This is a genomic window from Glutamicibacter sp. BW78, from assembly GCF_002332245.1.
In the GTDB taxonomy this organism is placed as follows: domain Bacteria; phylum Actinomycetota; class Actinomycetes; order Actinomycetales; family Micrococcaceae; genus Arthrobacter_H; species Arthrobacter_H rhombi_A.
The window spans coordinates 433004-490112 of sequence record NZ_NRGU01000038.1 but is presented as its reverse complement, the minus strand read 5'-3'; the positions used below and the strand labels follow the sequence as shown (position 1 = coordinate 490112).

52 protein-coding genes and 1 riboswitch are annotated in these 57109 nt (G+C 65.4%); of the genes, 22 read left to right on the top strand and 30 right to left on the bottom strand.

The window, feature by feature from the left end:
* The first annotated feature begins 1 nt into the window (after position 1).
* On the top strand, positions 2-1501 hold the full coding sequence (locus CIK75_RS12570; protein ID WP_086999685.1) for a zinc-dependent metalloprotease: 1500 nt from the start codon (positions 2-4) through the stop codon (positions 1499-1501).
* Between the two features lie 98 nt (positions 1502-1599).
* Here the strand turns inward: CIK75_RS12570 and CIK75_RS12565 are convergent, their stop codons facing one another.
* Positions 1600-2208: a M48 family metallopeptidase gene (locus CIK75_RS12565; RefSeq protein ID WP_087000044.1), complete on the bottom strand. Its 609-nt coding sequence runs from the start codon at positions 2206-2208 to the stop codon at positions 1600-1602.
* A gap of 220 nt (positions 2209-2428) precedes the next feature.
* On the opposite strand from CIK75_RS12565, the gene CIK75_RS12560 reads away from it, so the two are divergent.
* Positions 2429-3364, top strand: coding sequence for a ThiF family adenylyltransferase (locus CIK75_RS12560; protein ID WP_206745479.1), 936 nt, complete (start codon positions 2429-2431; stop codon positions 3362-3364).
* 9 nt (positions 3365-3373) lie between these two features.
* Here CIK75_RS12560 and CIK75_RS12555 read toward each other — a convergent pair whose 3' ends face one another.
* Both CIK75_RS12555 and nudC read right to left on the bottom strand, forming a co-directional pair.
* Positions 3374-5494, bottom strand: a complete 2121-nt coding sequence (locus tag CIK75_RS12555) for an ATP-dependent DNA helicase UvrD2 (protein WP_086999681.1) — start codon at positions 5492-5494, stop codon at positions 3374-3376.
* A 4-nt stretch (positions 5495-5498) separates the two neighbouring features.
* A complete protein-coding gene (gene nudC / locus CIK75_RS12550; protein WP_096224393.1) occupies positions 5499-6449 on the bottom strand; it encodes an NAD(+) diphosphatase in 951 nt (316 codons plus the stop codon).
* Between the two features lie 209 nt (positions 6450-6658).
* On the opposite strand from nudC, the gene CIK75_RS16675 reads away from it, so the two are divergent.
* A complete protein-coding gene (locus CIK75_RS16675; RefSeq protein ID WP_096224442.1) occupies positions 6659-8146 on the top strand; it encodes a phosphotransferase in 1488 nt (495 codons plus the stop codon).
* A 3-nt stretch (positions 8147-8149) separates the two neighbouring features.
* On the opposite strand, the gene CIK75_RS12540 is transcribed toward CIK75_RS16675, so the two are convergent.
* From CIK75_RS12540 to CIK75_RS12530, 3 genes are read right to left on the bottom strand one after another with little or no spacing between them, the layout of a single operon-like run.
* Positions 8150-11581, bottom strand: a complete 3432-nt coding sequence (locus tag CIK75_RS12540) for an ATP-dependent DNA helicase (protein ID WP_096224392.1) — start codon at positions 11579-11581, stop codon at positions 8150-8152.
* The gene (locus tag CIK75_RS12535; protein ID WP_241895430.1) at positions 11578-14811 is read right to left on the bottom strand and encodes an ATP-dependent DNA helicase; all 3234 of its coding nucleotides are present in this window, start codon (positions 14809-14811) and stop codon (positions 11578-11580) included. Before CIK75_RS12535 ends, CIK75_RS12540 begins: the two co-directional genes overlap by 4 nt.
* Before the next feature lie 8 nt (positions 14812-14819).
* Positions 14820-15206: an MGMT family protein gene (locus CIK75_RS12530; protein ID WP_086999673.1), complete on the bottom strand. Its 387-nt coding sequence runs from the start codon at positions 15204-15206 to the stop codon at positions 14820-14822.
* Positions 15207-15264: 58 nt separating this feature from the next.
* Between CIK75_RS12530 and CIK75_RS12525 the strand changes: the two genes are divergently transcribed.
* From CIK75_RS12525 to CIK75_RS12510, 4 genes are all read left to right on the top strand, one after another.
* Entirely contained in the window at positions 15265-15945 is a 681-nt protein-coding gene (locus CIK75_RS12525; protein ID WP_086999671.1) for a 3'-5' exonuclease, read from the top strand.
* Between the two features lie 291 nt (positions 15946-16236).
* Positions 16237-17145: a MetQ/NlpA family ABC transporter substrate-binding protein gene (locus tag CIK75_RS12520; protein ID WP_086999669.1), complete on the top strand. Its 909-nt coding sequence runs from the start codon at positions 16237-16239 to the stop codon at positions 17143-17145.
* Between the two features lie 115 nt (positions 17146-17260).
* Complete coding sequence (locus CIK75_RS12515) at positions 17261-18355, top strand: methionine ABC transporter ATP-binding protein (RefSeq protein ID WP_096224390.1); 1095 nt, start codon at positions 17261-17263, stop codon at positions 18353-18355.
* Positions 18352-19011 (top strand): methionine ABC transporter permease, encoded by a 660-nt coding sequence (locus tag CIK75_RS12510; RefSeq protein ID WP_086999665.1) that lies wholly within the window; start codon positions 18352-18354, stop codon positions 19009-19011. Before CIK75_RS12515 ends, CIK75_RS12510 begins: the two co-directional genes overlap by 4 nt.
* Positions 19012-19129: 118 nt before the next feature.
* On the opposite strand, the gene hemL is transcribed toward CIK75_RS12510, so the two are convergent.
* The 8 genes from hemL to hemE form a co-directional block, all read right to left on the bottom strand.
* Entirely contained in the window at positions 19130-20443 is a 1314-nt protein-coding gene (gene hemL / locus CIK75_RS12505) for a glutamate-1-semialdehyde 2,1-aminomutase (protein WP_086999663.1), read from the bottom strand.
* A gap of 2 nt (positions 20444-20445) precedes the next feature.
* Positions 20446-21429 carry a porphobilinogen synthase gene (gene hemB / locus CIK75_RS12500; RefSeq protein ID WP_086999662.1) on the bottom strand — a complete coding sequence of 328 codons (984 nt, stop codon included), beginning with the start codon at positions 21427-21429 and terminating at the stop codon, positions 20446-20448.
* A 63-nt stretch (positions 21430-21492) separates the two neighbouring features.
* Positions 21493-22434 (bottom strand): uroporphyrinogen-III synthase, encoded by a 942-nt coding sequence (locus CIK75_RS12495; protein WP_086999660.1) that lies wholly within the window; start codon positions 22432-22434, stop codon positions 21493-21495.
* Positions 22435-23439: a hydroxymethylbilane synthase gene (gene hemC, locus CIK75_RS12490; protein ID WP_241895429.1), complete on the bottom strand. Its 1005-nt coding sequence runs from the start codon at positions 23437-23439 to the stop codon at positions 22435-22437.
* Complete coding sequence (locus CIK75_RS12485; protein WP_086999656.1) at positions 23436-24650, bottom strand: ferrochelatase; 1215 nt, start codon at positions 24648-24650, stop codon at positions 23436-23438. Before CIK75_RS12485 ends, hemC begins: the two co-directional genes overlap by 4 nt.
* The gene (hemQ, locus tag CIK75_RS12480; protein ID WP_086999653.1) at positions 24647-25351 is read right to left on the bottom strand and encodes a hydrogen peroxide-dependent heme synthase; all 705 of its coding nucleotides are present in this window, start codon (positions 25349-25351) and stop codon (positions 24647-24649) included. The genes CIK75_RS12485 and hemQ overlap by 4 nt, the downstream gene beginning before the upstream one ends.
* 64 nt (positions 25352-25415) lie before the next feature.
* The gene (gene hemG / locus CIK75_RS12475) at positions 25416-26894 is read right to left on the bottom strand and encodes a protoporphyrinogen oxidase (protein WP_086999651.1); all 1479 of its coding nucleotides are present in this window, start codon (positions 26892-26894) and stop codon (positions 25416-25418) included.
* Positions 26895-26979: 85 nt separating this feature from the next.
* Positions 26980-28050: a uroporphyrinogen decarboxylase gene (gene hemE / locus CIK75_RS12470; RefSeq protein ID WP_086999649.1), complete on the bottom strand. Its 1071-nt coding sequence runs from the start codon at positions 28048-28050 to the stop codon at positions 26980-26982.
* Between the two features lie 191 nt (positions 28051-28241).
* Here hemE and CIK75_RS12465 point away from each other — a divergent pair, with 191 nt between their 5' ends.
* Positions 28242-29618: a glutamyl-tRNA reductase gene (locus CIK75_RS12465; RefSeq protein WP_087000041.1), complete on the top strand. Its 1377-nt coding sequence runs from the start codon at positions 28242-28244 to the stop codon at positions 29616-29618.
* 37 nt (positions 29619-29655) lie between these two features.
* On the opposite strand, the gene moeB is transcribed toward CIK75_RS12465, so the two are convergent.
* The gene (moeB, locus tag CIK75_RS12460; protein WP_086999647.1) at positions 29656-30840 is read right to left on the bottom strand and encodes a molybdopterin-synthase adenylyltransferase MoeB; all 1185 of its coding nucleotides are present in this window, start codon (positions 30838-30840) and stop codon (positions 29656-29658) included.
* Positions 30841-30967: 127 nt separating this feature from the next.
* Here moeB and CIK75_RS12455 point away from each other — a divergent pair, with 127 nt between their 5' ends.
* Both CIK75_RS12455 and CIK75_RS12450 read left to right on the top strand, forming a co-directional pair.
* Complete coding sequence (locus tag CIK75_RS12455; protein WP_086999645.1) at positions 30968-31549, top strand: TetR/AcrR family transcriptional regulator; 582 nt, start codon at positions 30968-30970, stop codon at positions 31547-31549.
* 67 nt (positions 31550-31616) lie between these two features.
* Complete coding sequence (locus tag CIK75_RS12450) at positions 31617-31844, top strand: DUF3107 domain-containing protein (RefSeq protein WP_086999643.1); 228 nt, start codon at positions 31617-31619, stop codon at positions 31842-31844.
* Between the two features lie 69 nt (positions 31845-31913).
* Here the strand turns inward: CIK75_RS12450 and CIK75_RS12445 are convergent, their stop codons facing one another.
* Positions 31914-32594 carry a 4a-hydroxytetrahydrobiopterin dehydratase gene (locus CIK75_RS12445; RefSeq protein ID WP_086999641.1) on the bottom strand — a complete coding sequence of 227 codons (681 nt, stop codon included), beginning with the start codon at positions 32592-32594 and terminating at the stop codon, positions 31914-31916.
* Positions 32595-32637: 43 nt separating this feature from the next.
* Positions 32638-33309: a ferritin-like fold-containing protein gene (locus CIK75_RS12440; protein ID WP_086999640.1), complete on the bottom strand. Its 672-nt coding sequence runs from the start codon at positions 33307-33309 to the stop codon at positions 32638-32640.
* A gap of 80 nt (positions 33310-33389) precedes the next feature.
* Here CIK75_RS12440 and CIK75_RS12435 point away from each other — a divergent pair, with 80 nt between their 5' ends.
* A complete protein-coding gene (locus CIK75_RS12435) occupies positions 33390-34853 on the top strand; it encodes an RNB domain-containing ribonuclease (protein ID WP_241895428.1) in 1464 nt (487 codons plus the stop codon).
* 29 nt (positions 34854-34882) lie between these two features.
* Here CIK75_RS12435 and CIK75_RS12430 read toward each other — a convergent pair whose 3' ends face one another.
* The 3 genes from CIK75_RS12430 to thiO form a co-directional block, all read right to left on the bottom strand.
* Positions 34883-35680 carry a thiazole synthase gene (locus tag CIK75_RS12430; RefSeq protein WP_096224389.1) on the bottom strand — a complete coding sequence of 266 codons (798 nt, stop codon included), beginning with the start codon at positions 35678-35680 and terminating at the stop codon, positions 34883-34885.
* A complete protein-coding gene (gene thiS / locus CIK75_RS12425) occupies positions 35673-35921 on the bottom strand; it encodes a sulfur carrier protein ThiS (RefSeq protein WP_096224388.1) in 249 nt (82 codons plus the stop codon). The genes CIK75_RS12430 and thiS overlap by 8 nt, the downstream gene beginning before the upstream one ends.
* On the bottom strand, positions 35918-37105 hold the full coding sequence (thiO, locus tag CIK75_RS12420) for a glycine oxidase ThiO (RefSeq protein ID WP_096224387.1): 1188 nt from the start codon (positions 37103-37105) through the stop codon (positions 35918-35920). The genes thiS and thiO overlap by 4 nt, the downstream gene beginning before the upstream one ends.
* Positions 37100-37223, bottom strand: a riboswitch (TPP riboswitch). (Overlaps the previous gene by 6 nt.)
* Positions 37224-37495: 272 nt before the next feature.
* On the opposite strand from thiO, the gene CIK75_RS12415 reads away from it, so the two are divergent.
* Positions 37496-39154 (top strand): DEAD/DEAH box helicase, encoded by a 1659-nt coding sequence (locus CIK75_RS12415; RefSeq protein WP_241895427.1) that lies wholly within the window; start codon positions 37496-37498, stop codon positions 39152-39154.
* A 17-nt stretch (positions 39155-39171) separates the two neighbouring features.
* Complete coding sequence (locus CIK75_RS12410) at positions 39172-40089, top strand: site-specific DNA-methyltransferase (RefSeq protein WP_096224386.1); 918 nt, start codon at positions 39172-39174, stop codon at positions 40087-40089.
* 173 nt (positions 40090-40262) lie between these two features.
* On the opposite strand, the gene CIK75_RS16560 is transcribed toward CIK75_RS12410, so the two are convergent.
* The 3 genes from CIK75_RS16560 to CIK75_RS12400 form a co-directional block, all read right to left on the bottom strand.
* Positions 40263-40385, bottom strand: coding sequence for a putative transporter small subunit (locus CIK75_RS16560; RefSeq protein WP_241895426.1), 123 nt, complete (start codon positions 40383-40385; stop codon positions 40263-40265).
* Between the two features lie 28 nt (positions 40386-40413).
* The gene (locus CIK75_RS12405; RefSeq protein WP_096224385.1) at positions 40414-42102 is read right to left on the bottom strand and encodes a sodium:solute symporter family protein; all 1689 of its coding nucleotides are present in this window, start codon (positions 42100-42102) and stop codon (positions 40414-40416) included.
* A gap of 375 nt (positions 42103-42477) precedes the next feature.
* Entirely contained in the window at positions 42478-43335 is an 858-nt protein-coding gene (locus CIK75_RS12400) for a PHP domain-containing protein (RefSeq protein WP_096224384.1), read from the bottom strand.
* Between the two features lie 58 nt (positions 43336-43393).
* On the opposite strand from CIK75_RS12400, the gene CIK75_RS12395 reads away from it, so the two are divergent.
* Complete coding sequence (locus CIK75_RS12395) at positions 43394-44956, top strand: aminopeptidase P family protein (protein ID WP_086999624.1); 1563 nt, start codon at positions 43394-43396, stop codon at positions 44954-44956.
* A 121-nt stretch (positions 44957-45077) separates the two neighbouring features.
* Here the strand turns inward: CIK75_RS12395 and CIK75_RS12390 are convergent, their stop codons facing one another.
* Positions 45078-45944: a general stress protein gene (locus tag CIK75_RS12390; protein ID WP_086999622.1), complete on the bottom strand. Its 867-nt coding sequence runs from the start codon at positions 45942-45944 to the stop codon at positions 45078-45080.
* 117 nt (positions 45945-46061) lie between these two features.
* Between CIK75_RS12390 and CIK75_RS12385 the strand changes: the two genes are divergently transcribed.
* The 3 genes from CIK75_RS12385 to CIK75_RS12375 are packed head-to-tail and all read left to right on the top strand — an operon-like array spanning position 46062 to position 49129.
* Positions 46062-47354: a CBS domain-containing protein gene (locus CIK75_RS12385; protein WP_086999620.1), complete on the top strand. Its 1293-nt coding sequence runs from the start codon at positions 46062-46064 to the stop codon at positions 47352-47354.
* Entirely contained in the window at positions 47347-47991 is a 645-nt protein-coding gene (locus CIK75_RS12380) for a DUF1003 domain-containing protein (RefSeq protein ID WP_086999618.1), read from the top strand. Before CIK75_RS12385 ends, CIK75_RS12380 begins: the two co-directional genes overlap by 8 nt.
* A gap of 1 nt (position 47992) precedes the next feature.
* Complete coding sequence (locus tag CIK75_RS12375) at positions 47993-49129, top strand: Mrp/NBP35 family ATP-binding protein (RefSeq protein WP_241895425.1); 1137 nt, start codon at positions 47993-47995, stop codon at positions 49127-49129.
* Positions 49130-49192: 63 nt separating this feature from the next.
* Here CIK75_RS12375 and CIK75_RS12370 read toward each other — a convergent pair whose 3' ends face one another.
* The 3 genes from CIK75_RS12370 to sigE all read right to left on the bottom strand — a co-directional run bounded on the left by CIK75_RS12370 (position 49193) and on the right by sigE (position 51232).
* A complete protein-coding gene (locus CIK75_RS12370) occupies positions 49193-49588 on the bottom strand; it encodes a sec-independent translocase (protein WP_086999617.1) in 396 nt (131 codons plus the stop codon).
* A gap of 91 nt (positions 49589-49679) precedes the next feature.
* Positions 49680-50627 (bottom strand): anti-sigma factor, encoded by a 948-nt coding sequence (locus CIK75_RS12365; RefSeq protein WP_086999615.1) that lies wholly within the window; start codon positions 50625-50627, stop codon positions 49680-49682.
* A 2-nt stretch (positions 50628-50629) separates the two neighbouring features.
* A complete protein-coding gene (sigE, locus tag CIK75_RS12360) occupies positions 50630-51232 on the bottom strand; it encodes an RNA polymerase sigma factor SigE (RefSeq protein WP_241895444.1) in 603 nt (200 codons plus the stop codon).
* Positions 51233-51398: 166 nt separating this feature from the next.
* On the opposite strand from sigE, the gene CIK75_RS12355 reads away from it, so the two are divergent.
* A complete protein-coding gene (locus CIK75_RS12355; RefSeq protein WP_086999613.1) occupies positions 51399-52034 on the top strand; it encodes an O-methyltransferase in 636 nt (211 codons plus the stop codon).
* Positions 52035-52152: 118 nt separating this feature from the next.
* Here CIK75_RS12355 and CIK75_RS12350 read toward each other — a convergent pair whose 3' ends face one another.
* From CIK75_RS12350 to CIK75_RS12340, 3 genes are all read right to left on the bottom strand, one after another.
* On the bottom strand, positions 52153-52320 hold the full coding sequence (locus CIK75_RS12350) for a DUF3117 domain-containing protein (protein ID WP_086999611.1): 168 nt from the start codon (positions 52318-52320) through the stop codon (positions 52153-52155).
* Positions 52321-52425: 105 nt separating this feature from the next.
* Complete coding sequence (locus CIK75_RS12345; RefSeq protein ID WP_086999609.1) at positions 52426-52770, bottom strand: hypothetical protein; 345 nt, start codon at positions 52768-52770, stop codon at positions 52426-52428.
* Between the two features lie 2 nt (positions 52771-52772).
* Positions 52773-53558, bottom strand: coding sequence for a TIGR00730 family Rossman fold protein (locus tag CIK75_RS12340; RefSeq protein WP_086999607.1), 786 nt, complete (start codon positions 53556-53558; stop codon positions 52773-52775).
* Between the two features lie 122 nt (positions 53559-53680).
* On the opposite strand from CIK75_RS12340, the gene CIK75_RS12335 reads away from it, so the two are divergent.
* The 4 genes from CIK75_RS12335 to CIK75_RS12320 all read left to right on the top strand — a co-directional run bounded on the left by CIK75_RS12335 (position 53681) and on the right by CIK75_RS12320 (position 57067).
* On the top strand, positions 53681-54460 hold the full coding sequence (locus tag CIK75_RS12335; protein ID WP_086999605.1) for an amino acid ABC transporter ATP-binding protein: 780 nt from the start codon (positions 53681-53683) through the stop codon (positions 54458-54460).
* Between the two features lie 72 nt (positions 54461-54532).
* The gene (locus CIK75_RS12330) at positions 54533-55360 is read left to right on the top strand and encodes a glutamate ABC transporter substrate-binding protein (protein ID WP_086999603.1); all 828 of its coding nucleotides are present in this window, start codon (positions 54533-54535) and stop codon (positions 55358-55360) included.
* A gap of 127 nt (positions 55361-55487) precedes the next feature.
* A complete protein-coding gene (locus CIK75_RS12325; RefSeq protein ID WP_086999601.1) occupies positions 55488-56165 on the top strand; it encodes an ABC transporter permease subunit in 678 nt (225 codons plus the stop codon).
* Positions 56162-57067, top strand: coding sequence for an amino acid ABC transporter permease (locus CIK75_RS12320; RefSeq protein ID WP_086999600.1), 906 nt, complete (start codon positions 56162-56164; stop codon positions 57065-57067). The genes CIK75_RS12325 and CIK75_RS12320 overlap by 4 nt, the downstream gene beginning before the upstream one ends.
* Positions 57068-57109: the final 42 nt, after the last annotated feature.

The window sequence follows — 57109 nt, the reverse complement described above, 5'->3', positions numbered from 1 at the left end:
CATGGCTGAGAACCCCCCGAACAACCGCCCCGACGGCTCCGACGACCCGGACGATTCCGGAAGCAACGACCCATTCTCGGAGATGCTCTCCAACCTTTTCGGTGGTCAACTCCCCCCAGGTATGGACCCCGCAGACCTGCAAAAGCAGTTCGGCGCCATGGGCATGCCCTCGGATCCGGCCGCCATGCAGGCCATGATGGCCCAGATGCAGGCCATGATGGGCGCCATGTCTTCCGGGGATGGAAGCCCCGTGAACTGGAAATTAGCTCAAGACACCGCCCGCCAGGCGGCCTCCGGGGACGACCCCAGCGTGACCACTGCACGCGCCGCGGCCATCACCGAGGCAGGGCGGCTCGCCGACTTATGGCTTGACCAGGCCACCACCTTCGAGTCCTCCGCCTCGGGCTTCTCCTCCTACTCACGGGCCCAATGGGTCGAGAAGACGCTGCCGCGGTGGAAGAAGCTCACCGAGCCGGTAGCGATCAGCGTTTCGCAGGCCATCAGCACCGCCATGCGCGACCAGGTACCTGAAGAAATGAAATCCATGCTCGGCTCCGCCCAAGGCATGTTCCAGAATCTCGGCGGCGCCATGTTCGGCATGCAGCTCGGGACCGCCGTCGGCGGTCTCGCCAAGGACGTGCTCGGATCCACCGATATCGGCATTCCGCTGACCACGGATGCACCAGCTCTGGTCCCCGCCAACGTTGCGGCCTTCGGCGAGGGGCTAGACATCCCCGAACAAGAGGTCATGCTCTTTGCCGCGCTCCGCGAATCCGCCCATGCCCGCCTCTTCCAGCGGGTCCCGTGGTTGCAGGCCCATGTACTGGGCGCCATCGAAGATTATGCCCGCGGCATCCATATCGATATGTCCCGGATCGAGGAAGCCCTCCGCGACATCGACCCCTCAAATCCCGAATCCATCCAAGGTGCCGTCACCGAGGGGCTCTTCATGCCCCAACGCACCGGTGCCCAGGAAACGGCGCTGGCCAAGCTCGAAACGGCGCTGGCACTGATCGAGGGCTGGGTCGATGAGGTCGTGGCCGAAGCGGCCGCCAACCTTCCTTCGGCAGCCGCATTACGTGAAACGGTGAGGCGCCGCCGGGCGACTGGTGGACCAGCCGAGCAGGCTTTTGCCTCCCTGGTTGGTCTCGAGTTGCGCCCCCGCCGGCTCCGCGATGCCGCCAAGCTGTGGTCGATCCTCAAGGAGGAACGCGGTCTGGAAGGCCGGGACGCCGTTTGGCAACATCCGGATCTGATGCCGGCCGCCGAGGACCTCGATGACCCCGAGGGCTTCTCTTCACGTCGAGCCCTCGCCGAGGCCTCCGAAGGTGAAATGGACGAGGCGCTGAACCGTCTGCTCGATGGCGGATATGACGAACCAGACGAGGACGTCACGTCCACCGATGAGAATGCCCCCGCCGATGGAGAGTCCGACGACGGAAAGCAAGATCCCTCCGATGACGGCGCTGATCCCGACGAGGGCCCCGACGCGCCTCGCTGAGTTTCCTCCCTTCCTCCACTACCACTCCCCCGGGCTCGCGGTCCGCGGCAGAGGCAGACTTAAACGGCCGGTGACACCTGCGGGTGCCACCGGCCGTTTTAGTCGGTCCAGCCATCGGCCGGGTCCTCGTCCCACCACCCGGTATCTTCCGACCCCTGCCCCATGCCGAAACTGACGCCCGAAAGGTAGGCCTTGGCCTCGGCCTTGCGCTCAAATCGGTCTTCAAGGGCCTTGAACTGAGGGCCATGGCCGTCCTCGGCGATCAGATGGGCCAGTTCGTGGACAAGAATGTAGTCCTGAACCCAGGAGGGCATCTGCTGCAACCGATGATTCAGCCGAATCGCCCCTGACCCGGTCGAGGTGGATCCCCATCTGGTCCTCTGGTTTCTCACCCATTTCACCGACAACGGTTCCGCCCGTGAATCGAAGTACTTCCGATTCAGCCGGAGGGCTCGTTGCATCAGTTCCGAGTCAGCGTTTTCGCCATACCGTCCCAGAGCCTTGGCCCGACGAGCCAAGATATCGGGGACCATCCGGTCGACCCATTCGTTTTCCTGACGCAGGCTCATGGTCGCCGGTACGGAAATCACCGCGGCCCCGTCCTTCCAGACGCCAGAGACCGTCCGGCGTCGTCGCACCGAGCGCAGCACACGCACATTCACCCCATCGTCGGTGACGAGTTCGCGTTCGGAAGGTCGCTGGACCATGGTGGTTCCTCTTTCCTCGTCGTCGTACATCACGAAGGGCACTCGCCCACCGGAAGCTGTGGAAACCCGGATTCCAGCTCATCGGACCTGTCAGGATATCCCCACCGGAACCCTTCCGGAGGAATCGCTGGAGGCAAAGATGCACATCATTCCCGGACTTCAGATCGTCAGCTTAACCGAGACATCGCTACGCATTGGACCCCCCGGCAGCGGCCTGTGGATGGACGGGTTGACCGCTGCCGACCAGAAGTACATCCAGTGGCTCGCCACCGAAGAAGGGACCACCCTCGCGGCCCCACCGCCAGATTCAGCCAGCGCCGATCCTGGTCCGCGTCGACGCCGAGAACTCTTCGGGTTGCTGGCACCGGTTTTGGAGGACTCCTCTCGGCTGCCCGGCGCCCTGGGGGCGAGCCTGGTCCCCGACGTCAACGCCTATTCGGTGGCCTACACCTCATCTGCCGGCCCGCTGATCCGCAACCGCTCCCGTTCTTCCGTGAGAATCCATGGGCTAGGGCGTTGCGGTCAGATGATCGCCTCCCTGCTCGCAGCCAGCGGAATCGGCGCCCTGTACCTGAACGATCAGCATCCGGTCCATGCCGGAGATGTCGGTACCGGCCCGCTACGGATGGCTGATCTGGGCAAATCCCGGACGGTGGCCCTGGCCCACCGGCTGGGTCAGCAATGGCCGCGTACGCGCCTCTCCGGGTGGACGCCCGGCCCCGACGCCTCCGGGGTCGGAGCCCAACTGACCGTCGTCACCGCTTGCGATGCCCTGTCCGAAGCGTGGGCCGCCCGCCTGGCGGGAAGCCGCATGCCTCACCTACCGGTGGTGTTCGGGCCTGCCTGGGCGCGCGTCGGCCCGCTGGTCCTCCCGGGCCTGACGACCTGCCTGGATTGTGCTCAACCGCCTCCAGGTGCCCCGAGAGAAGGCCCCCGCGCCGTGGGCACACCCCGGCCGGACAGCTCGACCGCCGAGCTGGCTCTCTCCTGTGCAGCTGCCGGGCTGGCCACCCTACAAATCTTGATGCTGCTCGACGGTATCAACGTGCCCTCCACCGCCGATGCCGTGCTGATGATCGACTTGGCGACCGGTGGTGTGCGGCGGGTCCCGGTCCAGCCGCGATCGGACTGCACGTGCATGGTTCCCGCCGCCTGACGGGTTCGCTCAGGCCGGGGCCGTGCCGGCGCCCAGGATGTCCAGGACGTCCTGCCCGTAGCGTTCCAGCTTGGCCGAACCGACGCCGGAGACTTTCGACAAGGCCGAAGGGTCTCCCGGCATGGCTTCGGCAATGGCCATCAGTGTTGCGTCGGTAAAGACAACGAACGCCGGCACTTCTGCCTCCTTGGAGGTTTTCAGCCTCCATTCACGCAAAGCCTCATAGACGGCTTCGTCATAGCTTGAGGGGCAGTCGAGGCAACGACCGAGTTTACGTTCGGCGGGACTGCCCAGCAGGGTTCCACACACCCGGCAGGTTGGCGGGGTGGCGGCCTTGCGCCGTTTGGAACTGCCGCCCGCGGGCCGGGCCGTGGTCCGCGAGGACGAGGCCGGACGCAATCCGTCCAGGAAGCGTGAGGGCCGCCGGCTGGCGCGGCCACCCGGCGTCCGCGCCGTGGACCAGGTCAGCGACAAATGCTTTCGGGCCCGGGTGATCCCCACATAGAGCAACCGGCGTTCCTCGTCGTAGTCTCCCTGGTCCTCGGCGAAGGAGATGGGCATCAGACCTTCACTGAGCCCGACCAGGAACACTGCGTCCCATTCCAGCCCCTTAGCCGAGTGCAAAGAAGCCAGGGTGACGCCTTGGACCGTCGGTGCATGTTGGGTGGACGCCCGCTCGTCGAGTTCGGCCACGAATTCCAGCAACGTGAACGGTGTTTCCCGGTCGGCCCGTGCTGCGGAGAGTTCGTCGGCGAGCGCCACGAGGGCCGAGAGGGATTCCCAACGTTCACGCACCGCCCCTCCACTGGTGGGGGCTTGCGCAGAGTAGCCCAAGGAGGCGAGGACATCGCGGCACAGCTGCGGGACGGCGTCGTCCGCCGGCTGACGGGAGGCAGCCCGCAGGGCCAGGACTGCGTCACGGACTTCGCGGCGTTGGAAGAAGCGTTCCCCACCGCGCAACTGGTAGCCGATTCCCGCGCCCGAGAGGGCCTGCTCGAAGGCCTCGGATTGTCCATTCGTCCGGAAGAGCACAGCGATCTGTGCCGGTTCCACCCCCTCCTGGATCAGTGTGCCGATGCTTCGGGCCACATGGGCGGCCTCCGCCTCGTCATCGCTGCATTCGGTGAAGTCGGGTTCCGGCCCCGGATCACGCTGGGCGAGCAGCTCGAGGGGTGCAGCCCACTGCACGTCGCGACCGGCGACACCCTGTTCGAGGCGGCGCGAAGCGAGGAGGTTGTTGGCCAGGCTCACGACCTGGGGGGTGGAGCGGTAATCGCGGATCAGGCGGACCACGGGGGCTTGCGGATATTCGAGGGTGAAGTCGAGCAGATGGGCCGGGGTGGCGCCGGTGAATGAGTAGATGGTCTGGCTGGCGTCTCCGACCACACAGAGTTCGTCACGTCCGCCGAGCCAGAGTTTGAGCAGCCGCTGTTGCAGCGGGGAGACGTCCTGGTACTCATCGACGACGAAATGCCGGTATTGCTCGCGTACCGATGCAGCCACCCGAGGGTCCTCGTCCAGGATGCCCACGGTCAACAGCAGCACGTCCTCGAAGTCGATCACGTGGCGATCGGATTTCACGTCCTCATAGGACTGGAAGAGCCGGGCCACGGTCCGGGGGTCCAGCCCGGCCGCTTCGGCTCGGCCCGAGGCCGCCGCAACATACCCCTCAGGGGTGTGCATCGAGACTTTGGCCCATTCGATTTCGGCTGCCATATCCCGGATGGAGGCCCGGTCGGTGGAGATCCGCAGTCGGCGGGCTGCCTCGGCGACGAGTTGGGCTTTGTGCCCCACAATCGAGGGCAGCTGTCCGCCGATGGCCTGCGGCCAAAAGTACTGTAGTTGGCGCAAGGCCGCCGCGTGGAACGTGCGTGCCTGGACGCCACCGGCCTCCAGATCACGCAGCCGGGTGCGCATTTCACTGGCAGCCCGGGACGTGAAGGTCACGGCCAGAACCTGGTTGGGTTTATACACGGAGGTGTGCACACCGTAGGCGATGCGGTGGGTGATGGCGCGGGTCTTGCCCGTTCCGGCACCGGCCAGGACACAGAGAGGCCCGTTGAGCGTGGTGGCCACGGTCCGCTGCTCCTCGTCGAGGCCAGCGAGGATCCGCTCTTCCAAGGTGGGCATGCGTTTAGTTCTCCATCCGGCGCGGTTCGGGCAACGGCCCACCGTACCAATGTTCGATGAGGGCGCTGGAGATCGAAACTCCCGAGGGGACGCCGATCGTGCCGTCGGTGACTTCTCGGGCCAATTCCTCCCGGGTGAACCAGCGCAGATCAATGATCTCTTCGCCGTCGGGGGCTACCTGGGGGGTTTCCGCTTTCGCCGTAAAGCCGAGCATGAGCGAACACGGGAACGGCCAAGGTTGCGACCCCGCGTAACGGATGGAATGAACCCTCACGTCGGCCTCCTCCCCGATCTCGCGTTCGACCGCTTCCTCCAGGGACTCCCCCGGCTCCACAAAACCAGCCAGAGTCGAGTACCGCCGCCCACCCCATTGGGCGTTGGCACCGAGGAGCAGCCGGTCCTCGGCATCGGTAATGGCCACGATCACCGCAGGATCGGTGCGCGGAAAGTGTTGAGACCCATCCTTCGGGCACACCCTGACCCACCCGCTGTGCACGACGTCGGTCTGCGTTCCACACCGCGGGCAATGCGTGTGGCTGGCATGCCAGTTGGCAATGGCGACCGCCTCGACGAATAAACCGGCGTCCCGGGCGCCCAGCCCGGCTGCGACGTCGCGCAGTCCCAGCCAGTCGCCCTCCGCGAGCCCCTTCTCAGGTGCTGTGGCGAGGTCGGCCAGCACGATCTCACGTTCGCCCGAACGTCCCAGATACACCAAGCGGCAGTCAGCCGGCAGCCCATCGGTCCCGACGAGGGCCAACTCACCGTCACGGACAGGAGTACGCCCCTTCACCAGCAGCAGGACCCGGGTTTCGACGTCGTCCAGCAGGGAAGCAAGCCATCCCTCGTCCTGTCGACGCTCGCATCCCCGGTCCACCTCGGTCCGGGCCAAGGGCAGGCGACCCAGGAGCGGGAGATCAGTAGCGGCAGCGGCAACGGGATCCGGGGAAGAAGTCATGCTCCTACCGTACTGAGGTTGACCCCCGGCCCGCATATCCGCAGGTCACCCCTGTGGACGTCCTGCTCCCTCCGGGAGTCGAACGGAGGGCACGCCGAACCCTGCGCCTGCACATTGGTTGTGTATTACCTGTGCACTGCCCGTCATTCGGGCGACTCGCCGCCCGGGAGGCGTGGCCGCAAGGCACTTCGCGGCATACGGTTGTGTACGTGAAACGATCTCCCATGGAACTGGCCGCCATCGCGACCGCAGCGGTGCCCGGGTTGACCCCTGCTCGCGTCGCCGGCATCCCGGATGATCCCGATGATTTTGATTCCGCGTTGATCATCGACGCACAAAAGAACCGCTGGAGAGTGCGTTCTCCTCGGCACGAGGAATCCAGCATGCGGCTGGAAACCGAGCTGACAGCGCTGCGGTCCTTCACTCCCGGCATTCGCGCATCCCTGCCCTTCCGGCTGCCCTCCGTGGCCGGGACCGTTCGTCAGGGCAGCCTGCGTACCTTCGTCTACAACCACCTCCCCGGGCAGGTGATGGACCTCGACGAACTGGTGGCCGCCGGTGGTTCCACTGCGGCCGATATCGGTCGCATCATCGCCGCCATCCATGCGCTGCCCGAGGAACTGGTCGATCGAGCCGACCTGCCCGTCTATACGGCCGACGAATTCCGCCAGCGGAAACTCAACGAGCTGGATCAGGCGGCCATGACGGGCCGTATTCCTCCGCGTCTGCTGCGTCGTTGGGAGCATGCCTTGGAGGATGTGGCCCTGTGGCGGTTCAACCCCCGCGTGGTGCATGGTGATCTTCATGAGGAGAACCTGCTGATCGAACATGGCAAGGTGGCAGCGGTCATTGGGTGGACCGATGTCCGTATCGGTGACCCGGCCGACGATTTCGCTTGGCTCGCTGCCGCCCACGAGCAGTCCTTCACCGACACGGTGATCGAGGCTTATACCGCTGCACGCGGAGAGTTGGCCGACCCGCATATCATGCGCCGTGCCGCCCTGGCCGCGGAATTCGCACTGGCCCAGTGGCTTTCGCGCGGCCTGGCGACCAACGACGCCGAACGCATTGCCGAAGGCGAGCAGATGCTCCGCGACCTCGACGAGGACATCTCCGAGTACGGGGGCCAGCCGATCAGCATCGTGGAACCTCCCCGCATGGATATCCATGGCCAGCCGGTCCCCACGGACGACGAAACCCCAGCGGCGACCGATGCGTCGGAAGTTGCAGAGCCCGGCCACGACGAAAATCCTGGAGATCATTCGCAAACAGCCTCCGAAGAGCGTGTCGCGGATGCTCCTCCCCACCCGGTAGTGCCGCCGAAGCCACAGGTCGCCCCCGTATCGCCGGGGAGGCCGACCGGCGACGAAGACGCCGACGACGCCGCGACCGCGGACGGCGAGGCATCGTCCACCACGGACGCCATGGACCCCGAGGATTCCGACACCGTACCCGGTGCTGATCCCCACGAAGCAGCAGAGAATGAGGGTTCAGCGACAGCCGATGATGAGGAACCGGCTTTCCTGCGCGACAGTGACTTCGACGATGAGCAATCATCCGGGACCGACGGCTCAGCCGCCGGGGCGGAGGACGGGTCGCCGTCGGGCTCCTTGGCCTCCGGCCCCGAGACCGATGCGATGCCGATGATCGTCATCGAGCCCTTGGACGAGTCAGGGCCTTCCGGGGAGTCGAAGTAATTCTCAGTTCGAGTCTGGTCCGGCCATGGAGGTCGTGATCAGTTCTTCGAGCTCGTCGGCATCGGCCAACCTTGCGGGCCGGATCGTCCGCCCCTGGCCGACATAGTAGAACGCCGCCTCGACATCTTCCAAGGGCAGATCATGCAGTCGAGACCACCCCAAACGGTAGACCGCCAGCTGGAGGGACTTGACCTCCAGCTCCCTTCCGGTGGGCACTCGCCCGGTCTTCCAATCCACCAGCGTCCACACGGTTCGCCCGTCGGCGTTGGTGTCCTTGAACACCGCGTCGATCCGCCCGCGGACGCTCACCGGTCCGACCCGGGTCTCCAACGGGACCTCAACGAAGGCCGGCTGTCGGGATGCCCATTCGGAGGCCAGGAATTCGGCCTTCATGTCCTCCAGCCCGTACATGTCCTCCACATAGGAATCGGCTGCCCCCGGGAACTCCCCCAAATCAAGCATCCCGGTGGAGCCGTAATGCTCCTCGACCCAGGCGTGGAAAGCGGTGCCCTTTCGAGCGGCAACGCCGGGACGCCGCGGGACCGGTCGGCGCAATTGGCCCAAGACCTGTCCGGCATCGGTGGCCAGATCCACGAAAAGCGAGGCACGGACGTGTTCGGGGACCGCCGCGGCCTCCCGCGATGCCTCACGTTCTCGACGTGCTGCCAACAACAACGAGGCTTCGTGGTTCCATGCCTGGCCGACGTCGGTGGTCACCGGGGCTTCGTCGTCATGCCCGATCCCGCCCCGGAGTTCGAGCTGTTCAAGGACTCGCGCCGCTGCTGCCTCGAGCGGCCCGCGTCGGCCCGGTGATTTAGCTTGGGTCACCCCGGCCCGGAACACCTCGGGGCCTTCGAGCGGGTCGTAGGGCCAGCTGGATTCGAGTGGTTCCTCCCGGAAGGGGTTTGCCTCGGGCGCCTGGTCGTCCTCGCACCAGTCGATCCTGGTAGCTCGCGGGGTCGGCCCCTGGGCCAAGGGGAGCAGTTCGTTCAGGAACACCGAGGGTTGGGTCGGTTTGGACCGCGATCCGGTCCACACCGTGGCCGAGCACAACAGCAGATCCTTCGCCCGGGTCAGGGCGACATAGGCCAATCGTCGTTCCTCGTTTTCCCCGTGCGCTAGAACGTCATCGCGAAAGGTCCCCTCGGCGGCGACGGCCTCGAAGAGGCTGGGCTGATCGGTATCCCACTGGGGCAGGTCGTTTCGGTCTCCCCGCAGTGGCCAGGGCAGGGAGCCGTCTTCCTTGGTCCAGCGGGAATCCGTCGACGAGGGGAAGATCCCCTCGTTCATCCCCGGTATCGCCACGACATCCCATTCCAGGCCCTTGGAAGCGTGGATGGTCAACAGTTGAACGGCTTCGCTGCTGGCTTCCTGCTGGACGATCTCCAGCCCGCCTTCCTTGGCCGCCGCGGCATCCAGCCAGACCAGGAATCCAGCCAGATCGGCACCGAGGTCGGTATCGGAGTATCCGGCGGCGACGTCGGCAAAAGCGTCAAGGTGCCGCCGGGCCGTGTGGATGCCGACTCCGGGTTTCGCTGCGACTTCGATGTCGAGCAACAACGTGCGTTCAACCTCGTGGAGCAGGGTCGGCAAATCGTCGTCGGCGAAGCTGCGCAAATAGCGGATCTCTGCTTGGAGCGCGTACAGGCGATTCAAAGCGGTGGTGGTCAGCGTCCTGCCGGCCGAAGACGTCCACTCGGGTGGGGGCAGCCGGTCCAGTGCTTCGATGAGGCTGGCCTCCTCTGCCAGCTCGCTGCGTGCCTCGGTCTGGCTGTCCACCGCGGCGCTGTCTGCGGTGACGGTATCAATCTCACGGGCCTGGCGGATGGCTGCTTCACGACGTCGGGCCAGGAACCGGGACCAGTCAGCGAAGGCCATCAGATCAGCCGGGCCCAGCCTCCACCGCGCACCGGCCAGCAACCGCAACAGGGCATCGGAGCGCAGCGGGTCGACCAGGACGCGGAGGGTCGACACGAGGTCGACGACCTCTGGCATGGCCAGCAACCCGCCCAACCCGACAATCTCGTAGGGGATATTGCGGTGGGCCAAGGCCTCGGCGATGCCCGCGAGTGCGGCGCGGGTTCGGCAGAGTACCGCCATGGTCGGATGCCGCCCCTGGGCGGAGGTGAAGGCCCCGCGTTCGGTCAGCAGCCTGTTGGCGAGGGCTGCCGCTTCGTCGGCGCTGGTGGCGAAGCGGGCGAGTTCAACCCTGCCGGTTCCTGCGAAGGGACTGTGGACCAGAGCAGGGACGGCTATCGAAGGGGAGGCCCGGTTCGGGTCCTCGCGATTCAGGGGCGCCGAGACGGCATTGGCGGCTTCGAGAACATTGACCGAGTTGCGCCAGGCGGTGGTCAGGAACGCGACGGCCGAGGGAGTGAGCCCGCCGTCGGGTCCGGTGGCCGGGAACTCCTGGGGGAAACGGAAGAGTTGGCCGGCCGAGGCTCCCCGGAAACCGTAGATGGACTGGTTGGGGTCCCCGACCGCCGTCACCGCATGGCCCCCGGTGAACAGTTGTGAAAAGAGGACCATCTGGGCGTGGGAGGTGTCCTGGAATTCGTCAAGCAACACAACCTTGAACCGTTCACGTTCGATCTCCCCGGCAGTGGGCACGGTTCTGGCGATGCGGGCTGCCAGGGCCACCAGGTCTCCGTAATCGAGCACATTGCGCTCGGCCTTCGCCCGGGCGTAGCGCACGGCAAGGTCGGCCACCGTCGCCCGGGTCCTGAGCTTATCCACGAGCTTGAGCGCAGGTTGCGAGGGTTTGGCCTCCTTGCCCACCCGGTAGGGCAGCGCGGAAAGGTGTTCGACTTCGGCGAGTACATGCTCGCGGGCTTCGAGGGGGTCCACGAGGTGTTCGGCGCATTCGCCGGCGAACTGCACGACGGCGTCCACCAGCGTGGACTTAGCCACCCGCAGATGCTCGTATTCGCCGTCGTATTCCTGAACGACCTTCAAGGACAGCTGCCAGGCCTGGGCGCTACCGAGCAAGGTGGTGTCCGATTCGACGCCGATCCGCAAACCATGATCTTGCACCAGCGTGTTGGCATAGGAATGGTAGGTCGAGACCTCAGGTTCCAGCAGGGCGTCGTCTTCGCCCTCGGGAAGGATCCCGCTTTCGGCCAGGCGGACCAACTGCGCCCGGATGCGTTGCGCCAGCTCACCGGCAGCCTTGCGGGTGAAGGTGACCCCGAGGATCTGATCTGGTCTGACCTGACCGTTGGCTACGAGCCAGACCACCCGGTCGGCCATGGTGGCCGTTTTACCCGATCCGGCGCCGGCAATGACGAGCATGGGTGCCAGCTCTGAGGAAATGATGGCCGACTGCTCAGCGGTGGGCTGGTGCTGGCCCAGCAGATCGGCCAGCTCCTCCGGTGTGTAGCGGTGATCCACAACGGAGCTCTCCTCCGGATGTGCCGGTTCGTGCTCGTGGTTCATTCGGTCACCTGCCGTCCTTCAGCGCATAAGGGGCACACCGACGGCAACCGGCAGCCGCTGCCACTGCGACCTGCCTTCGAGGGATCATGCCGAGTGTGGAATTCGTTGCCGGCCATCAATCGGGCAGCGGTCAGCACCAGCGGTGTGGCCCAGTCCTCGTCGCCGACGGGTTCCTGGGCCTGCTCTCCGGGGCTCTTCGTCGTGGTACCCAATTGGACGAGCGCTGCGCCTCCGGGCTGCTGCGGCAGATCTGCTCCCAGTCCCCCCGCCAGCACGGCTGCCTGGTAGCTGCCCAGCTGGGGGTTGCGTTCGACGTCGGCCTTCGTCGGCGCCGATTTTCCGGTCTTAAGATCGATCACATACGCACGGCCCGCCGCGTCGACTTCCAGCCGGTCGATGACCCCGCGCAGTCTGACCGTGATGTCTGCATCGGCTATTTCGACGTCAAAGGCTTGTTCCCTGGCCAGAAGTGTGCGGTCGTGGCTACGCATGAGAATCGCGTATTGGGCCAATTTGCGCAGCATCGTTTCGGCGCGCTCATGGTCCTTGGCGGTTTCCCAGTTCGACGGCAGATCCAGGTCAGGCCACCGCCGATCCAGTTCCTCCAGATATTCGTTCCCGGTGGCTGCCGGCAGGTCCTCGGCGATGGCATGCACCAGGGTCCCCAGACTGCGGGCCAGATCCGTCGCGGGCTCCCCACCCGCCGCCTGGACGAACCAGTCAAGAGGCGATTCCAGGGCGGCTTGGACCCGCGAGGGTGAAACCCGAACCGGCTCCCCTTCGGGGTTCACCGGCCCGTCGGTACTGGCCGGCAAAAGCCCCCACCATTCGGCCGGGGCAGCTCCCCGCACGTGCTCGGGTTGATCTGCCAAACGTGCCAGCACGGCCGCCGCATCGACGGCCGTCTGTCCGGCTTCCGGCTCCGTGCTGCCGGCTTCAATGCGCTGACGCAGCAGGGCCACCAGGGAAGCCAACGTGCGTTCACGCGGCACCGCGGTGATCGGTCGCGGGGTCTCCTGGTCGGTCCAGGGCAGGACCATATCCAGGAACTGGGACGGTTGCTGTTCCTCGGAGGCAACCCCGATGCACACGAGGCGTTCACGGGCGCGGGAGATCGCACTGGCAAAGGTGCGTAGCTCATCGGCCCGGGTGGCCTTCAGCCGGGTGGCAGGGTCACGGTGGCGCAGGATCTCGGGGCCGTGTTCGATAACGTCGGCCAGTGCGCTGCTGCCCAGCAGTTCCCCGCGAAGGCGCGTATTGGGCCAGATCCCCTCCTGCATTCCTGGGACCAACACCAGATCCCATTCGTGGCCGACAGCACCGGCAGGAGTGGTCACCGCCACGGAGGCAGCATGGCCTCCGCGGGAGGCGAGCGTATCCATCGGCAATTCCTGGCTGAGCACATGATCGGCGAACTGGCTGACCGTCGCCCCGGGAAGCTGGTCCACGAAGCGTTCCGCCGCTTGGAACAAGGCCATCAGGGCATCGAGGTCATGATCGGCCCGTGCCCCCGCGGCGCCACCCTCCAGGGCTGCCTGACGCCAGCTGGTTTCCATGCCGGAGGCCGACCAGAGTGCCCACAAAGCGGTTTCGGCATTGGCCGTCGGCACGGCAAGTTCGGTGGATAGCGCGGTGAGCATACGTCCGAGACGTTCGGCGCCCCGTCCCTCCCGCCCCAGCCCGCCAAACGACCCAGAGTCGTTGAAGATGCCACGAAGCAGTTCGGTGCTGGAGCGACGTCCTCCGGCAACGCGTTCGCGGCGGCGCAGGACCTGCCGGAGTCTGCGGATATCCAAGGCCGTAGAGGCCCCGTAGCGCGAGGAGAGCAGGGCCTCGACGGCTCCTGCCTCCGGAAGGTGCGCCGCCGGTTCCTGGTCGTGCGCCTCGGTCCCCGCTCCCCCGGCAGGATCCGCCGGAGTATCCAAGGCCAGCCGCATGAGGGTCAGCAACGGGCGTACCGCCGGCTCATCACGCAGCGGCACCTCGGCCTGCGGGACGTCCACGGCAATACCCTGACCCGCCAGATGGCGGGATAGTTCGGCCACCAGTCCACCATTGCGAACGATGACGGCCATCGAGTCGAAGCCTCTTCCGCGCATCAGGTGCTCTTCCAAGAGCCGCTGGGTCACCAGCCGAAGCTCATGGATGGGAGATTCGACCAGATGCACTTCCACCGGTTCCGCCACGTCGTCGCCGGTCGGCGTCTGCGGGCGCTCCACGAGTCGGCGTCCCGAGTGGCCCGTGGTGACCGGGATGCGACCTGCCACCCGGGTCCAGGCCTCGGCAATCCTCGGGTTCATCCGCCACGAGGTCTCCAGCTCGAGGAGCGTTGCCGGGTTCCTGTCTGTTCCGTAATACTCTTCGAACCTGCCCAGCAGATCGGGGCGCGCACCTCGGAAACCCAAAACGGCGTTATCGGGGGCTGCGAAGGCCAGCAGGTCGCGGCCAGAGGCCAGCAGGCGCAGCAATCGGTGCTGGGCAGGGTTGGCTTCCTGGAGGTCATCGACGATGACCAAGGACAGCCGCCGGCATTCTTCCTCGAGGAGCTCCTCATGGTCCTCGAGTAGATCAGCGGCGGCAGTCATCAGCCCAGCGGGGTCGAAAGCTTCGCTGGAACCGAGATCGAGCAGGTCACGGTATTCCTGGTAGAGCGCCGCCGAGGCGGTCCATTCGGGCCGCAGGCAGCGCTCCCCCAGTTCCTCCAGGTCTCCTGCTTCCACCCCGTACTCGGCCAGCCGGTCGAAGAGCTCACGGATCTCCTTGCGGAATCCGCGGGTCCCGATGGCTTCCCCCAAAGAGTCCGGCCAGGCTGGTCCCGCGGTGATGCCGTCGGCATGCCCCGCCAGTAGCTGGGCGATCAGGGTGTCCTGTTCGGGGCCGGAGAGCAGCCGGGGCGGGCGCTCGACGGCGGGGAGGAAACCGAGCAGCCGGGCCCTGCGGATGAGATCGAAGGCGTAAGCCGCCCAGGTGCGTACGGCAGGTTCGGAAAAAGTCGTATCGGTCGACGCGGAGAGTCGATCACGTAGATCGGCTGCCGCTGTCCGGGACGGGGCGATGACCAGTAGTTGTTCGGGCCGGTGCCCGCCGGCGAGCCGATGCACGACGACGTCGAGCAACGCCGTGCTCTTCCCGGTCCCCGGTGCTCCCAGGACGAGCACCGGGCCGTGGCCGGGGCCCAGCTCACGAAGACGTGCCCCGGAGCTTCCTGCGGTGTCCGCAACGGTTTCCATGGATTCCATCAGAGCATGCGCCCCCGTCGTTTTGGTGCGGTCTCCTCGACGACCACCGGGGAGGCCAGGGTCGAGGCGAGCTCGTCGAGGATTGCGAAGGCCTCCTCGTCGGGCTGCCAGCGGGCCGCCGGGACCCTGACGCGGCCGTGACGGAGCGGTATCGATTCTTCGACCCAATGCGGGGTGGCCCGGGCCTGCAGATCGGCCGGCAGGGTTCCGTCGGCGCGCAGCACACGCCACCAGGGCAGCGCGCCGTCCGATCGCGCCATCGCGGCACCAACCTGACGGGGGCCACCGAGGCCCAAAAGTTCGGCGATGTCCCCATAGGTCAGCACCGACCCCGCAGGGATGTGGCGGGCCAGCCGATGGACGGCCAGGGCATAATCGGCTGACATGGTTCCAGTTTAGGCGGGCCGGCGCCATATCGTCGGCAGCTGACGATACCGTGGGGGCATGGATAACTGGCATGAGCTCCCCCGCGCAGCATTCGACCTCGAGACCACCGGCAAGGATCCGCAGGAGGCCCGCATCGTGACCGCCTCCGTCGTGATCGTCAATGGGCGGCAGGAAATCATCAACCACCGGGAGTGGCTCGTGAACCCCGGGGTACCGATCCCCGAGGAAGCCGCCGCCGTGCATGGGGTGAGCACCGAGCAGGCGGTCGCCTCCGGGCAGGATCCCGCCACTGCCGTCGCCGAGATTTCCGCTCATTTGCGCGATTTGTTCCACACCATGCCGGTCCTGGCTTTCAACGCCGGATATGACTTCACCGTCCTGGCCCGGGAGTCGGAACGCCACGGGGTTCCTGCCCTGGAACCGGTCCCGGTGATCGACCCGTTCATCATCGATAAGCACGTGGACAAGTACCGTCGGGGCAAGCGCACGCTGACGGCAATGTGCGAGCACTATGGCATCCCGCTGAATAATGCCCACTCTTCTGCCGCGGATGCGGCAGCGACCGTCGGGGTGGCCGATGCCCAGGTCGCAAAGTACGCACAGGTCCTGGCCGTGGATCCTGCCGAACTCCACCGTTTGCAGATCAGTTGGGCTGCCGAGCAGGCGGCAAGCCTGCAGGAGTTCTTCCGTCGCAAGGATCCGACGGCGGTCGTGGACGGCACCTGGCCGGTCCGCTGATCGAATCGACGGCTGGGTATCCCGCGAAACCGTCACACGTGAGACATGTCACGTAGCTTCTTGCGCTCAATGATGATCCCCCGAATGGGCGCGTTCTTAGGGCGCCCCGGGGCGGCATCGCACAGCGGGCGGCCGACAACTTCTTCGTTACGAAGATTATTCGTCCGAACCCAATATTTCGGCATGTGAATTCGATTTCGTGAAGTCCATTGTGGTTGATCAAATGGATTCATTCGATTATTGGTGTCCACTTTGAGGCACCGTTCACTTCCAGCCGGAAAGAACCCCAGTATGTCAAAACTCCAGTTGTCCTTTGCCAAGTTCGCAGCGCTTGCGGCGGTGACCACCCTGGGTCTCAGCGCCTGCGGAGGGAGCTCCGAAGCATCTTCCGCCCTTCCCGAGGACATGACGTCGGTGACCATCGGTGTTGCCGACGGCGCCGAGTCGTACTGGCAGGTCTATAAGAAGGTGGTGAAGGAGGAGACGGGCGTCGACGTCTCCTTCAAGAACTTCTCCGACTACAACCAGCCCAACCCGGCCCTGGACCAGAAGCAACTTGATCTCAATGAGTTCCAGCACCTGCAGTACCTGGCCACCTACAACACGAAGAACGACAAGGATCTGCAGCCCATCGCGGGCACGGCGGTCTACCCGTTGCCGCTGTACTCCACCAAATATTCTTCGGCCGAAGAGATCCCCCAAGGGTCAGAGATTGCCATCCCCAATGACCCGACGAATTTGGCGCGTTCGCTGATCGTGTTGGAGTCAGCAGGACTGGTGGAGATCAATGGCGGCGCCGATTCCACGTCGACCCCGGCCGACGTGGACACCGCCGCTTCGAAGGTCAAGGTGGTGACCGTGGACGCCAAGATGACCGCCCAGAACCTGGATTCACTCGCCGGTGCCATCGTGAACAACAACTTCGCCACGGCTGCGGACCTGAGCGACGACGACATCATCGCCCAGGACGATCCCGAGGCGGATTCGACGAAACCGTACATCAACGCCTTCGTCGCCCGGGATGCCGATAAGTCCAATCCCACCCTGATCAAGATCGCCAAGCTGTACCACGACCCCGAGGTCGTCAAAGCGATCAAGAAGGATCTAGGCACCGGGGGCGTCTTCAAGGAGAACAGTGCCGAGGACCTCCAGTCAGCCCTGTCGACCATTGAAGAGAACATGAAGGCCGGCTCCAAGTAATACCCCGGGGCCCCGCCACCGAAACCTGCTGTGGCTCCTGCACCGGACACCCCGGAGCCGGAGCCATAGCGGCTTTCATGGGCCATTCATCTTCCGTCGCGAGAAAGGACCTGCGGTGGCATCCATCGTCAGTTTCCGCAAGATCTCCAAGGCCTATCCGGGCCGCGGAGCCACCAAGGGCACCCCCGTACATGCGCTCCGAGACGTCACCTTCGACATCCAGAAGGGCTCCATCACCGGGGTCATCGGCTACTCCGGGGCCGGCAAGAGCACCCTGGTCCGCCTGATCAACGCTCTCGAACTACCCACGGCAGGCAGCCTGACCGTCAATGGATCCGAGCTCACCGGAATGGGCGAGAAAGACCTGCGGGGGTTGCGTGGTGGTATCGGCATGATCTTCCAGCAGTTCAACCTCTTCAATTCGCGCTCGGTGGCCAAAAATGTCGAGTACCCGCTCATCGTCGCCGGCTGGACGAAAGATCAGCGGGCTGCCCGTGTCGCCGAGTTGTTGGACTTCGTGGGGATCTCCGAAAAGGCCAAGCAGTTCCCCAGCCAACTTTCCGGCGGCCAAAAGCAACGGGTGGGTATTGCCCGCGCCCTCGCGACGAACCCCGAAATCCTGCTGGCTGACGAGGCCACCAGCGCCCTGGACCCCGAGACGACGACCGAGGTGTTGGCACTGCTGAAGCGGGTCAATCAGGCGTTTGGGACCACGATCGTGGTGATTACCCACGAAATGCACGTCGTGCGATCGATCTGCGATCACGTGGCTGTGATGGAGCAGGGCGCCTTGCTCGAACACGGCCCCGTCTACGACGTCTTCGCCTTCCCGCAGAACCCTGCGACCCAGAAATTCATCAGCAGCACCATCGCCGATCGGCCGAGCGCCGATACCGTGGCCCGCCTGCAGGTCCTGCATCCGGGCCGGTTGGTCAGCATGACGATCTCCGAAGCGCCCGGGGCCCGGGCCGGAACCAATCAGCGGGAAATCTCGTCGCTGCTGGCGTCCTACCCGGCGGTCCACGATTCGGTGGTCTACGGTTCCGTCACCGAAATCGCCCAACGCCCCTTCGGCTCGCTCACCTACGTCCTCGAAGGCCCCGAAGCCGACGTCGACGCCGTCATCGAGGGGCTGGCGAAGATCACCACCGTGCAGCAATGGCCCCCGATGGCAGCTGCCGGTTCCGACGTCGAAGGAGCGAAGCCATGATCGACTGGACCACGATGGGCCCGTTGCTGTTCTCATCCATCGAACAGACCCTCTACATGGTCATCATCACGATGATCCTCGGGGGGATCCTCGGGCTGCTGATCGGCATGCTGCTCTATGCCACCCGGCCCGGCAACATCTTGGCTAATACCGTGGTGTTCAATGTGCTGAACTTCGTGATCAACCTCGTCCGGCCGATCCCGTTCATCATCTTCATCTCGCTCGTCGGCCCGTGGACCTTGCAGGTCATCGGCACCTCCATCGGCACCAATGCCGCCATCTTCCCGATGACGCTGATGACAGCGGTCGTTTTGGGGCGGATCGTGGAACAGAACCTCGTCGGCGTCGATCCCGGGGTCGTTGAAGCAGCCCGCGCCATGGGTTCCAGCCGCAGCCGGGTGCTTTTCGACGTCGTCCTCCGCGAGTCGATCGCGCCACTGGTGCTGGGCTATACGTTCATCTTCATCGGTGTCGTGGACATGTCTGCCGTGGCCGGGTACATCGGTGGCGGCGGCTTGGGCGATTTGGCCATCACCTACGGCTACCAACAGTTCAACTACGCGGTCACCCTGCTGGCCGTGGGAGTGATCGTCGTGATCGTTCAGCTCGCCCAACTGCTGGGCAACCATCTGGCCAAGCGCATGATGCACCGCTGATCACTACCGGCGCAGAACAGGCGGCGATCTTTCCCCCGCTGGGGGAATCGAACGCCGCCTGTTCCTGTTTCCGGCAGCGCAGCCCACAGCGCCAGCGCAGCCAGTAGCTGCTGCGCCGCTAGGCCTGCGGCACCGCTGCGGCTGCTGCACGGGCGGCAGCCGGCAAGGCTCCGATGATGCGTTCCATGGCAGAATCGTCGTGCGCCGCCGAGAGGAACCACGCCTCGAAGACGCTCGGGGGCAAGTAGACCCCGGAGTCCAGCATGGAGTGGAAGAACGGGGCATAGCGGTAGACCTGCTGGCCCTGCGCCTGCTCGTAATCGTGCACCCCGTGCTCGGAGGTTCCGAAGGCCACGGAAAAGAGGTTCCCGGCGGTTTGGATGGAGTAGTCCAGCCCGGCGCCATCGAAGGCCTGCCGCACGGCGGCCTGCAGTTCCCTACTGCGGGCATCCACGTGGGCGTAGACCTCCTCGGTCGCGTGGGTCAACGTTGCGATGCCGGCGGCCATGGCCACCGGGTTCCCCGAGAGGGTTCCTGCCTGGTAGACGGGTCCCAGTGGGGACAGGTAGTCCATGACCTCGGCGCGGCCACCCAAGGCTGCGGTCGGCAAGCCGCCGCCAATGACCTTGCCGAAGGTGAACAGGTCGGGCGTCCAACCGTCGGAGGCCCCGGTGAGGCCCCAGTAGCCGCCGGGCCCGGTGCGGAACCCGGTGAGGACCTCGTCCAGGATCAGCAACGAACCGTGGGCTGTGGTGATCCGCGAGAGGGCTGCATTGAATCCCTCGGCCGGGGTCACGACCCCCATATTGGCCGGGGCGGCCTCGGTGATCACGGCGGCGATCCGCTCGCCGTGTTCGGCGAAGGCAGCCTCGACGGCTGCGACGTCGTTATACGGCAGCACCAGTGTTTCGGCGGCGGTGGCCGCGGTGACCCCTGCGGATCCGGGCAGGGCCAACGTGGCCAGACCGGAACCGGCTGCTGCCAACAGTCCGTCCAGGTGTCCGTGGTAGCAACCAGCGAACTTCACGATCAGGTCGCGTCCGGTATATCCACGGGCCAGCCTCACGGCGGTCATCGTGGCCTCGGTGCCGGTGGAAACCATGCGCAGGCGTTCAACGGCCGGAACCCGGTCGCTCACGAGTCGGGCCAGCCCGGCCTCATCGGGGGTCGAGGCTCCGAAGGACAACCCACGGTCCACCGCGGCGTGAACGGCTTCCTGGACTGCCGGGTGCCGATGGCCCAGCAGCGCCGGACCCCAGGAGCAGACCAGGTCGACGTAGTCGTTCCCGTCGGCGTCGGTGAGGTGGGCACCATCGGCGGCCACCATGAACGGGGGCACGCCGCCGACCGAGCCAAAGGCGCGGACCGGCGAGTTCACTCCCCCGGGCATCAGGGTCCGGGCGGTGTCGAAAAGTTCCTGTGAGGTGGTCATGGTTATTTTCCTTCCTTCAGCCAGCCCGCGAGTTCGGCGGCCCAGTAGGTCAAGACGGTGTCGGCGCCGGCACGGCGGATGGACAGCACGGATTCGGTGACGGCGGCGCGGCGGTCGATCCACCCGTTGGCTGCGGCGGCTTCGATCATCGCGTACTCACCGGAGATCTGGTAGGCCGAGACCGGGACCGGTGACATGGCGGCAACGTCGGCCAGGACGTCCAGGTAGCTCATGGCCGGTTTGACCATGACCAGATCCGCTCCCTCGGCCAGATCCAGTTCAACCTCATGGATGGCCTCGCGGCGGTTGGAGGCATCCATCTGGTAGGTGCGCCGGTCCCCGCTCAGCTGCGAATCCACGGCCTCACGGAAGGGCCCGTAGAACGCGGAGGCGTATTTCGCGGCGTAGGCCAGCACCGACGTGTCGGCCAGCCCGGCGGCATCCAGGGCCTGCCGGATGACGGCGACCTGGCCGTCCATCATCCCCGAGGGGGCGACCATATGGGCGCCCGCCTCGGCCTGGACGACGGCCATTTGCGCGTAGATCGCCAGGGTGGCGTCGTTATCCACGCGGCCCTCCTCGTCCAGGACTCCGCAGTGCCCGTGGTCGGTGAATTCATCCAGGCAGAGGTCGGACATGATGACAATATCGTCGCCGACTTCTGCCCTGACGTCGGCGATGGCCCGGTTCAGCACCCCCTCGGGGTCGATCCCGGCGCTGCCGGTGGCATCACGGTGGGCCGGGATACCGAACATCATGAACCCACCGAGCCCCAGTTCCACGGCCTCGACGGCTGCGCGTTTGAGCGAATCGGTGGTGTGTTGCACGACGCCGGGCATGGAGGTGATCGGTTGTGGTTCGGTGAGGTCCTCACGGATGAACGTGGGAAGGATGAGCTGGCGCGGGGCCAGATCGACTTCGGCGACAAGCCGACGCATGGCGGGGGTGGTACGCAGCCGGCGGGGCCGGTGGGCGGGGAAAGACATCGTGGCCTTCAGCTCTCTGCCCCGGGTGGCATGCGGGGCGTTCGTGGTCGGGGGTTCGTGGGTTCAGTCTGGGTGGTCGGTGGTGGCGGGTTCACCCGGTGGCGACGGATCGTGCACCGCGAACTCCCAAGCGTCGGCCAGCCCGGCCGGGGTGGGCGTGGAGGCGATGGCAGCAGGTTCCCAGCCGTTGCGGCGCAACTCCTCGGCGGTGGAGTCGCCGATGGCGATGGCAGCTACCGTGTCCGGTGGCGTGCCGACCAGGGCCAGGTAGCGCCTGACGATGCTCGGGGAGGTGAAGAACACGGCGTCCACTGACTCCGGGACACCTCCGTTCCGGGTCAACACTGCGGGTTCCACCAGGGGGGCAGGTGCCGGTTCGGCTTCCGGTGCGCGCAGACGACGCGATGGTTCGGCGGGGGCATCAACGGTGCGGTAGGCGGTGACGACGAAGGCGTCGGCACCCCAGTGGCGCATGCCGTCGGCCAGTGTGGAAGAGGCGATATCGGCTTGGGGCATGAAGACGGTGCTGCCGGGCCCCGGGCGGGAGATGGCGGGCCATTCGGCCAACATGCCACGCGCCGAGTGGTCGGTCTCCGGAGCAAATTCCACGGGCAGGCCAGCTGCCGTGGCCGCCCGGGCCGTTGCCTCGCCGACAACGGCGATTCGGGTCGGTTCCGGAACGGGTATCCCGCTTCCGGTGGCCGGGATTCCGCTGGGTTCTCTGCCAGCCGATCCCGCTCCAACCACGCCCAGTGCGGCGGAGCGCTGCTGCAAGGCCAGCACCGTGGTGCGCGAGGTGAGCAGGAGCCAGTCGAATCCGCCGTCGGCCAGGCGACGGATCCCGTCGTCGATCCCGGTGGTGTCCTCCGGGAGTTCAAAGTCGATCAGCGGGCACAGCAGGGTTGTCGCGCCACGGGCTGCCAGTTCGGCCACGGTGGGAGCGGACCGGTCAGCGCTGCGCAAGAGCAGCGCCGACCGTCCGGCCAACCATCGGCGATCGGGCACCTAAAGGCCCGCCATCCGGGCGGCCCCGGCGTCGAGTAGTTCCTCGGCCAGAGCGATCCCCACGGCCTGGGCGCCCTCGATGTCGAGGCGTTCGGTGGTGGCGCTACGTCGGATCCAGTCACTACCATCCGGGGCGCAGGCAACGCTGTCTAACCGCAATTCACCGTCGACGATCCTCGCCAGGGCGCCGATCGGTGCCGAGCAACCGGCCTCGAGTCGGCCCAGCAGGGCCCGCTCTGCGGTGATGGTCATCCGGGTTTCGGGGTCATCCAGGACCTTCAGTGCTGCGTCGACCTCGGAGTTGCCGGTGCCACCGGCACGGACCTCCACGGCCAACGACCCCTGCCCGGGCGCCGGGAGCATGATCTCGGGATCCAGGTACTCGGTGATGTGTTCGCCCAGGCCCAACCGTTCGAGTCCTGCAGCGGCCAGCACGACGGCGTCCAAGTCACCCTGGACACCGCGGCCCACCCCGCCGTCGTCCTCCGGTGTGGCCGAACCGGCGACCCGGCCCAGCCGGGTACCGACGTTCCCGCGGATGCCCACGATCTGCAGATCGGGCCGGGCAGCCTTCAGTTGGGCGCCCCGGCGCGGGGATCCGGTGCCGATTCTGGAGCCCGGTGGAAGCTGATCCAGCCTCAGCCCGTCCCGGGCGCAGAGCGCATCACGGACGTCGACCCGGACCGGCGTGGCCGCAATGACGAGGTCTTCTGGTTGGGCCGTGGGCAGGTCCTTGAGCGAATGGATCGCCACATCGCAGCCGCCCTCAAGCAGCGACATCCGCAGCGCGGCGGCGAACACCCCGGTGCCGCCGAGCTGGGATAACGGGCCGGAGGTGACGTCGCCCTCGGTTTTGACCCGGATGAGCTCATGCCCCTGCCCGGAAGCCGCGCTCAGGGCTTCGGCCACCGTGGTTGTCTGGGTCATGGCCAGCGCCGAACCACGCGTCCCCACACGGAAGCCGGGCTCCGTCGTCGTTCCCTGTCCGGTCATTTCCTCGCTCATGATGCGGGCACCCCCACCTCGGAGTCCACGGCGGCGATGGTCGGCTTGATCGTGCCGTCACGCATGATCTTGGAGCAGCAGTTGGGACGGCAGACATCGAACCAGGGGCCGAGCTCGACCTCGCTCTGCCGGCCTGCAAGCAGTGCCGAACCGTCGGGTCCGGCGATCCGTTCGGAGACCAGGTCCACGATGCCGCGGACAAACTTTTCGTGCGTGCCCGGGGTGGCTGCCCGGTTGAAGGCCAATCCCAGTTCCTCGCAGGTCTCCTTGGCTTCGGTATCCAGGTCCCAGAGGACCTCCATATGATCCGAGACGAAGCCGATCGGTACCACGACCACGCCTCCGGTGCCCGACGCGTGATAGTCGGCCAGCGCGTCGTTGATATCCGGTTCCAACCACGGGGTGGCCGGGGAACCCGAACGGGACTGGAAGACCAGTGAGTGTTCGAGGCCCGTGGCCTCGGGAACCTGGGCCAGGATAGCCTCGCCGACGGCCAGGTGCTGGGCCGAGTACACATCGGTGTCCAGTGTGGGCGCCAGATCCCGTGGGCCGGCGGCTTCGGCGTCGGAGAGCGGGATGGAGTGGGTGACGAAGACAATCCGTACCGGCGCCTCGGGCGTGCCGGCAGCGGCGAGCTGGGAGCGCACGTCGGCCAAACCGGCGGCCACACCTTCAGCGAAGGGGTCCACGAAGCCCGGGTGGTCGAAGTACTGGCGGACCTTATCGACCTCGAGGATGCCCTCGAGCCCGGTTTCGCGCAGGGCCACGCCCAGGTCTTCGCGGTACTGGCGGCAGCTGGAGTAGCAGGAGTAGGCGCTGGTGGAGAACATCAGCACCTTCCGGTGGCCGTCCTCGTGCAGGGCCTTGAGCGTCTCGGGGATGTAGGGGTCCCAGTTGCGGTTGCCCCAGTAGACGGGGATGTCGATCCCGCGGGAGGCCAGTTCGGCTTCCATCGCCGATTTCAGCGCCCGGTTCTGGGCGTTGATCGGGCTGATGCCACCGTTGGCCCGGTAGTGGGTGGCGACCTCTTCGAGACGCTCATCGGGGATACCGCGGCCGCGCGTGACGTTGCGCAGGAACGGGATGACGTCTTCCTGGCCTTCGGGGCCGCCGAAGGAGGCGAGCAGGATGGCGTCATAGGGTTTGGGTTCCATCCGCCCTGCGTCGTCGTAGCCGGTCCGCGGGTCGAAGGACTGCTCGGGCTGGCTCATCGCAGCACCTCGGCAACCTCGGCGGTGCTGATGCGTTTGCCGGTGTAGAAGGGGATCTCCTCGCGGACATGGTTCCGTGCCTCGGTGTAGCGCAGGTGGCGCATGAGGTCGACGAGATCGATCAGTTCGGGGGCTTCCAGGCCCAGCAGCCACTCCCAGTCGCCGAGCGCGAACGAGGCGACGGTATTGGCCTGGACCTGGGGGAAATCCTTGCCGAGCATGCCGTGGTCCCGCAGCATCTTGCCGCGCTGTTCACCCTCGAGCAGGTACCACTCGTAGGAGCGGACGAAGGGGTAGAAGCACAGCCACTTCTGCGGTTCCTTGCCCAGGGCGAAGGATGGTGAATGGTTCCTGGTGAATTCCGCATCCCGGTGTACTCCCATGGCGGAGAAGACCAGGGTGGTTTCGGCAAAGAGGTAAGTGCGCCGGATCTTGCGCACGGCCTCCTGCAGGCCATCGGGTTTCGGGCCATGCAACCACACCATGATGTCGGCGTCGTTACGCATCCCCGAGACGTCGTAGGTGCCGCGCAGGACGACGCCGGCCGTGGCCAGCTCGGTGACCAGGGCGTCAAAGGCTGCGACGCCTTCGCTGCGGTCCAGGTCGGAATCGCGTTTGAACACGGTCCACAGGGTATAGAAGAGCTCTTCCTCCGGGGCCTCGGACGTGCCGGTTTCGGTGGTGGAAGGTGCTTGGCTCACGGTGTGGCCTCAACTTTCTGCTGCTGGATATTTCGGTGGGGTCTTGGCGGCCGGTTGGCCGCAGTCAACTGGCGGTGATGGAGGTGCGGGCCCTCGTGTCGGCGACGACCGAGGCCAAACCGGTGCCGGCCAGCCAGGCGCCGACGACGTCGAGCCCCGGTTGTTCGGCCAGGGCGGCACGGAAGGCATCGACCCGGTCCCGGTGGCCGGTGGTGGCGAAAGGCAGGGCTGCGTCATAGCGGACCACGTCCCACCCGACCACATCGGCTGCCGAGAGCCGGACACCCATCAGGGTCGAAGCGTCGGAGATGGCGATATCGCCCAGGACGGAGTCGTCTGCGGGGATCGTGTCGGGGCCGTCGGAGAGGCGTCCGTAGGACAGCCGAAGCACATGGGTTCCCGGTCCTGCCTCGTCGGCGAGCCACCCCCATTTGGCCGTGGCATGGGTCAGGGCCTTTGCCGTGACACCGGGGGTTCCGGGAGCAACCAGCAGACCGGTGCCGCGTGGTGCCGCGTCGAGCTCCGGCTGGTCCACGACCAGCGTCACCAGCGCGATGCCGTGTCCGGTCTTCGGTCGCAGGGCGGCGGCATCGGGCAGGAGGCCGGCCAGTAGATCCACGGCGACCGGCCCGGGGGTGGCGATGATGACCCGTTCGGCGGTTTCGGGGGCCGCCTGGCCTTCGACGGTGACCTCCCAGTCGCCCTCGGAAAATCCTTCGGTGGGCGCCTTCCGAGCCAGGGACAGGACTGTGGATCCCACCTGCAGTCCGGTACCCGCGGTTTTCAGCTCGTCCAGCAGTGCCTCGATCAGTCGGTGCATGCCACCGGCCAGCCCGGCGACGGCCGAACCTGCCGGGGCCGAAGCCCGCAGTGCGGCGACGCCTCGAGCCAAGGAATGGTGTTTCACCATGGCGGCGCGTAGCCCGGGGGCGACCGTATCGACGTCCAGGGTGGTCGGATCGGCCGAATGCACTCCGGCAACGATGGGGGTCACCAGTCCGTCCAGGACTGCTTGGCCCATTCGGGCCTGAACGAGTTCGCCCAAACTGATGGGTTCCTTGGCCTGGCGTCGGGTCACCGGCATGGCCAGATCGGTGGCAGCCCGAACACAGCCTGCCGCACCGATCACCGCTTTAACGTCCTCGGCCCAAGGATCCGCGGGGATGCCCAGGAGGGCGGTGGCCGGCATCCGGAGGGCCCGGGGGCCACCCCGTTTGGCGTGATCGGCTGCGTGGTACAGCCAGGAACCTGCAGGATTCGGCGTCTGGATCGACGCCTCCAAGCCCAGTTCGGTGGCCAGCTCGGCGACGGCGGTGGAACGGACGGCGAAGGATTCGGCGCCCGCGTCGAGTTTCAGCCCAGCCACCTCATGGGATGCCACGCTTCCACCGAAGCGTGAGGAAGCGTCAAAGACGTCAACGTGGTGTCCTGTGAGCGAGAGTTCGCGGGCCGCCACGAGCCCGGCGATCCCTCCGCCGACCACGATCGCGCGGGGCGCCGAAGCATGGCCCGGAGTGCCGACGATCTTCTCGGCCTGCGTCATCCCTACGTCCTTTCCGCGCTGGAGACCCACGAAGGGTCCCCACCATTATCGCCCCGTGTCCTGATGATCAGGTGTGCACGAGATGTCAGCCTGCGGTCGGGGGGATCGAGTGGATGAGTTCCACCACCCGGGTCAGGACCTCGGGTTCGGTATCCGGGGGAACCCCATGTCCGAGGTTGACCACATGGCCGGGAGCGTGCGCGCCCGAGGCCAGGACGTCACGGACGTGGGCCTCGAGGACTTCCCAGGGGGCGGTCAGCAAGGCCGGATCGATATTGCCTTGCAGGACACTCTGTCCGCCGAGGCGTCGGTTGGCCTCGGCCAACTCCAGTCGGTAATCCACCCCCACCACGTCGGCACCGCAGTCACGCATCGCCGTCAGGAGTTCACCGGTCCCGGTCCCGAAATGCACGAGCGGCACGCCCAGGTCCTTGACCCGGGAGAAGGCCAGGGTGGAGGCCGGCGCGGCGAACTGCTCGTAATCGGCCAGCGACAGGCTTCCGGCCCAGGAGTCGAAGAGCTGGCCGGCACTGGCACCTGCTTCCAGCTGGGCGCGCAGGAACGCACCCGAGGCCTCGGCAGCCCATTCGGCCAGGGCGTTCCAGGTATCCGGGTCGTTGTGCATCATCCGGCGCGGGCCCAGGTGGTCCCGGGACGGTTTGCCTTCGACCATGTAGGCGGCAACGGTGAACGGGGCCCCGGCAAAGCCGACCAGCGGAGTGCTGCCGAGTTCGGCGACCGTCAGGGCCACCGCCTCACGGATGGGGTCCAGTGAGGCATCGGTGAGTTCGGGCAAGCGGGCCACATCGGCTGCCGTGCGTACCGGTTCGTCCAGAACCGGGCCGACGCCGGGAACGATGTCCACGCCGACCCCTGCGAGTTTGAGCGGGATGACGATATCCGAGAAGAAGATTCCCGCGTCCACCCCGTGACGGCGTACCGGCTGCAAGGTGATTTCCGAGGCCATCTCCGGGTTCAGGCAGGAATCGAGCATGTTTCCGCCTTCGCGGAGCTTGCGATACTCAGGCAGCGAACGTCCTGCCTGGCGCATGAACCATACGGGGCGCCGGTTGGGCACCCCGCCTCGGTAGGTCGTGATGAGATCGGATGAGGACGTACGCCCATCCATCAACGGGTGGCTAGCGCTCAAGGTCATGCTCCGATTCTGCCAAGTCCACCCACTGAACCGCTAATCCTTGCCACCTGCGAAGACCCTTCGTGGCCAACGACACGTTCTACGTCTCGTAAAAATCCTATTCTGGCCCGTCATTCCGGGGGATCCAGGCCCTCAGGTTAGGGCAGCCTGCATGTCCCGATGGGCACTCTAGCGGTACGATGTTGGACATTGTGGTTTTCCTAGCACTTGTCGCATCCCATTCTGATATCGACCTTGAAACGGTGGCCCGGCTGAGCGCCGCTTCCGACGGGGTCGCTTCTGCCGTGCTCGATGGCACGACCCCGGTCTCCGGCGCTGTCGTCTTGTCCACGTGCAACCGCTACGAGGTCTATTGCGAAGCCCCCGGCGAGACCGAGGTACCCGCGGCTCGTCAGGCAGTGATCGAACAGATCTCTGCCGCCTCCGGGCTGGCCGAGGATCAGGTCTCCCAGGCCTTGGAAACCAAGACAGCGGACGACGCCGTCTCCCACCTTTTCGCTGTCGGGGCAGGACTCGATTCGGCAGTCATCGGTGAACGTGAGATTGCTGGCCAGGTGAAGCGGGCCCTCATCGAGGCGCAGGCCACCGGTACGGCTTCCGGTCCCCTCGTGAGGCTTTTCCAGAGCGCCTCACGGACCGCCAAGGATGTGGGGACCCGCACCGCGTTGGGCGGCCGGGGCCTGTCCATCGTCTCGGTGGCCCTCGATCTTTCCGAGGACCTCTCGGTCGCGGCGTCCTGGTCGGAGCTCAATGTCGTCATCTTCGGTACCGGCGCCTATGCCGGCGCCACCATGGCCCGGCTGAAGGAACGCGGGGCCGCCAACGTTTCCGTCTACTCGGCTTCGGGCCGGGCCGATGCCTTCGTCGCGTCCCGCGGCGGAACGGCCATCGACGATGAGGCTCTGCCGACCGTCTTGCGTGAGGCCGACGTGCTGATCGGTTGCAGCGGCGGCGGGGTGCGTATCGATGCCGCCGAATTGCAGTCGTTGGACCGCAACGGGCGGCCCCTGGTGGCCATTGACCTGGCACTGACCCACGATGTGGACCCCGATGTCTCGGATCTGGACGGCGTCGAATTGATCACGCTGGAGTCAGTGCGCATGGCTGCTCCCGCCGAACAGTCAGAAGCCGTGGCCCAGGCCCGGGTCATCGTCACCGACGCTGCCGAGAAATTCGCCGGGCAGCAGCGCCAGCGCAGCGCAGATACCGCGATCGTCGCGCTCCGCAAGCACACCCAGAAGGTCCTCGAGACCGAAGTGCAGCGGGTCAGGGCCCAGCATGGTTGCACCGCGGCTGCCGAAGAAGTCGAATTCGCCATGCGCCGCATGATGCGCCAACTCCTCCATGTCCCCACCGTGAGGGCTAGGGATCTGGCCGCAGAAGGACGGCACGGCGATGTCGAGGATGCCCTCACCACCCTCTTCGGCATCGAGCTCGAAGAATCCCCGGCAGCCACCGGCCACCAGGCCGCGCCCGGGATCCGCGCCGAGGAACCAACCACCGGCCCGCCGGCGTTGCCCGCTACGGGTACCGACGGCCCGCCCTGCCCCGAACGCCGCGAATCCTAGCGTGCACGCCGGTGCTCCACCCCGCTGCTGACAGCCCCTAGTACATTGATTTTTCGGGTTCGATTTGTTCGACCCAGGCGGCGATGCCTCCGGCCAAATGCCGCACGTTGTCATAGCCCTGGTCGATCAGGTACTCGAGCACCTCGCCGGAGCGTCCACCTGATTTGCAGTGCAGGACCACCTCACGATCCCGCGGCAGACTGATGTCCCCTCCCAGCACTTGGGCGCGCGGAGCCAATTCGGCACCGTCGATGGACACGATCTCGGCCTCGCCCGCTTCCCTGACATCGATCAGGACAAAGTCCTTGCGCCCGGCGGCACGTGCTGCCAACAGCTCACGCAGGCCCAGCGGATCGATGGTCGGTAGTTCCTGGGCCGGTTCTCCCGCAGGGGTCATCCCGCAGAACGCCGGGTAGTCTTCCAGCAATTCGGCCGGTTGGACCGTTTCCGGGTCGGGACGCAAACGGATTTCCCGCCAGTTCATGGCCAGTGCGTCGAGGATGAGCACCCGGCCCAGCAAGGATTCGCCGATCCCGGTGATGAGCTTAATGGCCTCGGCGGCCATCACTGCCCCAATCTGTGCGCATAGCACCCCAAAGACGCCGCCCTCGGCGCAGGAGGGAACGCTTCCGGCCGGCGGCGCCTCGGGGTACAGGTCCCGATAGGTGGGGCCCTGACCGTTCCAGAAGACACTGACCTGGCCGTCAAAGCGCAGGATCGACCCCCAGACATAGGGTTTATTCAAGATCGCCGCCGCATCGTTGACGAGGTAGCGGGTGGCGAAGTTATCGGTCCCGTCCAGGATGAGGTCGTAGTCGGCGAAAATTTCCAACGCGTTGGTGCTGTCCAGGTGCACGTCGTGCAGGACGACGTCGGTGAACGGGTTGATCTCGGCAATGCTCTGCCGCGCCGACTCACCTTTGCCCTGCCCCACATTGGACATGCCATGGATGATCTGACGTTGCAGGTTGGAGACTTCCACGGTGTCGTCTTCGACGATACCGATTCTCCCGACGCCGGCGGCAGCCAGGTAGAGCAGTGCCGGGGAACCCAGCCCACCGGCACCCATCACGAGAACGCGGGAGTTCTTCAGCCGCCGCTGCCCCTCCAGGCCGACCTCGGGGATGATGATATGGCGTGAATAGCGCTTCAGTTCTTCCGGACCCAGCTCGACGGCTGGTTCAACGAGGGGGCCGGGGGCTGTTCGTATCGCATCCTGCATTTTCCCAGCTTAGTCCCAGCCGTGGATTACCCATGGGTAGAATGACTCCATCTGTAACGACGACGACGTTACGGAGGAGAGGCAGGCAGTGGAGCGCAGTCCAGAAAATTCTCAGCGGACCCCTCGGATGCCGCGGGACCAGCGGCGGCGGCAATTGCTGCAGGCCGCGCATCAGGTCTTTGTGGCCCATGGCTACCATGGCGCTGCCATGGACGAGATCGCCGACGTCGCGATGGTCAGTAAACCGGTGCTGTACCAGCATTTCCCGGGCAAACGCGAGCTCTACCTCGCGCTGCTCGACGAACATCTGGAGGCCCTCTCCCACCGGCTGCTCCTGGCCATCGCCTCCACCACCGATAATAAGCAGCGGGTCAGGGCCACCATCCGTGAGTTCTTCGGTTTCATCGCCGGTGACAGTCAGGCCCACCGCCTGGTCTTTGAATCGGATCTGATGAATGACGCGGCGGTGAGTTCCCGGCTGGAGGCCTTCAACGCGAATTTCGCCGATGCCATTGCCGGGGTGATCGCCGAGGACACCGGTCTCAGCCAGGCCCAAGCGGTGCTCTTGGGCCGGGCGATGTCAGGTATGGCCCAGGTCGCGGCCCGTTACTGGCTCGAGCTGGAGGGCGAGGTTGATCTCGACGAGGCCAGCGACCTGGTCTCGCGTTTAGCTTGGCGCGGAATTGCTCGGTTCCCGAAGGAATCCTGACGTAGATTTGACCCTGAAGCATAGGGGCGTCGCTCGAGGCGCCCACCCCGACTTAAGAGGAGCCACCATGGACGTGCGCATCGGAATCCAGAATGTTGCCCGCGAGGTTGTCATCGAATCTGCCGAGACCGCGGAACAGGTCAGTCAGACCGTCCGCGACGCCATCAGCGGCTCCACCGATCTGGTGCTCAGCGATTCCAAGGGCCGCCAGATCATCGTCCCGGCCGGTGTCATCGGCTATGTGGAGGTTGGCGCCGAGGAACAGCGCCGCGTCGGTTTCGCCGCCCAGGCCTAACGAAACACCCCGCAGAAAACTGCCGGCCCCGACACNNGTGTCGGGGCCGGCAGTTTTTCTCTGGCCACCTCAGTCGGCGGGCATATGGCCGATTTCGGTGCAGAGGCAGACCCGGTTTCCGTCGGGGTCGGCATAGACCCTGAACGCAGGGTGCCGTGTCCCGTCTCCCTCACCGGCCACCGGGCGAAGATTTTCCCGCTCGAGTTCCAGGGTGCTCAGCGCAACGTGCCGGTCCAGGTGGATCCTGTTGTTCGCCGGCGTATCGGTCACTTGGAACCAGATATTCGGGTTGCGTCCTTCCGGATCGACGACATCGCCGTTATCCGCCAACTGATATCCCAGTGCACTGGTCCAGAATTCGGCGATCCGTGAGGGGTCCTCGGTATCGATGCCCAACTCCACGGTGGTGTGACGACGCGGTTCGGCGGTCCCCCCGGCCCGCGTCGCAACCCTGGACACTGCCTCGGCGAATTCCATGTCCTGACCGGTGACCTCACCTCCTGCCTCATGGGAGGAAACCGTCAAGAAGACGGTGTCATACCGCCAGTCCAGGTCTGGGTGGTGATTGAGGTCCTCGGCAATCGCCCCCACGCCGGCGATGAAGTCGATGGCCGACGCTGAGCTGGCGAAGGAGTAGGCCGTCACGAGGGCGCCCAAACGGTACCGCCAATCGGGCAGCCCGGTCAGGGCTTCATTGAGTCGGGTCCCCGTCAGCACGGTGTCTGCCGGTTCGGTGGATGGATCGGTCATGATCTCTCCTTTCGCTCCCTGGGCCCATGCTCGTGCCGTTGGCTCAGGCAGTCAACCCCAGGGCAGCCATCCGGCGCGAATGGTTTTCCACGAGTTCGGAAAACAGGACGCTCAGGGGTTCTTCCCCGTCCGGGGTGATCAGCGCATCGTTGAAAAGACCACTTTCGGCGATCCTGCGGGCCTGGGTGAGGGCCTCCCCCAGCAGGCGCCGGCCCCACAGCGCCAACCGGGAGGCCAGCCGAGGATCTTCCTGCAGGGCTTCTTGGAGGCGTTCGTGGAGCCATTTATTCTGCTCATCCAGTGCCTGTACCTCTTGGACGAGTCGACGGATATCGGGGTCCAAACCGCGGGAGATCGCGACATAGAAATCCCCCGAGACCGAGTCGATGACATGGGCCTTCATCAAGGATTCATACCAGTCCCCGGGGCGGGTGCGATCGTGCAGGGCATCGATGGAGGCCACAAAAGGTTCCATGGAATCCGCTGGCTCGGCCCCTCGGGCGGTGATGACTTCCACCACTCGCTCATAATGGCCGAACTCATGGACGGCCAGTCGGGCCAGTGCCACCCGGTCGATGATGGTCGGAGAGAACCGTGCATCGGAGGATAGTCGTTCGAATGCGGTCAGTTCCCGGTAGGCCATGAGCCCACACAGGGCCAGTTCGGCCCGGTTTCGGGTCGCATCGTCAAGGGTCGGCGGTGGCAGCTCGGTCATGCAGGCCAGCTTACCTCCGGCCCCGCTCCCTCCCCGGGTCGGGCGCACGTTTCCCCCACTGATGTGGTTAGGCTGAACCTGTGGTGCGCAAACTCATTGACCTGAAAACCGGTGCCCGCCAGACACGGCTTGCGGCGGCACTGGAGTCGTTGGTGTCCGCGATGGAGCTGCCCGGGCAGTATCCGCCCGAAGCACTGGCCGAGGCCCAAGCAGCGATCGATACCTTGGTTTTGCCCGAACACGACCTTACCGACATCGAATTTGTCACCATCGACCCGGCTGCTTCCACCGATTTGGACCAAGCAGTCCATCTCGCCCGCGAGGGGGACGGCTATGTGGTCAGCTATGCCATCGCCGATGTGCCGGCCTTCATCACAGAAGGCGGCGCCCTGGACACCGAGACCAGGCGCCGCGGGCAGACCCTATATTTGCCAGGCCACCGGGTGCCTCTGCATCCGGAGATCATCAGCGAGGATGCCGGCTCGCTGTTGCCGGGCCAACGCCGCGGCGCCTACGTCTGGACCTTCCGTCTTGACGCCGACGCGCTGGTGATCGGCACCGACCTCACCCGCGCCACCGTGTGTAGCCGACAGAAGCTCAACTACGCCGGCGTCCAAGCCGACATCGACGACGGCAGCGCCTCCGAATCACTGGCCCTGCTGAAGGAGGTCGGGCTCAAACGGATCGAAGCCGAACGTGAACGCGGTGGCGCGAGCCTGCGCATTCCCGAGCAGGAAGTCGAGGTGGACGACGACGGGGTCCCCTTCCTCGCGACCCGGGCCGCCCTGCCCGTGGAGGACTGGAATGCACAGATCTCCTTGCTCACCGGGATGGAAGCGGCACGGATCATGCTCGAGGGCGGGATCGGAATTCTGCGGACCATGCCCGCCCCCGATGAGCACGGTTCCAGGGCCTTCCGGCGGGAGGCTGCCTCGCTGGGTACCCCCTGGCAGCAGGGGGTCCCCTACGGCGAGTTCCTGCGCTCCCTCGACGTCACCGAACCACGTCAGTTGGCCATCATGCATGCGGCCACCTCTTTATTCCGCGGTGCCGGCTACACGGCCTTCGATGGCGAACTGCCCGCTGAACGCAGCCAGGCGGCCATCGCGGCCCCCTATGCGCACACCACGGCGCCGTTGCGCCGGCTGGTGGATCGTTTCAGTCTCATCGTCTGCGAGCATCTGGTCCGGGGCGTCGAGGTTCCCGCAGGGATCCGTCGGGCGCTCCCGCTGTTGCCGGAGCTGATGCAGTCCTCCAACCAGGTGGCGGGAACTGCCGAGCGGGCAGCCATCGATACCGTCGAGGCTGCCCTGCTCTCGGACCGGATCGGGGAGACCTTCGAAGCGATCACGCTTAATGGCACGTCCCCCGAACAAGCCGCCAAGGCCCACGAGAACGGTGACGCCCCTGGAGGGCGTCTGCAGGTCCTCGACCCGGCGGTCAATGCCCGGTTCCTGGGCCGGGCCGAAGCCGGCGAGCGCGTTCAGGCCGAACTCGTCCAGGCCGATATCGAAAAGCACACGGTGTTGTTCACGATTCCCTGATCCCGCCATCGGCTCCCGTGAGGGGCCGCTCAGCCCAGGAGGAACTCAGCGCGCCCGTGCATGCTTGATGAGGCGTGGGCCATGGGTCGGCGGGGGATTCGTCCACCCCGGTGGGCCAGTCGACCGGCACGTACCGCATGCCTGAACGCCTCGGCCATCAACGCCGGCTCTTGCGCCCGGGTGACGGCGGTGGCCAACAGGACGGCGTCGCAACCCAGCTCCATGGCCAGGGCCGCGTCAGAGGCGGTACCGATGCCGGCGTCAAGCACGACGGGGACCGTCAACCGTGAGGCAATGTATTCGATGTTATGCGGGTTCAGGATCCCCTGCCCGGTGCCAATGGGCGCGCCCAGCGGCATCACGGCCGTGCACCCCAGGTCCTCGAGCCGCTGGGCTGCCACCGGGTCGTCGTTGGTGTAGGCGAAGACCTTGAAACCGTCGGCGACCAGTTCCTCGGTAGCGCTGAGCAGTTCGGGAATATCGGGCAGCAATGATTCGTCGTCGGCGATGACCTCGAGTTTGACCCAGTCGGTATCCACCGCTTCGCGGCTCATTTTGGCGGTCAGGATTGCTTCACGTGCCGTATGGCATCCCGCAGTATTGGGCAGTAAGCGGATCCCCAGGCGGCTCAGCAACGCGAAAATGGATTCGCGGCCCGGGACCACCGCATGGCGGCGCATCGACACCGTGGTGAGTTCGGTTCCTGCGGCAATCAGTGCCGCTTCAAGGACGTCCTGGCCGGGGGCGCCGCCGGTGCCGGTGATCAATCGTGAGCTGAACCGGGTTCCGTCCACGACCAGGTCATCGGTGTGGGCTACTTCAGCCACCTTGCACCGCCGAGAGCAGCTCGATGCGATCGCCTGGCTGCAACGGGGTTCCGGCCCACGCCGAGCGAGGGACGACCTCGTCGTTGACCGCTGCCGCTAGACCAGGACTCGTCCCCTCGGCGGTGCGGCCATCGGTGCCCAGCGCCAGACCGGTCTCGCGCCGGATCAGCTCCAGCACGCTGAGTTCGGCATGGGGCTCGGCCTGTCCGTTGAGGATCAGTGGGGCCTTGGTGTCGTTCATGAGAATCTCCAGGGGTCGAAGGATGCCAGATGGGTCGGGTCAAGGATGGTCGGGGGCGAACGTGGCGCGGTGGCCTCGGGCGCCGGGGCGAGTAGCGTGCGGACTGCCGCCGCAGCCGCCACACTGAGCAGGACACCATGGCGGTGGAATCCCGTGGCGGCGATCAATCCGGGGCCAATGCGTCCGAGCAACGGCAAGTGATCGGGAGTCGAGGGACGGGCGCGGGCCGTCAGTTCCACCAATTCGTAGTGGGCCAGGGCAGGCATGACACGCAGCGCATCACGCAGCAACCGGTGCACCCCCTCCACGCTGACTCCGGCCTGGTCATCTTCGCGTTCGGTGGCGCCCACGATGACTTCACCGTCGCGACGCGGCAGGATGTAGACCCGCTGTCCGGAGACCAGCGCACGCACCGTGGAACCCGCCGGACGGGGGGCCGTGGCGGTGGGCCGCAACCTGAGGACGTCGCCGAATACCGGGCGCACGGGAAGCCGCAGGATCGCTGGCAATCCGGTCAGGCCCTCCCCCGGCGCCCCGTGCTCGCCGATCCTTCCTGTTCCGGTGGCCACGATGACTTCATCGGCTTCGATTTCGGCCAGTTCTCCGTCGGCGCTGACGGTCTGCACCGTGGGCCCGCGCTCCCCCTGGACGACGGCGGTCGCCCGCTGGCGGTAAAAGGCCACCCCGGGTTCGGACTCGAGGGCGGCCACCAGGGCTTCGGCGGTGCGACGCGGGTCGGTCCTGGCGTCCGCGGGGGCGTGGAAGGCGCCGGCCAACCGGGGGGCCAGCAGGGGCTCGATTTCGCGGGCCGCAGCAGTTCCCAGCTCCCCGATTCCCAGTCCGACGGCGCGTTGGGCTTCGGCCAGCACCGAAAGGTCGGCACGGTCGGCCGCATCGGCGGCGACCACCAGCGTGCCGCAGGCCTCGAAGCCGGTGGACCGTCCGCTGGCGGTTTCCACTGCTTGGGCCCACTGTGGCCAGGCTGCGGCAGCAGGAACCGAGAGGTGGAGCAATTCGCGTTCCTGATAATGAAATTCGGTGACGGCGGCGAGCATTCCGGCCGCGGCGTGGGTGGCCCCCGTTGCGGGGGCCGGGTCGATCACGGTGACCTGGTATCCGCTGCGGGCCAGTTCCCAGCCAATCGACAAGCCGATGATCCCGGCACCGATGACGGCACAATGCATGCTTCGCTACCTTCCCTCCGCCGGCATGATCCGGATCAGGTCTCTCGGTCGGCGCTCGGAGCCGTTCTACGGCGGCAGCACCCTCTCAGCCCGTCTGCGGGCTCCCGTGGTTCGGCTCCAGCGTAACTCACACCACGCGCGGCCAGGTCCCGGGGCGGTGTTTATGTCGCGGCACGTTAGACTGAGGGGGTAGACAAGGATGCCCGGTCGTACCAGACGCATTTACTTGGCAGGAATTCCCAGCGAACCTGCACCTTTTGCGCGTTCATTCGCGCTGGTTAGCCCGCGATCGGCTCCGCTGGACGCGCCGCTGCTGCGGTGGACTCCGCTCTCCGTTTTCAGAGGACGTCGAGCACACCGAGCCCCGGCGCCTAAACGAATGAGATTTCATTGAAAACTGAGCAACAACTGACCGATGACACCGGAACCATCGAGCTTCCGGTCGACGGTCTCCTCGCCTCCGAGGATGCCCCGCACGAACTGCCCGAACAGACCTTCGCCGATTTCGGTGTCCGGGAGGACATCGTTGAGTCCCTGGCCGATGCCGGCATCATCCACCCCTTCCCGATTCAGGCGATGACCTTGCCGGTCGCCCTGGCCGGCCACGACATCATCGGACAGGCTAAAACCGGTACCGGCAAAACTTTCGGTTTCGGTATTCCTGCCCTGCAACGCGTCATCGGCCGGGATGATCCCGACTATGACAAGCTGCCCAGCCCCGGCGCCCCGCAGGCTCTCATCGTGGCCCCGACCCGTGAACTGGCCAACCAGGTCTCCGCCGACATCCAGAAGGCAGCGACCAAGCGCAACGCACGCATCGCCACGATCTACGGCGGCCGGGCCTACGAGCCGCAGATCGAACAGCTGACGGCCGGCGTCGAACTGGTGGTCGGCACCCCGGGGCGTCTGATCGACCTGCATAAGCAGAAGCACCTGAACCTCAAGAACATCCGCATCGTGGTCCTGGATGAAGCCGACGAGATGCTCGATCTGGGTTTCCTGCCCGACGTCGAGACCCTGCTCGCCGCGATTCCTGCCGTGCACCAGACCATGCTGTTCTCGGCCACCATGCCCGGCGCCGTCGTGTCGATGGCCCGGCGCTACATGTCCCGCCCCACGCATATCCGTGCCGCGGACCCCGAGGACGACGGCATCACCAAGAAGGACATCCGCCAGGTCGTCTACCGCGCCCACCAGCTGGATAAGGACGAAGTGGTCGCCCGCGTCCTGCAGGCCGAAGGTCGCGGACGCACCATCATCTTCACCAAGACCAAGCGCTCGGCAGCCAAACTGTCCGAGGAACTGATCGACCGCGGATTCGCCGCCGGTGCGATCCACGGGGATCTCGGTCAGGGCGCCCGTGAGCAGGCACTGCGGGCCTTCCGCAACCACAAGGTCGACGTGTTGGTCGCCACCGAGGTGGCCGCCCGCGGCATCGATGTGGAGGACGTCACCCACGTGATCAACCTGCAGTGCCCCGAGGACGAGAAGACCTACCTTCACCGGATCGGTCGCACCGGTCGTGCCGGGAAAAAGGGTACGGCGATCACGTTCGTTGACTGGTCCGATGTCCCCCGCTGGGGCCTGATCAACAAGGCGCTGGGACTGGATCAGGCAGAACCGGTGGAAACCTATTCCTCCTCACCCCATCTCTACACCGATCTGGATATCCCGGCCGGGACCAAGGGTCGGCTGCCGCGCAACCAGCGCAAGCTCCAGGGCCTGTCGGGCGAGAAGCTCGAGGATCTCGGCGAAACCGGCAAGCGTCCGGCCGAACGTGAGAAGGGCCGTGGATCAGGGTCCCGTTCGGGGCGCGATGCAGGTCGCGGACGCGGCCGCGACTCGGAATCAGGCGGAGATGGTGCCGGCCGTCGTGGTCGCGGGCACGGCCGATCCGACCGCCCCAACCGCGAGGCAACCGGCGAGGCGAACCGCCAGCCCGCCGAGACCGGTCCCACCAGCGACGAGGCAGCTCGTCCGGCACGTCGTCGCCGCTCGCGGACGCGCCGGCACCACGGCGAGGTCGTCAACCGCAACGAGTCCGAGTAGCACCTGTGGGTGCAACCATGCCGGCATCCGGTGGGGAGCCCGGCCACACCGCCGGGGTCCCCACCCGTGTGGGGTCCGCGAACAGCTGGTCCCCCGATGGGCCCGACCTCGTCGTCCAGGCCGATAACGCCGATTTCCTGCCCACCTTGCCCGATGGTTCGTTCACTCTCGTCTACATCGACCCGCCGTTCAACACCGGTCGCCAGCAATCGCGGCAGGCGACGACGATGGTCCGCAATACCGACGGTTCGGGTGACCGGGTAGGTTTCAAGGGCGCCAGCTACTCGACCATCCGTGGAACCCTGCACAGCTACGATGATGCCTTCGATGACTACTGGGCTTTCCTGGAGCCGCGCCTCCTGGAGGCGTGGAGGCTGCTAGCTGACGACGGCACGTTATACCTCCACCTGGATTTCCGGGAGGTCCACTACGCCAAAGTGATGCTGGACGCGATCTTCGGCCGGAAGTGCTTCCTCAACGAGATCATCTGGTCCTATGACTACGGTGCCCGGTCCAAGAGCCGGTGGCCGGCTAAGCACGACAACATCCTGGTGTATGTCAAGAACCCGTCCACCTACCACTTCGATTCCGTCGAAGTCGACCGGGAACCCTATATGGCCCCCGGGCTGGTCACCGCCGAGAAGGCGGCCCGTGGCAAGCTACCCACCGATGTCTGGTGGCATACCATCGTCTCGCCCACCGGCAAGGAGAAGACCGGCTATCCCACGCAGAAACCGCTAGGGATCCTGCGCCGAATCATCGCCGCCAGCAGCCGTCCGGGAGACTGGGTGTTGGACTTCTTCGCCGGTTCAGGCACTACCGGCGCTGCCGCAACCCAGTTGGATCGGCGGTTCGTCTGCGTGGACGCGAATCCAGCAGCCATCGAGACCATGCGTGAGCGCCTTCCGGAGCATACTGTCTTCCAGCACAGGTGACCGTGCAGTCGGCACGGCAGCCGGTGGGCAGGGAACAACGTCGTCGTTCTCTTCCCACCGGCACTCCTCTTGAACGACAAGACGGCCGTTGCCCCCCCTACCGAACCGGTGGTGCAACGGCCGCCTGCTCCGTCACCTGGCAGGGTGCCGGAGCGGTCGGTCCACGCGGACGATTAGACCATCGTGCGCTCGTCCCGACGCGCCTGGCGCCATTCACGCAGGAAGGCCCGGGTGATGACGAAAAGTGTTCCGGCAACGATCACCGGCCAGATGAGCACATATGCGGTCAAGATCATCGGTTCCATATTGTCTCCTCCTACAGGATCAGGAATGCGTTTCTGCGGTGTCGGGCTGGGCTGCTGTCGCGCGATCCGAGGGGTCGAAATCGCCCACCTTGTCCTTGATGGTCTCGAAGTCGAATTCCATCGAGGACCGGGCTGACATCACATAGCACAGCACCGTGGAGACCGCGTAGGCGACGAGGGAGCCGCTGAGGACCGCGTAGTCATGCAGGTGCCCGAAGGCGAAGGGCGCAACGGCCAGGGTCGCGATGACGCCACCGATCCGTGCCACCCGGCCACCGAAGAAGCCGAAGAGCATCAGCCCGAGCACCACACCGACCCCGACGATCGACAAGACGTCGACCGTGTAACCCCAGAGCCCGTCGACGGGGATCCAGGAGAAACGTACGGGGATGAAGATCGCCAGGGCGACGATCACCGACGTCACGAAGGCCATATTGGTGACCTTCTTCCAGTAGAAGCTGGAAATCACCGGGAAGACCAGGCAACCCCACAGGGCCCCGACGAAGACCAGGAGGTCCAGGATGTTCAGCGCCCCACTAGCGAAGTAGAGCCCGGCACCGGTGGCGACGACCATGGAGATACGACCGACCAGGAGCATGGTCTTCGGGTTGACTTCACCCTTTTTGGCCACGTTCTGCCCGTAGATATCGGCCATCATGATCGAGGACAGGGCGCTGAGATCGGAGTCGGCCGTGGAGGACAACGCCCCGATGATCATCACCAGGAACAGGCACAACAACACCGGCCCGAGGTAGGTGGCTGCCATTTCGGGGATCAGGTTGTTCAGGTCCCCGCCGGTGGGCGTGATGCCCAGGTACAGGGCCATGACGCCGAGCATGCCGACGCCGATGATGGTGGCCCCATAGCCAACGGTAGCGGTGACGAACGTCTTTTTGATCAGATCCTCACGGACGGCGAAGAGCCGCTGCGCAATGGTCTGGTTGCCGATGGCGTAGGCCAGCACCGCCGCGATGTACGGCGCGCCCTGGTTCATGAAGGCCTCTGAGGAGAAGAAGTTCGCCTGCTGGGGGGTCACGTTCGAGACCCCCTCGACGAACATGTTCGTCCCGCCCGCGGCGAAGAACACCACCGGGATGATGACCACAACGGCGCCGAGCATGGCCAGCACCTGCGCGAAGTCGGTCAACACGGAGGCACGGAAACCCGACCACAGCGAGTACAGCAGGGTGCCGGCCGCGACGGTGAGGATCCCCTGCTGGAAGCTGAAGGGCGACAGCAGGCCGATCAGTGCGCCGCCGGCGATGAAGTTACTAGTCAGGCTAATCAGGCTGCCCACCACGTTGGAGCCGGCGAGCATGAGCTGGCTGCCCCGGCCGTGCCGGGCGTGCATGACTTCGGCCAGGGTGTGCGCCCGGGGGGCCACGGAGCGGATGCGTTTGCCGAAGGGGTAGATGAACAGGATCATCAAGGCGCCCCAGAGCCCGTAGTGGATGGGGCCGGAGATGCCGTAGGTGTAGCCGGAGGTTGCCGAGGCGTACATCGACGAGGCCCAGATCCACGTTGCGGTCATGCTCGCCGCGGAGATGCCGAAGCCGATGTTGTTGCCCGCGGTCATGTAGCCGTCCGCGTTTTCCTTCTTCTTGCCAATCCCGAGGGTCATCAGGAATGTCCCACCGTAAAAAAACACCAACAGGCCGATGACTAACCATCCGCTCAACTGCTGGAGCTCTACACCGTTCGGTGCCATGCTGCTCCTCTTCTCGCGGGTCGGCCAACCGGATGCCTCCCCTTGTCGCAGCGCGCCGGCCCGGGAATTCGGGCGCTATTGCCAGGCCACCGTGAGGCGGGCATTGTCCGGTGCGGACGCATTCAAGGCGCGCATTCCACCCGGACTCAACCGGACCTGCAGGGCCGCTGTTGACGCGGCGCGTGCGGCTACCCGGCTTTCGGGTCATGGCCACTCAAACGGTGGAGGTTCTTGTTCTACCTCCGGTGGAACCAGGGGTCGTTCAGGCAATCGGATGAATGCTCGACAAGTTGCCTCAAGCAACCCCCTACGTCGGTGACACTATCAGATGACGGAGGTTCTTCCCGGCAGGCGGAAATCTAAGGTACTGGCAGGTTATATTTTGGGTACTCCCACAGCAGCAGTTCCGGTCCCTGCCTCGAGGATGCGGCGAAGCATCTCCACGCTCGTGGAATTCTCGCCGAGCCGGTTGGGTTTTCCTGTGCCGTGGTAGTCACTGGAGCCGGTCACGATCAGATCATGCCGGCCGGCTAATGACTGCAGGAACCTGCGGCCGCTGGCCGAATTATCTCGATGGTCGATTTCCAGCCCGAGCAGGCCGGCCTCGATCATGTCATCGAAGACCTCCGGCTCAACCACCCGGCCACGCAGCTCCGCCATGGGGTGGGCGAAGACCGGCACTCCTCCGGCGGCCCGCACCAGTTCCACGGCGCTCACGGGGTCCACCGCATAATGGCCCACGTAATAGCGTGACTGCGATGTCAGGACCGTGGCGAAGGCTTCACTGCGACTGGACACCACTCCGGCAGCCACCAGCGCATCGGCAATATGCGGCCTGCCCAACGTCGCTCCGGGAGCTGACTGTTCGCCCACCAAATCCCAGGTGATCGGGTAATCCTCGGAGATCAGTTCAACCATCTTCCGCGCCCGGTGGACCCGCGCGTCGCGGGCCTTGTCGATTTCCGCGAGCAGGGCCTGCTGTGTGGGGTCATGCAGGTAGGACAACAGGTGCACGCTCACCCCGCGAGCCGTCTTGCAGGAGATCTCCATTCCCGGAACCAGCCCCACACCGGTTTCGAGGGCTGCGGTGGCGGCTTCGGCCCATCCGGAGGTCTGGTCATGGTCGGTCAGCGCCACGACGTCCAGGCCGGCGGCGGCCGCAGCGGCCATCAACTGTGACGGGGATTCGGTCCCGTCCGAGACGTTCGAGTGCGCATGCAGGTCGATCAGCATTCCCCCAGCCTACCGGCGCCTTGGTGTATCGCCCCGGCTTTGAGAACATGGGACGGTGATGACTCAAGCGAACAACACCCCCGGCAGCGATCAACCCCTCGAGGAACGCGTGAACAACCGTTCACAGCGCCCGTCCTCGCAGGCCTTCAAGGACTTCATGGGTTCCCAATGGGCCCCTTCCACCGAAGCCACCTCTCCCGGCCCCGACGCCGTTGCACCCTACGCTGCAGCCCGCCGCCGCGCCCTTTCAGCTAAATTCCCCGGCGAACGCCTCGTCATCCCGGCCGGACCGTTGAAGGTCCGTTCCAACGACACCGACTACCGTTTCCGCCCGCACTCCGGCTTCGCCCACCTCACCGGTCTGGGCGTCGACCACGAACCCGATGCCGTCCTGCTTTTGGAACCCACCGAGGAGGGTGCCGGGGACGACGGCGGAAACCACCTGGCGACCCTCTATTTCCGTCCCATGGCCGGTCGGGATAGCGAGGAATTCTACTCGGATGCCCGCTCCGGTGAATTCTGGATCGGCACCCGTCCGACCCTGGATGTCTTGAAGGCCCGACTGGAGATTCCCACCGCCCATATTGATGTCGAGCTGGAGGAAGCCATCACCGCAGGTGCTGGCGCCACGGAAATCGGTGGCATGCGGATCCGCCTGCTGCGCGATGTGGATCTGAACTGCGACGCCCTGGTGGACACCTCCCGGATCAACACCGGGGTCGATCTGGAAGCTTCGGACCGCCTCGACGGGGAACTTTCCGAAGCCCTCTCCGAACTGCGTCTGGTCAAGGACGACTGGGAAATCGAGCAGATGCGCTCCGCCGTGGAAGCCACCGTCAACGGGTTCCACGATGTCGTCGGCGAACTTCCGCGCGCCATCGAGCATAAGCGTGGCGAGCGGGTCGTCGAGGGCGCCTTCTTCGCCCGGGCCCGGGAGGAAGGCAACGACCTGGGCTACGACACCATTGCCGCCTCCGGCAACAACGCCACGGTCCTGCACTGGATCCGCAACTCCGGACAGGTCAATACCGGGGATCTGCTGCTGCTCGACGCCGGGGTCGAGGCCGATTCGCTCTACACCGCGGATATCACCCGGACCCTGCCGGTCAACGGCAAGTACTCAGACGTGCAGCGCCGCATCTATCAGGCAGTCCTTGACGCCGCCGACGCCGCCTTCGAGGTGGCCCGCCCCGGCCGCAAATTCCGTGAGCTGCATGAGGCCGCCCTGAAGGTCCTGGCAGAAAACCTGGACGCCTGGGGTCTGCTGCCGGTGTCGCTGGAGGAGGCCCTGTCCCCCGAAGGCCAGCACCACCGCCGGTGGATGCCGCACGGCACCAGCCACCACCTCGGCTTGGATGTGCACGACTGTGCCCAGGCCAAACGTGACCTGTACCTGGATGCGGTATTGGAGCCCGGCATGGTCTTCACCATCGAGCCCGGCCTGTACTTCAAGTCCGAGGACCTGGCCGTGCCGGCCGAATACCGGGGCATCGGTGTGCGTCTCGAGGACGACGTCCTGGTGACCGCCGATGGTTGCGAGAACCTCAGTGCCGCCTTGCCGCGCACCGCCGAGGAGATCGAATCCTGGATGGCCGGCATCTACGCGGCGAACACCAAGTAGTCGCCCCAGCCGAAAAGAAAAGGCTGGTTCCTCCCCTCGGGGAGGAACCAGCCTTCTTTGATGTGTGGCTGCCTCTCGGCCGGCGCGGACCGATGCACTGGCCAGAGCCGCGGGCGGTCGCCTACGGCAGGGGGTCCGTCCCGCCGGTCCGCTCTTCGCCCTCCCCAGGGCGGGTGCCTTCGGCAGGCTGCTGGTCGGCCTGCGCGGTCGACTCTGCCTCCGGAGTCGGTTCGTGCTCCGGGGTGACCCGGACACCGTATTGCGGGCGCCCGTCCGGGAGATCTGAGTATGACGCCGACGATGGGCGCGTCGGCGCGTCGGCGCCGGGCGCCTTCCCGGTCTCCGGCGTCCCGTGTCCCTCGTCGTGACGGGGTTCCCCGGCCGTGGGCTCTGGTGCCGCCCCCGCTGAGGTGGAGGGTGCTTCATGTCCGGGGCTCCCGGCAGCACCATGCTGGCGTGGGGGTGCCCACGCGGGAGTGACCTGTTGGGCCTCGACCCGGCTCATCGGAAGTTTCGCGGCCAGTTGGCGGGCCGCCGCGGCATGCTCGAACGCGACGACGACGTCGTAGCTGGTGGCCATCACCTGGCTGGAGGAGGAGAAATCGCGCTTGCCCTTGCGGAACGAATAGCTGACCACTCCGACGATCATCCAGATGGCCATTCCTAGTCCAACCGAGGACAGGATCTGGGTCAGTCCGCCTTCGGGGCCAAAAATACTCAGAATCAGGCCCACGAAGATCCCGAACATGGCACCTTGTGCAGCCCCTGCCAGGGCCACCTTCGGGTAGCTCAGTTTCGCGGTGACCCGTTCGACGGTCATCAAGTCGTTGCCGATAATGCTCACCCCGGCAACGGGGAAGTCGTGGTCGGCCAGGTAATCGACGACCTTCTGGGCATCCAGATAGGAATCGTAACGGCCCAGAATCTCCCCGCGGGGAGGTCCCAGTTGGGCGGAGGCGTTCCGGTTGGCGCCGGTTTGTGGACTCATGGTTCCATTCTGCCCCCTCCACGGTCGTTGGTGGGGTGTTATCGCTCCCGGTGAACCGGTGCGTCGCCTCCTGGCCGCTCCCTGACGTACGGGTGGTCCAGCCGGTAACCTAGCAGGGTGAGCAGCTCATCAAATAAGGTATTCATTGCCCGCTTGCTCGGCCTCGATGTCTTCGACCCGCTGGGTGACCGTCTGGGCCGGCTGCGTGATGTCGTGGTGCTCGATCGCGGTCCCCGCAAACAGGTCTTGAGCGTCGGTCTCGTCGTGGAAGTTCCGGGCAAGAAGCGTGTGTTCGTGCCGATGACGCGTGTGCAGGCCATGGAGTCCCAACAGATCATCTGTTCGGGACTGGTCAACCTGCGCCGCTTCCAGCAACGCGGCGCCGAAACGCTGGTGGTCGCCGAACTTTTCGACCGGGTGGTCTCCTTCACCGACGGCTCGGGTACCGCCGTGGTGGAGGATATCGGGCTGCAGCAGCTGCGCAATGGCGATTGGGGCCTGTCCGACTACTATGTTCGCCGCGGTTCGGATCCGGCCAGCGGGTTCCGTGCCCTGCGCCGACTCTCCCGCGGTCACCGCCTGCTGGTGTCCTGGAACGAGATCCTGCACGGCAACCGGGACGACCCCCAGGCTGCTACCCAGTTCGTCGCGGCCCATGAGGAACTCAAACCGGCGGACTTCGCCGAGGCCCTGCATGAGATGAGCACGAAGCGCCGACTTGAAGTGGCCGTCGAACTACAGGACGACCGGTTGGCCGATGTCCTCCAGGAACTTCCCGATGAGGAGCAGGTGCAGATCCTTTCCTCCCTCGATATGGAACGGGCCGCCGTCGTGCTGGAGGAAATGGACCCCGATGATGCCGCCGACCTCCTCCATGAGTTGGAGGAGGTCCAGCAAGAGGCGTTGCTGCAGCTGATGGAACCCGAAGAGGCCGACGATGTGCGCCGCCTGCTGGAATACGAGGAGAACACCGCTGGGTCGATGATGACCCCGGTGCCGATCGTGTTGCCCCCCGAAGCCACCGTCGCCGAAGCCCTGGCCAATGTCCGGCGGGAAGAGATCAGCCAGGCGCTCGCCTCGAGCGTGTATGTCTGCCGCCCGCCCCTGGAAACCCCGACGGGCAAATACTTGGGTATGGTCCATATCCAGGCGCTCTTGCGCTATCCACCGCCGGAGCCGGTGGGAAACATCCTGGACAACGATCTGGAACCGGTCCTGGATACCACCGATGTCAGCGAAGTCTCCCGGATGTTGGCCGCCTACAACCTGACCTCGATGCCGGTGGTCAACAGGGAAGGCCGGCTGGTCGGGGCGGTCACCGTCGACGACGTGCTGGACCATATCCTGCCCGAGGACTGGCGCACCCATGATGAGAAGATCCAGCCGAAGGGAGTCAGCAGCCATGGCTGAACAACTCAAGAACAGTTCGGGACTGGACACTCCTCTCGGCGCCCGGGCCAGGCTCTGGCCCCGGGTCTCCCCGAACCCCGATGCTTTCGGCAAGGCCACCGAGGGTTTTGCCCGCTTCATGGGCACCCCGGCGTTCCTGGTCTACATGTCGATCTTCTGCATCGTCTGGTTGGCCTGGAACACGTGGGGCCCGGATTCCTTGCGCTTCGACTCCGCGGCCCTGGGCTTCACCGCGCTGACGCTGATGCTCTCCCTCCAGGCTTCCTATGCTGCCCCGCTGCTGCTGTTGGCCCAGAACCGTCAGGACGACCGGGATAAGGTCTCGCTGACGGAGGACCGCAACCGGGCCGAACGCAACCTCTACGACACCGAGTACCTCACCCGTGAGCTGGCAGCGCTGCGGATCGCCTTGCGGGATGTGGCCACCCGCGACTACGTGCGCAGCGAATTGCGTTCCGCGCTTGAAGAGCTTGTGGAATCCAACGAGGGTGAAGACATCCGCCTTCGGGGCAAGGCCCCCAAGCGCAAGGAAAAGGTCTCCGAGGCAACCACCACGTTGCCGCGCGTGCGGGGACCGCGTCCCGAGCGCACGTCCACCGACGAGGTCGAGAGCGACAGAGAAGGGAACATCGAGTAGTTTGACCCAACCCAGCACCACAGGTCCACAAGAGGCAGCAGTCCTCGAGGCTCTTGCCGGGGTCCAGGACCCCGAACTTCGTCGTCCGATCACCGAGCTTGGCATGGTCGACTCCGTACGGGTCGACGAGGCAGGCGCCGCCCACGTGCGCGTCCTGTTGACCATCTCCGGCTGCCCCCTGCGCCAGACGATCATGGAAGACACGGCGGAGGCGGTCCGATCGGTGCCGGGGATCACCGAAGCACAGGTCGAATTGGGGGTCATGTCCCCCGAGCAGCGCGGCGCCTTGAAGAGCGGTTTGAAACGTCACACCATCCCGTTTAGTGAACCCGGGTCCTTGACCCGGGTCATCGCGGTGGCCAGCGGCAAGGGCGGGGTCGGCAAATCGAGTCTGACCGTGAACCTCGCCTGCTCGATGGCGGCCGCCGGGCTACGGGTGGGGATCATCGATGCCGATGTCCATGGTTTTTCGGTGCCGGGGCTCATGGGTATTACCCAGCCGCCGACCCGGATGGACGAGATGATCCTGCCACCGGTGGCGCACGGGGTGAAGGTCATCTCCATCGGCATGTTCATCGAGGGCAATCAGCCGGTCATCTGGCGTGGCCCCATGCTCCACCGAGCCCTGGAACAGTTCCTCACCGACGTGCACTTCGGCGATCTGGACGTGTTGCTCCTGGACCTGCCTCCGGGCACCGGAGACGTAGCGATTTCGGTCGGCCAACTGCTGCCCGGTTCTTCGATCCTGGTGACCACCACGCCCCAGGCTTCGGCGGCTTCGATCGCCGAACGGGCCGGCGCCCTGGCCAGCCAAACCGGTCAGCAGGTCATCGGCGTCGTGGAAAACATGTCATGGTTCGAACTGCCCGATGGAACCCGGGCTTACCCTTTCGGCTCCGGCGGCGGCAAACTGTTGGCCGAACGGCTCGCCGGATCGCTGGAAACGGAAGTTCCCTTGCTGGGCGAGGTACCGCTGGATCAGAGTCTGCGCGAGTCCGCCGATGCGGGGACACCCATCGTCGTGGCCGATCCGGATTCCGCTGCGGCCCGCGAGATGACGGCCATTGCCCGGAAGCTGGCGCATCGCCCCCGGGGGCTTTCGGGTTTGAAACTGGATGTCACTCCGCGCGAGGGGTAAGTGGCACAACGGATGCGGGCGGCTGCTATGCCCCCGGCCGTCGCGGCGGCAGCTGCCGTGAGCTCAGGTCGCCTCGAGGTCGAAGGGGGCCGGTTCGTTGGTTGGGAGGTCTTCTCCGCCGGTCCGTTCGGGACCGGAAGCTGCCAGAGCCTTGTGGGGCCGGGCAGCGGGTAGGGGTTCGCGGGCGGCAGCCACGACGTCATCTGCGTCGTCGAGCAAGGCATCCTTGATGATCTTGCGGGGATCGTACTGCCGGGGATCGAGTTTGCGCCAGTCAATATCGGCGATCTCATCACCGACTTCTTCCCGGAGCTGCTCTTTGGCGCCGGTGGCCATCTTGCGCACTTCCTTGACCAGGCGCGCCAGCTGTTGCGCATAAACCGGGAGTTTGTCGGGGCCCAGCACGAAGACCGCCAACACCACGAGAATGAGGAACTCGCCACCGTTAATTCCGAACACGTCTAGAGATTACCCGGTCGAAGCCGCTGTCCCGAACTCCACGGCCCCGTCTGCTGGTGTTGCGGCGCAACGTTGACGTTCACGAACGACATCAGTAATCGGTATCCAGGACCAGAAGCCGCGACATTCCGCGACCTAACCGGGTCAGCATTCTCTCGGTCCCCTCGGCATGCGGGGCCAGGCGGGCATGTTCGGTGGCTACGATCCGATGCTTCACCGCGTCGATGCTTGGCCCATCCATGGAGGATCGCAGCGCATAGGTGGCATTCTGCATATCCATTTCCATCCCGCCATCAACGGTGACCACCGAGACGGTTTCACCGTCGATGCTCTGCAGGTGGGATGTTGCCGAACCCGCGGCGTGGGTGCTGGTCCGCTTCGGCGCGGCGGCTGGCTGGAACAGCGATGATTTCAACAGTTCGGTATTTCGGTTCCGCGACTCGGTCAGGACCACTTCACCCTGAGTGCCGGAGAACTCGAGCGTCACATGATCGATCATCCCGGTCCGGCTGCCGCTGGCCTTCACCAGTTCCAGGCCCGCGGGTGCCATATTCGGACAATTCCAGCCCGCAGCCCGCAACGCACCGAGGTCTGACCGGCTCAATTCAGTTTCTGTCCCCGACCACGAGGCAGCTATCGGTCCGTGGCTGTCGGTCGCGTTCTGGACGGCCCCACCGAGCACCCAGGCGGCACACACCACAGCGGTCAGCATGGCGGCCACAGCAGTCGCCGCCAATGCCGGGGCGAGGGCGCGCAGCCGCGAGCCGTGTCCGTCGGCGTCGTGAGAGGCCTCGGCGAATCCCGTCGGGCCCCCCGCTGCCCACGGGCTCTCTCGCAACCGCCCCATCAGCGCTGCGTCGGGCATGGTTTCCTCGGCCGCTGTATTGAGCGACTGCAGCCGACGTTTGAGTCGGCGGCGATCCTCCAGCTGCAGCCGGCAGTCGGCACAGAGCCCAACGTGTTGCTCCAACGCCGCCCGCTGGCGTTCGTTGAGCTCCCCGTCGAGATATCCGTCGATGCGTTTGGCGTGTCGGTGCATCGTCAGCTGGCCTCGGATACCGCGGGCCCCACCTTGGGTCGGTTCTGGGTTGCGGCAGGTGTGGGGGCACGGTGAGCCAGCTTGACGCGCAGTTGCGACCGGCCACGGTGGATTCGTGAACGGACAGTGCCCAGTTTGATGCCCAAGGTTTCGGCTACCTCTTCATAGGAGAGCCCCTCCAGATCGCACAGCACGACGGCGGCACGGAATTCGGGGGCCAGCTCATCGAGGGCCAGGTGAATGTCGACATCCAGGTTGTTGAACTCGAAGGTCCGCTCCGGGCCGGGGTCCCGACCCGGAAGCCGGGTTTCGGCGTCTTCGGCGAGGGCGTCGAAACGGATGCGGTTCCGGCGACGGGCCTGATCGAGGAAGAGGTTGGTGGTGATCCGGTGAAGCCATCCGTCGATCGTCCCGGGGGTGAAGTTGTGCAGCGAGCGGAAGACACGCACGAACGTCTCTTGGGTGAGATCCTCGGCATCGAACCGGTTGCCCGTCAGGCGGTAAGCCAGCCGGAAGACCTTAGCGGAGTGGTTCTGGACTATTTCGTCCCACGACGGCACTTCCAACTCCTGCTCGGCACGCGAGGCTAAGGCTCCGTCTTCTATGCTTCGTTTGACAATCACGGTGTCAATTCTTCCCGATGATCCTGTGAGCAGGCTGAACAAGCTCTGAGCATATGCCACCACAACATGGATCCGGTGGCGGCGCTAAGATGGTCCGGGGCCGTCCGGTCCCCGCCGCGCAACCACGAACCGAGGAACATCGCACCCCATGAGCTCCGACAAGCACAGTAGCTGGTCCTATACCGAAGCACTGCCCGTCGAGGACGACGTGATCACCCGTGCCCGGGAACGCGCCTACGAACTGGGGGTGGATCCCGTGGGTCCCGGCATCGCCTCTTTGTTGCAGGTCCTGGCTGCCAACTCGAAGGCCCGCACGGTCGTCGAGGTTGGAGCCGGTGCCGGCGTTTCGGGCCTCAGCCTGCTGCGTGGGCTCTCCCCGCAGGCGGTGTTCACCACGATCGACATCGACGTCGACCATCTCAATGCGGCACGCCAAGCTTATTTGGATGCAGGTATCCCGGCCAACCGGACCCGCACCATCGGAGGGCGGGCCCGCGATGTACTCCCCCGGCTGACCGATGGCGCCTACGATATGGTGTTCATCGATGCCGATAAGCAGAATCTTGTGGAGTACGCCGAGCATGGGGTCCGCCTATTGCGTACGGGCGGGATGCTGATCATCAACGACGCGCTCGACGGTGACCGTGTCCCGCAGCCGGCCGTGCGCGACCGCAGCACCGTCGCAGCGCGGAACGTTGGGCGGATGCTCCGCGATAACGAGCATCTGGTGGTCAGCACCGTCCCCACCGGTAGCGGACTGCTTTTGGCCGTGCGCACCAGCTAAACGGGAACCATGGAACCGGGCAGGGGCCCCGGGGCGACAAAAAGGTCCTAGGGCGGCAAAAAGGCAGGAACACGGCGCATGCCGTTCCTGCCTTTCTGGTGGAAGTATCGTGCGGGAACTACTCAGTGACACCGACGAGACAGGCCTTCAGTTCGGCAGCCTCCTCGGCATTGAGTTCCACTACCAGGCGTCCTCCGCCGTCAATCGGAACCCGCATGATGAGGCTACGACCCTCCTTGGTAACCTCCATGGGGCCATCCCCGGTACGCGGTTTCATCGCAGCCATTAATGCTGACTTCCTTCCTGCATGTCACGGTCCCACCGGGCCCGCGGATCGTCTCTGACGAGGACGGCAAACACCACCCCGTTCTTGTTCAACCTGCATTTCATATTATTCAGGAGATTGTCCCGTGGCGCTAATCACAGGTCCCTGCCGTGTCGCATCGAGTTCTTCCTGGAGTCGACCGATTTCCTCGGAGAGCACTCCGATCACCTCGTCGACCTGGTCGCACCGGTAACCGCGCAGCCCCACCCCCAACCGCATGCGGGCGATATCCTGCGGCCCGGGGCGATCGGGAAGCAGGACCGGTGGAAGGGATGGGACCGGTTCGGTCAGCCCCAGGATCCCGTCGGTCCGTGCCGGTTCCGACCCCGCCAATCCACGCCGGGTGCCCACCGTGAAGAAGATCGTCGCTCCGATGAGGAGGACACCGACGAACACCAGAAGATATTGCATCTCTAGGCCTTGCCTACCGGCGGGTGTCCGCCGCCAACGACCCGTCGAACCGCGTCTTCCACGTCGTCTGTCAGGTGGATGAGGTCCAGGTCGGAGGCCCCGATGGCCCCTTCCTCGGCGACGGTGTCGCGCAGCCAGTCGACCAGCGGGCCCCAGTAGGCGGTGCCGACCAGCACGATCGGGAAGCTGGTCACCTTTTGTGTCTGGACCAGGGTCAGTGCTTCGAAGAGTTCGTCCAGGGTCCCGAATCCACCGGGAAGCACGACGAACCCCTGCGAGTATTTGACGAACATGGTCTTGCGAACGAAGAAGTACCTGAAGTTCACCCCCAGATCGACCCATTCATTCATCCCGGTCTCGAACGGCAATTCGATCCCGAGGCCGACGGACACAGCCCCGGCTTCACAGGCCCCCTTATTGGCGGCCTCCATGGCCCCGGGGCCTCCCCCGGTGATCACGGCGTAACCCGCCTCTCCCAGCAGGCGTCCCGCGTCCACACCTTGCTGGTATCGCTCCGAGTCCCGCGGTGTGCGCGCCGAGCCGAAGACACTGATCGCCGGGCCGAGTTGGGCCAAGGTGCCGAAACCTTCGACGAACTCACTCTGGATGCGCAAAACGCGCCAGGGATCGGTATGGGTGAAGTCCTCCCCCGACGGCTTGGATTCAAGCAGCATCCGGTCGGATTGGTCGACGTTGGCCTGGTCTCGCCGCAAGACCACTGCCCCTTTTCGACGAGCGATTTCCCGCAGTGCATTGATCGTCTGACGTGGGTTTGAAGAGTCTGGCATGGGTCCAGCCTATCGTCGTCGATACGTGATGGCAGGCGAGTGCCGGTGAGTTTTGTAAAGATTCGGTCACCAAGGTGGCGACTACCCATGGTGTGCTGCGTTACATCGGCTACTGTCATGGCATGAGCAATTCATCCCGCACTGGCACCGAGGCCGCCTCCAGCTCCCCGGTCGTCAGGCTCGACCAGGTCAATAAGCACTATGGCGCCCTCCATGTCCTGCAGGACATCGATCTCGAAGTCGCGCGCGGCGAGGTCGTGGTCGTCCTGGGCCCCTCCGGTTCCGGCAAGTCAACGCTCTGCCGAACCATCAACCGACTCGAGACCATTGACGACGGCGCCATCTTCATCGACGGCAAGAAGCTTCCCGAAGAGGGAAGGACCCTGGCCCAGCTCCGCGCCGACGTCGGCATGGTCTTTCAGTCCTTCAACCTCTTCGCCCATAAATCCATTCTAGAAAACGTCACCCTGGGCCCGATCAAGGTCAGGGGCATGAAGAAATCCGAAGCCGTCACCCGGGCCATGGAACTTCTCGAACGCGTGGGGGTGGCCAACCAGAAGGACAAGCTACCGGCACAGCTCTCGGGCGGACAGCAGCAGCGTGTGGCGATTGCCCGGGCATTGGCCATGCGTCCGAAGGTCATGCTCTTTGATGAGCCGACGTCGGCGCTGGACCCGGAAATGATCCAGGAGGTGCTCGACACGATGGTCGGCCTTGCTAAAGAGGGCATGACCATGATCGTGGTGACCCACGAGATGGGCTTCGCCCGCAAGGCGGCCGATCGGGTGGTCTTCATGGCCGATGGACAGATCGTGGAACAAGCCACCCCCACGGAATTCTTTACCAACCCGCAAAGCGACCGGGCGAAGGATTTCCTCGGAAAGCTCATTACCAACAACTAGCCCGGCCCCGAGGGGGACCGGATCACTCGCGATCGGACATCACTGCCCCGGTCACAACACAAGGAGAAGCACATGCGCAAGACCCACTACGCGATGGCCGCCATGGCCGCCGCAGCGGCCCTGACCCTGACCGCATGCGGCGGCGGCTCGGGAGACGACGGCGGAGACGGCGACAAGGTCAAGATCGGCATCAAGTTCGACCAGCCGGGTCTGGGCTTCAAGGACGGCAACGATTACAAGGGCTTCGACGTCGATGTCGCCAAGTATGTCGCCAACGAGCTGGGCTACGACGAGAAGAACATCGAGTTCGTCTCGGCACCCTCGGCGAACCGCGAAACCATGCTGCAGAACAACCAGGTCGACATGATTGTCGCCACCTATTCCATCACCGATGAGCGGGAGAAGGTCGTCGACTTCGCGGGACCGTACTTCATCGCCGGCCAGGACCTGCTGGTGAAGAAGGACAGCGGGATCACCTCCCCCGAAGACCTCAACGGCAAGAACCTGTGCTCTGTCACCGGATCCACCTCGGCACGGAAGGTGAAAGACAAGTACGCCAAGAAGGTCAACCTTCAGGAACTTCCGGGTTACGCGGAATGCGTGACCCAGATGGAAGGCGGCACGATCGACGCGGTGACCACCGATGACATCATCCTCGCCGGCCTGGCCGCCCAGCCGGCGTACCAGGGCAAGTTCGAAATCGTGGGTAAGCCCTTCACCGAAGAGAAGTACGGTGTCGGCATCCCCAAGGGTTCGGATAAGTGCGAGGACATCAACAAGGCGATCTCCAAGATGATCGATTCCGGTGACTGGAAGAAGGCACTGGATGCGAACACGGAGGGCACCGGCTACGAGCCCAACGCCAAGCTGAACCCGCCGACGCCGGATCACTGCTCCTAGCAGCTCCCGGGGACACCCTTCCGGTTCCTACCGGAACATCCCCCCATACCGGGTGGGGCCCACGGCCCCACCCGGTAGCCCGCCCCACGGTGCCGCACCTCCGCGGCAACCCAGATAGAGGCAGACAGTGGATAATTACCTTTCAATTTTCACGGAGTACAACATCCCCGGCGCGCTGTGGGTCAACATTGAGTTGACCTTCTTCGCAGCGATCGGTTCCCTGATCCTGGGCACCCTTCTGGCCATGATGCGGATCTCCCCCGTGGCCAGCTTCGCGGCAATCGGCACCTCCTATGTCAACGTCATCCGTAATACCCCGCTGACGATCATCATCCTGTTCGGGGTTTTGGCGCTGAACGGGCAGCTGGGCCTTGACCTCGGTGGAGGGTTCCAGGAGAACTTCTTCCGCCTGGCGATCATGAGCCTGGCGATCTACCACGCAGCCTTCGTCTGCGAGGCGATCCGCTCGGGCGTGAACACCGTCCCGCAGGGGCAGGCCGAGGCGGCCAGAGCCATCGGGTTGGGCTTCATGCCCGCGGCCCGTATGGTCATCCTGCCGCAGGCCTTCCGCGGGGCAATTGTCCCCTTGGGCAACGTGTTGATTGCCCTGATCAAGAACTCCACCGTCGCCGCCGTCGGTTCGGTGTCCATTGAGGCCTCCGCGACCATGAACGCCATCCTCGACGTCCGGGCCGACATCGTCATCCCGGTCTTCCTGACCTTCGCAGCCGGCTTCGTGATCATCGTGATCCCTGTCGGCCTGCTAACCACCTGGCTCTCCAAGAAACTGGCGGTGTCCCAATGAGCGCATCCGTACTGTTCGACGCGCCGGGCCCCAAGTCTCGGCGCAACATTCTCATCATCAACATCATCGGTGCCCTCGCCATCCTGGCGCTTCTGTGGTGGATGATTTCAGGTCTGGCGTCCAAGGGGCAGATGGCCCCCGATAAATGGGATGATTTCCTCGAAGCCAATACCTGGATGGACTATCTGCTTCCCGGTCTGGCCAACACGCTGAAAGCAGCGGCCCTCGCGATCGTCGGTTCGGTGGTCTTCGGCCTACTCTTTGGCATCGGACGGATCTCGAAGAACCCGCTGATCAATGTGTTCTGCTCCATTATCGTGGAGTTCTTCCGCGCGGTTCCCGTGCTGCTGATGATCCTGTTCTTCAACATCTTCTTCTCACGTACCCTGCAGATGAATGACAGCGCCCTGTGGGCCGTGGTCGCGGCACTGGTGTTCTACAACGGTTCGGTGGTCGCCGAGCTGATCCGCTCCGGCGTCCACAACCTGCCCAAGGGGCAGCGTGAAGCCGGCACCGCGATTGGCCTCACGGCAGGACAGTGCCTGCGCATCGTGGAGATCCCCCAGGCGTTGGTGGCCATGCTCCCGGCGCTGATCGGCCAGTTCGTGGTCATCTTGAAGGACTCCGCCCTGGGCTACATCATCAGCTTCAACGAGCTGCTCTTCTACGGCAGGACCTATTCCTCGCCCAACGGCAACGTCCTCCAGGCCCTGATCGTGGTTGCTGCCGTCTTCATCGTCATCAACTTCACGCTTTCCAAGATCGCCACGATCGTTTCCCGCAGGCTCTCCAGCCGCGGCGAATCGAAGACCAAGCCCGGAGCCACGGCCCTGGTCGGCGGTCCGGCAGGGCTGGAGAACGTTGAGGCCGGTGGCGCTGCGGCGAAGCCAACCAAACCCTGACCTCATAGCCGTGGAAGCGGCGAAAGACGAACGGCCCCGGAC

What these genes read in the sequence shown, in the direction of transcription:
- CIK75_RS12570 (WP_086999685.1), top strand. Translation starts at nt 2, where the DNA reads ATGGCTGAGAACCCCCCGAACAACCGCCCCGACGGCTCCGACGACCCG.
- CIK75_RS12565 (WP_087000044.1), bottom strand. Translation starts at nt 2,208, where the DNA reads ATGGTCCAGCGACCTTCCGAACGCGAACTCGTCACCGACGATGGGGTG.
- CIK75_RS12560 (WP_206745479.1), top strand. Translation starts at nt 2,429, where the DNA reads ATGGACGGGTTGACCGCTGCCGACCAGAAGTACATCCAGTGGCTCGCC.
- CIK75_RS12555 (WP_086999681.1), bottom strand. Translation starts at nt 5,494, where the DNA reads ATGCCCACCTTGGAAGAGCGGATCCTCGCTGGCCTCGACGAGGAGCAG.
- nudC (WP_096224393.1), bottom strand. Translation starts at nt 6,449, where the DNA reads ATGACTTCTTCCCCGGATCCCGTTGCCGCTGCCGCTACTGATCTCCCG.
- CIK75_RS12540 (WP_096224392.1), bottom strand. Translation starts at nt 11,581, where the DNA reads ATGAACCACGAGCACGAACCGGCACATCCGGAGGAGAGCTCCGTTGTG.
- CIK75_RS12535 (WP_241895430.1), bottom strand. Translation starts at nt 14,811, where the DNA reads ATGGAAACCGTTGCGGACACCGCAGGAAGCTCCGGGGCACGTCTTCGT.
- CIK75_RS12530 (WP_086999673.1), bottom strand. Translation starts at nt 15,206, where the DNA reads ATGTCAGCCGATTATGCCCTGGCCGTCCATCGGCTGGCCCGCCACATC.
- CIK75_RS12525 (WP_086999671.1), top strand. Translation starts at nt 15,265, where the DNA reads ATGGATAACTGGCATGAGCTCCCCCGCGCAGCATTCGACCTCGAGACC.
- CIK75_RS12520 (WP_086999669.1), top strand. Translation starts at nt 16,237, where the DNA reads ATGTCAAAACTCCAGTTGTCCTTTGCCAAGTTCGCAGCGCTTGCGGCG.
- CIK75_RS12510 (WP_086999665.1), top strand. Translation starts at nt 18,352, where the DNA reads ATGATCGACTGGACCACGATGGGCCCGTTGCTGTTCTCATCCATCGAA.
- hemL (WP_086999663.1), bottom strand. Translation starts at nt 20,443, where the DNA reads ATGACCACCTCACAGGAACTTTTCGACACCGCCCGGACCCTGATGCCC.
- hemB (WP_086999662.1), bottom strand. Translation starts at nt 21,429, where the DNA reads ATGTCTTTCCCCGCCCACCGGCCCCGCCGGCTGCGTACCACCCCCGCC.
- hemC (WP_241895429.1), bottom strand. Translation starts at nt 23,439, where the DNA reads ATGAGCGAGGAAATGACCGGACAGGGAACGACGACGGAGCCCGGCTTC.
- CIK75_RS12485 (WP_086999656.1), bottom strand. Translation starts at nt 24,650, where the DNA reads ATGAGCCAGCCCGAGCAGTCCTTCGACCCGCGGACCGGCTACGACGAC.
- hemG (WP_086999651.1), bottom strand. Translation starts at nt 26,894, where the DNA reads ATGACGCAGGCCGAGAAGATCGTCGGCACTCCGGGCCATGCTTCGGCG.
- hemE (WP_086999649.1), bottom strand. Translation starts at nt 28,050, where the DNA reads ATGACCTTGAGCGCTAGCCACCCGTTGATGGATGGGCGTACGTCCTCA.
- moeB (WP_086999647.1), bottom strand. Translation starts at nt 30,840, where the DNA reads ATGCAGGATGCGATACGAACAGCCCCCGGCCCCCTCGTTGAACCAGCC.
- CIK75_RS12455 (WP_086999645.1), top strand. Translation starts at nt 30,968, where the DNA reads ATGCCGCGGGACCAGCGGCGGCGGCAATTGCTGCAGGCCGCGCATCAG.
- CIK75_RS12450 (WP_086999643.1), top strand. Translation starts at nt 31,617, where the DNA reads ATGGACGTGCGCATCGGAATCCAGAATGTTGCCCGCGAGGTTGTCATC.
- CIK75_RS12445 (WP_086999641.1), bottom strand. Translation starts at nt 32,594, where the DNA reads ATGACCGATCCATCCACCGAACCGGCAGACACCGTGCTGACGGGGACC.
- CIK75_RS12440 (WP_086999640.1), bottom strand. Translation starts at nt 33,309, where the DNA reads ATGACCGAGCTGCCACCGCCGACCCTTGACGATGCGACCCGAAACCGG.
- thiS (WP_096224388.1), bottom strand. Translation starts at nt 35,921, where the DNA reads ATGAACGACACCAAGGCCCCACTGATCCTCAACGGACAGGCCGAGCCC.
- thiO (WP_096224387.1), bottom strand. Translation starts at nt 37,105, where the DNA reads ATGCATTGTGCCGTCATCGGTGCCGGGATCATCGGCTTGTCGATTGGC.
- CIK75_RS12410 (WP_096224386.1), top strand. Translation starts at nt 39,172, where the DNA reads ATGCCGGCATCCGGTGGGGAGCCCGGCCACACCGCCGGGGTCCCCACC.
- CIK75_RS16560 (WP_241895426.1), bottom strand. Translation starts at nt 40,385, where the DNA reads ATGATCTTGACCGCATATGTGCTCATCTGGCCGGTGATCGTTGCCGGA.
- CIK75_RS12405 (WP_096224385.1), bottom strand. Translation starts at nt 42,102, where the DNA reads ATGGCACCGAACGGTGTAGAGCTCCAGCAGTTGAGCGGATGGTTAGTC.
- CIK75_RS12400 (WP_096224384.1), bottom strand. Translation starts at nt 43,335, where the DNA reads ATGCTGATCGACCTGCATGCGCACTCGAACGTCTCGGACGGGACCGAA.
- CIK75_RS12395 (WP_086999624.1), top strand. Translation starts at nt 43,394, where the DNA reads ATGACTCAAGCGAACAACACCCCCGGCAGCGATCAACCCCTCGAGGAA.
- CIK75_RS12390 (WP_086999622.1), bottom strand. Translation starts at nt 45,944, where the DNA reads ATGAGTCCACAAACCGGCGCCAACCGGAACGCCTCCGCCCAACTGGGA.
- CIK75_RS12380 (WP_086999618.1), top strand. Translation starts at nt 47,347, where the DNA reads ATGGCTGAACAACTCAAGAACAGTTCGGGACTGGACACTCCTCTCGGC.
- CIK75_RS12365 (WP_086999615.1), bottom strand. Translation starts at nt 50,627, where the DNA reads ATGCACCGACACGCCAAACGCATCGACGGATATCTCGACGGGGAGCTC.
- CIK75_RS12355 (WP_086999613.1), top strand. Translation starts at nt 51,399, where the DNA reads ATGAGCTCCGACAAGCACAGTAGCTGGTCCTATACCGAAGCACTGCCC.
- CIK75_RS12350 (WP_086999611.1), bottom strand. Translation starts at nt 52,320, where the DNA reads ATGGCTGCGATGAAACCGCGTACCGGGGATGGCCCCATGGAGGTTACC.
- CIK75_RS12345 (WP_086999609.1), bottom strand. Translation starts at nt 52,770, where the DNA reads ATGCAATATCTTCTGGTGTTCGTCGGTGTCCTCCTCATCGGAGCGACG.
- CIK75_RS12340 (WP_086999607.1), bottom strand. Translation starts at nt 53,558, where the DNA reads ATGCCAGACTCTTCAAACCCACGTCAGACGATCAATGCACTGCGGGAA.
- CIK75_RS12335 (WP_086999605.1), top strand. Translation starts at nt 53,681, where the DNA reads ATGAGCAATTCATCCCGCACTGGCACCGAGGCCGCCTCCAGCTCCCCG.
- CIK75_RS12330 (WP_086999603.1), top strand. Translation starts at nt 54,533, where the DNA reads ATGCGCAAGACCCACTACGCGATGGCCGCCATGGCCGCCGCAGCGGCC.
- CIK75_RS12320 (WP_086999600.1), top strand. Translation starts at nt 56,162, where the DNA reads ATGAGCGCATCCGTACTGTTCGACGCGCCGGGCCCCAAGTCTCGGCGC.